The organism is Richelia sinica FACHB-800, assembly GCF_014698825.1.
GTDB lineage: Bacteria > Cyanobacteriota > Cyanobacteriia > Cyanobacteriales > Nostocaceae > FACHB-800.
Genome location: NZ_JACJTT010000043.1, coordinates 1 through 44843 on the forward strand (window position 1 = coordinate 1; position 44843 = coordinate 44843).

At 37.4% G+C, this 44843-nt stretch carries 28 protein-coding genes, 2 pseudogenes and 1 CRISPR repeat array; of the genes and pseudogenes, 22 read left to right on the forward strand and 8 right to left on the reverse strand.

Features of this window, described 5'->3' with window-relative positions:
* Positions 1-93 precede the first annotated feature (93 nt).
* Positions 94-753 carry a hypothetical protein gene (locus H6G73_RS20970; protein WP_190607991.1) on the forward strand — a complete coding sequence of 220 codons (660 nt, stop codon included), beginning with the start codon at positions 94-96 and terminating at the stop codon, positions 751-753.
* 700 nt (positions 754-1453) lie between these two features.
* Here H6G73_RS20970 and H6G73_RS20975 read toward each other — a convergent pair.
* From H6G73_RS20975 to H6G73_RS20985, 3 genes are all read right to left on the reverse strand, one after another.
* Positions 1454-3514 carry an AAA family ATPase gene (locus tag H6G73_RS20975; protein WP_190607993.1) on the reverse strand — a complete coding sequence of 687 codons (2061 nt, stop codon included), beginning with the start codon at positions 3512-3514 and terminating at the stop codon, positions 1454-1456.
* Positions 3515-3600: 86 nt separating this feature from the next.
* Positions 3601-3828 (reverse strand): hypothetical protein, encoded by a 228-nt coding sequence (locus H6G73_RS20980; protein WP_190607995.1) that lies wholly within the window; start codon positions 3826-3828, stop codon positions 3601-3603.
* A gap of 62 nt (positions 3829-3890) precedes the next feature.
* Positions 3891-4388, reverse strand: coding sequence for a PH domain-containing protein (locus tag H6G73_RS20985; RefSeq protein ID WP_190607997.1), 498 nt, complete (start codon positions 4386-4388; stop codon positions 3891-3893).
* A gap of 458 nt (positions 4389-4846) precedes the next feature.
* Here H6G73_RS20985 and H6G73_RS20990 point away from each other — a divergent pair, with 458 nt between their 5' ends.
* From H6G73_RS20990 to holA, 8 genes are all read left to right on the forward strand, one after another.
* Entirely contained in the window at positions 4847-8170 is a 3324-nt protein-coding gene (locus H6G73_RS20990) for a type III-B CRISPR-associated protein Cas10/Cmr2 (protein ID WP_190607999.1), read from the forward strand.
* Between the two features lie 223 nt (positions 8171-8393).
* Positions 8394-9100: direct repeats of the CRISPR family, unit length 37 nt; unit sequence CGCTTTAGGCTTCTATGAAGTCGAATAAAAATGGAAT.
* Between the two features lie 67 nt (positions 9101-9167).
* Positions 9168-10373 carry a type III-B CRISPR module-associated Cmr3 family protein gene (locus tag H6G73_RS20995; RefSeq protein ID WP_190608001.1) on the forward strand — a complete coding sequence of 402 codons (1206 nt, stop codon included), beginning with the start codon at positions 9168-9170 and terminating at the stop codon, positions 10371-10373.
* A gap of 2 nt (positions 10374-10375) precedes the next feature.
* A complete protein-coding gene (gene cmr4, locus H6G73_RS21000; protein ID WP_190608003.1) occupies positions 10376-11197 on the forward strand; it encodes a type III-B CRISPR module RAMP protein Cmr4 in 822 nt (273 codons plus the stop codon).
* 279 nt (positions 11198-11476) lie between these two features.
* Entirely contained in the window at positions 11477-11878 is a 402-nt protein-coding gene (locus tag H6G73_RS21005; protein WP_190608004.1) for a hypothetical protein, read from the forward strand.
* 96 nt (positions 11879-11974) lie between these two features.
* Positions 11975-13831, forward strand: coding sequence for an RAMP superfamily CRISPR-associated protein (locus H6G73_RS21010; protein ID WP_190608006.1), 1857 nt, complete (start codon positions 11975-11977; stop codon positions 13829-13831).
* A 287-nt stretch (positions 13832-14118) separates the two neighbouring features.
* Positions 14119-16278 carry a hypothetical protein gene (locus tag H6G73_RS21015; protein WP_190608008.1) on the forward strand — a complete coding sequence of 720 codons (2160 nt, stop codon included), beginning with the start codon at positions 14119-14121 and terminating at the stop codon, positions 16276-16278.
* 69 nt (positions 16279-16347) lie between these two features.
* On the forward strand, positions 16348-17850 hold the full coding sequence (dnaX, locus tag H6G73_RS21020; protein ID WP_190608010.1) for a DNA polymerase III subunit gamma/tau: 1503 nt from the start codon (positions 16348-16350) through the stop codon (positions 17848-17850).
* Entirely contained in the window at positions 17847-18842 is a 996-nt protein-coding gene (gene holA / locus H6G73_RS21025) for a DNA polymerase III subunit delta (RefSeq protein ID WP_190608012.1), read from the forward strand. Before dnaX ends, holA begins: the two co-directional genes overlap by 4 nt.
* Positions 18843-18914: 72 nt before the next feature.
* On the opposite strand, the gene H6G73_RS21030 is transcribed toward holA, so the two are convergent.
* Positions 18915-23381, reverse strand: a complete 4467-nt coding sequence (locus H6G73_RS21030; RefSeq protein WP_190608013.1) for an NACHT domain-containing protein — start codon at positions 23379-23381, stop codon at positions 18915-18917.
* Positions 23382-23614: 233 nt separating this feature from the next.
* On the opposite strand from H6G73_RS21030, the gene H6G73_RS21035 reads away from it, so the two are divergent.
* The 5 genes from H6G73_RS21035 to H6G73_RS21050 all read left to right on the forward strand — a co-directional run bounded on the left by H6G73_RS21035 (position 23615) and on the right by H6G73_RS21050 (position 29278).
* A complete protein-coding gene (locus tag H6G73_RS21035) occupies positions 23615-25600 on the forward strand; it encodes a DEAD/DEAH box helicase (RefSeq protein ID WP_242034266.1) in 1986 nt (661 codons plus the stop codon).
* A gap of 16 nt (positions 25601-25616) precedes the next feature.
* Positions 25617-26357, forward strand: coding sequence for a Zn-binding domain-containing protein (locus H6G73_RS24580; RefSeq protein ID WP_242034267.1), 741 nt, complete (start codon positions 25617-25619; stop codon positions 26355-26357).
* 121 nt (positions 26358-26478) lie between these two features.
* Positions 26479-27096, forward strand: a complete 618-nt coding sequence (gene hxpB / locus H6G73_RS21040; protein WP_199317807.1) for a hexitol phosphatase HxpB — start codon at positions 26479-26481, stop codon at positions 27094-27096.
* 174 nt (positions 27097-27270) lie between these two features.
* The gene (locus tag H6G73_RS21045) at positions 27271-27927 is read left to right on the forward strand and encodes a hypothetical protein (RefSeq protein ID WP_190608015.1); all 657 of its coding nucleotides are present in this window, start codon (positions 27271-27273) and stop codon (positions 27925-27927) included.
* Positions 27928-28174: 247 nt separating this feature from the next.
* A complete protein-coding gene (locus tag H6G73_RS21050; RefSeq protein WP_190608017.1) occupies positions 28175-29278 on the forward strand; it encodes an alkene reductase in 1104 nt (367 codons plus the stop codon).
* Between the two features lie 171 nt (positions 29279-29449).
* Here the strand turns inward: H6G73_RS21050 and H6G73_RS21055 are convergent, their stop codons facing one another.
* Positions 29450-31339: a type IV secretory system conjugative DNA transfer family protein gene (locus tag H6G73_RS21055; protein ID WP_242034268.1), complete on the reverse strand. Its 1890-nt coding sequence runs from the start codon at positions 31337-31339 to the stop codon at positions 29450-29452.
* 440 nt (positions 31340-31779) lie between these two features.
* On the opposite strand from H6G73_RS21055, the gene H6G73_RS21060 reads away from it, so the two are divergent.
* From H6G73_RS21060 to H6G73_RS21070, 3 genes and pseudogenes are all read left to right on the forward strand, one after another.
* Complete coding sequence (locus tag H6G73_RS21060) at positions 31780-32766, forward strand: WD40 repeat domain-containing protein (RefSeq protein WP_190608020.1); 987 nt, start codon at positions 31780-31782, stop codon at positions 32764-32766.
* A 78-nt stretch (positions 32767-32844) separates the two neighbouring features.
* Positions 32845-33859 (forward strand): annotated as a pseudogene (locus H6G73_RS21065) (tRNA dihydrouridine synthase).
* Between the two features lie 395 nt (positions 33860-34254).
* On the forward strand, positions 34255-35352 hold the full coding sequence (locus H6G73_RS21070; RefSeq protein WP_190608021.1) for a DUF5895 domain-containing protein: 1098 nt from the start codon (positions 34255-34257) through the stop codon (positions 35350-35352).
* Positions 35353-35593: 241 nt separating this feature from the next.
* Here the strand turns inward: H6G73_RS21070 and H6G73_RS21075 are convergent, their stop codons facing one another.
* From H6G73_RS21075 to H6G73_RS21085, 3 genes are all read right to left on the reverse strand, one after another.
* Entirely contained in the window at positions 35594-36322 is a 729-nt protein-coding gene (locus H6G73_RS21075; protein WP_190608023.1) for a hypothetical protein, read from the reverse strand.
* 39 nt (positions 36323-36361) lie between these two features.
* On the reverse strand, positions 36362-38266 hold the full coding sequence (locus H6G73_RS21080) for a M23 family peptidase (RefSeq protein WP_199317808.1): 1905 nt from the start codon (positions 38264-38266) through the stop codon (positions 36362-36364).
* A gap of 364 nt (positions 38267-38630) precedes the next feature.
* A complete protein-coding gene (locus H6G73_RS21085) occupies positions 38631-38936 on the reverse strand; it encodes a hypothetical protein (protein ID WP_190608025.1) in 306 nt (101 codons plus the stop codon).
* Positions 38937-39411: 475 nt separating this feature from the next.
* On the opposite strand from H6G73_RS21085, the gene H6G73_RS21090 reads away from it, so the two are divergent.
* From H6G73_RS21090 to H6G73_RS21110, 5 genes and pseudogenes are all read left to right on the forward strand, one after another.
* Entirely contained in the window at positions 39412-40107 is a 696-nt protein-coding gene (locus H6G73_RS21090) for a hypothetical protein (protein ID WP_190608027.1), read from the forward strand.
* 284 nt (positions 40108-40391) lie between these two features.
* Positions 40392-41204, forward strand: coding sequence for a hypothetical protein (locus H6G73_RS21095; RefSeq protein WP_190608029.1), 813 nt, complete (start codon positions 40392-40394; stop codon positions 41202-41204).
* Between the two features lie 302 nt (positions 41205-41506).
* Positions 41507-42215: pseudogene (locus H6G73_RS21100) on the forward strand (hypothetical protein).
* Positions 42216-42289: 74 nt separating this feature from the next.
* On the forward strand, positions 42290-42700 hold the full coding sequence (locus H6G73_RS21105; RefSeq protein ID WP_190608031.1) for a transposase: 411 nt from the start codon (positions 42290-42292) through the stop codon (positions 42698-42700).
* 179 nt (positions 42701-42879) lie between these two features.
* The gene (locus tag H6G73_RS21110; protein ID WP_190608033.1) at positions 42880-44688 is read left to right on the forward strand and encodes a bifunctional 3'-5' exonuclease/DNA polymerase; all 1809 of its coding nucleotides are present in this window, start codon (positions 42880-42882) and stop codon (positions 44686-44688) included.
* Positions 44689-44843 lie beyond the last annotated feature (155 nt).

The following is a 44843-nucleotide window of genomic DNA, read 5'->3' on the forward strand; positions in this document are numbered from 1 at the left end:
ATTTGTTTGTTCTTTTTATTTCATCTTATTCCTCTGTCTTATCCTTCCTTTTGTGGTTGCATTTGTTTGCTTTTTCTCAGGGTATCCCGTTAGGTGCAAGATATAAGTCTCTGGACTTGTGATGGTAATAACCCTAATCAACGCTGGCTGAGTAGTGCAGGACAAGTTTCACCACCCCCACCACCACCATCAACTGGTGGGCAAATTAACCTGCCTTTTAGAAGTGGTCAAAACTGGTATGTCTGTCAAGGATATCGCGGTGGAGTTACTCATAATTATGAAAATCCTAATAGTTATCACAATATTTACTCCCTAGATATAACAGTAGAAAATAATTCTTGGGGTTCAAGAGGATGTTATAGCCTGGATAATGTTAATAAATCCGCGGGTAATCAAATCTTGGCTCCAGTGTCTGGAAATGTCGAGAGAGTGAGTTGGGCAGATGACCTTGTATGTTTAACAAATGATTCACGAACTAAGAGCTTTATGATTGGTCACATGACTCCATCAACCAAAGTTCTAGGGCGGGTAAATCAGGATGCAGTGATAGGTACAGTTAAGAGATATGCGACATCCAATGGTTATGCTCACATACATATAGCTGCATATAATGGAGCCGGATGTAGAGGAGCATCAATTCCTTTTACCGATGCGAATGGAATTCGATTTAATGGTGCGCCAAATTTACCAAGCTTAGATACTCCAAACAGCAGGCCAATGAACCAGCATCGGGGAACAGTTTTACGACGTTAAGTAAACATTTTCAATCCAAACTTTTGCAGGTAAGGATTGAAAGAAGAAGCTTTGCAGTCGTAGTAGGGTGGGTAATGCCCACCACAAATTTTTCAATTTTTATGAAGCGATTTTTAATTAAATCATGATTCAATTAACTCAGATTGACTGATGAGGCTATCTGAGTTTTACATTTATAAATGTAAGTACCTGAGCAAAATTAATTGCACATTTTTTAACAACCAGAAATGTCTGTATTGCTTTCCTGTTAAGAGTTAAGAGTTCCCTCTCCTAACTATGAAATTTATTTTGCACGACTACTTATATCAAATTTTTCAGTCAAATTTTATTGATTACCGGCGATTTATAATCGCGTTTCATCTTCCATACAGACGCAACCTGTCTACTTGTATCATGTTATTCTGTGAGGGCGATTAATTGGCAATAGGGGATAGAGTTGAGTTAAAACCAACCAATTTATTAAGTAGAACAACATAATTAAACATAAAATGTTCAGGAGATAGATGCCCGACTTCTTAAAGAAGTTGGGGATCTGGGTATTAAGTTTTTTAAGGTTGACCTACTTATAAGTAATTAGCTGGACATAATCTCAGTGAGGAAATATACAGATTGTTACCAAAAAAGAAACCCCGGATTTATCCGTAGGGTTATAATAAATTTATCCAATTTAAAATTTGTTAGATGTTGACAAGTTACAAAACTACTGATATAATTTACTAATTCCATCTCCCATTAATTTAATCTGCTCAACTATTTCAACTGGGTGTATAACTTTCACTTGATCACCAAAGCCCACAAGCCAGCGTTTGAGTTCAAAATCTTCAATTGTCCAGCAGGGTAAAGTCAGTTGACAACAATATGGATATTCAGGATCACCAGTTGTAGGTAAAACAAATATTTTCTTTGACTGAGTTTTGTTTGTTCCTGGTCGCTTTGACATTTTAATTTGATTAATGGGTAATCGCTTGGTTCTTTCACTGATAAAATTAAATATGCTTTCTTTACACCATATTTCTACTGTTATTTCTACAGAAGCTCGTTGTCGATTATCTAAATATTTTTGCTGGTTAGTAACGTTAGTACCTAAATGTAAGCTATAGCTAGATTTGTATAATTTCTCTAATTTTAATAAAGCAGCTTTTTGTTCGTCTATACTGCGAGTTTCGGGAAAAGAGCGATTAATAAAGAAGCGGTCTAACCGTTCAAATCTAAACAGTTTATCAGCATTTCCTCCTTTGGTTTCGTAGCCTAAGTACCAACCTATATTCGCAAATACAACTTGTAAAGGCCAGACTTGGAATGGTTGGTTAAGATGGGGGTCATGAGGATGACGACCTGTGTGGGGGAAGCGGTCAAGTTCTAACAGTTGACCTGATAAAATAGCTTTGGTTAGTTCATTTTGTTGATTGTAGGCTGCGTAGTCAGGTAAGTTTTCTAAATCAACTCCTGTCTTATTAGTGATCGCTCTCACCCGGTAATCATCTGCAAACTGGTCAGAACGCAATATCTGACTCAGTTCTAACTTTTTCTCAATTCCCTGATAAGTAGATAAAGCAATTGGATCTTCTAAATCATTAGCATGAGAACGCAGAACTTTATATACTTGCTCTAATTCATATTTGTTCAAAACGGCTGTACCAACACAATAAGCTCGTTTCATAGCAGTATTGGGTAAAATTTTATATGGATGTAAAGCTCTTTGAATATCTTTGCGAAAAGTCGCTTGGGTAATACCGTAAATATGTAATTGCAAACTTGCTAAAAACATCTCTTGACTCTTTTTATCCTCCTCTTCTTCATAGCGAAAACAAGGATAATGCACTAAACAGCGAACAATTTTAATTAAGCGTGAAAAAGTATCAATATCCGAATAACTATGCGTCTCAAATTGGTTAATATCGCCTAGATAATCACCAACATCGATTTCTGCATTTAAGCCTTGTTCACCAATAATCGCGTTTTTCTCTAACCACTCCAAATCATTAGCTAAAGCTTCAGGTTGAGCATAGATAGAATGGTATTGACTGGACATTAACGCAGATATCTCCACCAAAGAATCTGTAATTGGTGTAGCATTACCAACTAACTTTTGTAAAAGCTGAGGATTAGTTTCATGGAGTAAACCCACACCAGGAACTTTAATCATTAAGGAAATTAAATACATTAATCTTTCAAAATCAATTAAACCAGAATATTGATGTAAAATTTTCTTGCGACTACAATTACGACGATTCACAATAGAACGAGGTAAACTTTTAATTTGTTTTTGAATTACAGAAAAATCATGTTCACCATTTACCATTGAAAGCGCAGTTACTCTAGTAAAACCTTCAGCTTCAATCGGTTCAAATTGTTTTAAAGACTTGTCATAACTCTCAATGATCTTTTCGTCAACTTGGCGTTGTCGCTGTTGATTTCTGCGGTAACATTCCTTTAACGGTGTTTTCAGATACCAAGCCATCCACTTATCTGCACCCACGTTAGCAAACTTTTGTAATAAATCAATGCGGTGCGATCGCTTAAAATTAGTGGCATCATAAACCACAGAAATATTAGCAGCAACAGCAGCTTTAACCCTCTTCAGTACCTCTTGTTCAATTAAACTCCAGTTACCCTGTTGACTTTCATCACCAAACAACTCAGCCCGAATAGCATCTGTAGAGACTATTACACAATTAGGATCATATTGCAACCATTGACTAGCAAAAGTAGACTTTCCAGAACCAGGAACACCAATCAAAAAATGAGAGATTGTAGACATAGAAATAAATAAGGAATGATAGGACTTATACTACGCAGAAGGACAAATTACACCTTTAATTTAAGCTTGTCCAAAATTATCAGCAATCAATCGTCAAAATCATCATTATCAAAATTATCATTATCATCATTGTCTTCCATATCTAATTCTTCATCACTTACATCCGATTCTGGACAATCTACTTGTTCAAATTTATAAGCACCCCAAAGAAATTCTTCGGTTTCTCTGTCGCATTGCTCTTCAAGACGTTCTAAACTTTCTTCACTTGTAGATTCACGACTATAATTAAAACCGAAAGATGTATCTACTTGCATATTTTTCTCCCATCTGAATAATAAGATATTATGTTGATATCAACAAAATTCCATAAATTAGATTAATCTCGACGCATCACTCCTATTTCATCTTTATCATCATTAACAGCTTTTCTAATTTTCTCAGTAACACCGAGAGCATTAGGAATAGTCAAAAGAAAAAGTTTTGCATGAGTATAATCACTTGAAAATATGTGGATATCTCCTAGTAAAAGCGGCTTTTCCCCCAACCAGGTTCTACCTAAATCTAACAATTGGTGCAGTATACCTCTTTCAACCTTAATATCCAGCACCCTATAAAGTTCAATAAAATTGATTTCCTTACGAAAGAATCCAGTTCTAGTAATTAATCTTTGAGTAGTTAAAATATAACTAGTGGAGCGAATTTGAAGATATTTCCAATATAAATATAATAGAGGTACAACTGTCCAAACAAGCATAATCAGCAGCAGAATTCCCAGAAAATTTTCAACGATTATCTGAAATAGAGAAGGATAAAAATTTAAAATTCCTTCCTCTTCTGATCTGATAATCCTACTTTTTTGATTAATTTTCTTCATTATCTCTACTCCGCTCCAATTGTGCTGTTTTAGAAATAATCAAACAATAAATATATACTAAGCAAAATTGCCAATCTTGAGTAAAACTAAACGCGAACAACAAAAAAGTACATATAGCAGCTATTAGCAGACGCTATGCAGACTTAGCGGTTCAGCAGTAAAAACCTTTTGGTGCAAGGCTTTCCTGCAATCTGCAATATACTGTATTCGTCATTCACAACTTTTCATGATCTAAAATTACCAGTCAAATTCATTACTAAACTTTGCAACTCTTCATTTTGTTGTTCGCTTCAAATTAACACGGCTTAGATACTTTTATGTTATGGTAAAGCCTGTACTTAATTATACAGATTGCTAAGAACCTCATACAAAGCTAACCAACCAAAGTACAAAAATCATAAAAATCGGCAAATAAAGCTCTCTATTCCCAACTACAAGCAAAAAATACCAGGAAAAATATGAAATTTTATCAACGCAAACTTTACGCTTTGTTACGTACTATTACTGAAAATTTTCCAAATACAGAATCTATCTGTCAACATCTCAATATTTTTGAAGCAGATATTAACGAATTATATCAATGGTGGGAAACTCAAGGACATATAGCAGCAGCGATTAGCAGTTCTTCCGACCGGGTGAATTTAAACGTAGTTGAAAATAACGCCAATACCATAGAATTAAGACATCCTCTTAGTGGACAAAAACAAACAATTAATCATACTCAACAACTGCCACTGGAGACAATAGCAGCTGAAATTCAAACTGTTTATCAACGGTTTTCTCAACAACCGAAAATAACAGAAGAGGAAAAAATAATTCAACTATATTGGTGGTGTTGGCGGTTTTATCCTCAATTACTCGCATCATTTAATGTAGAACTTTTAAATCCTGCCCATACTATCTTACCAGATTGTTCTCACCATAGTTATAATAGTACAGTTTCCGCTTTAGTAGGGGCAATGTTTCCTCAAGATTGGCAAAAAGATGAAAAAGAAAAACACCCTTATTTATTAATATTTACCTTTTCTCCTGTCCAGGAATTTATTAAAGCCTCACGTAAATTTATCGATTTTTGGAGTGGTTCATATCTGTTGCATTACCTGAGTGCTATTCTCTGTTGGGAAGTTGCTAAACTTTATGGGCCAGATGCTGTAATTACTCCTTCTTTATGGAGTCAGGAAATTATTGACGCTTTAATTATTAAGAATAATCCAGAGTTTAAACAAGAGTTTATAAAATTCGATAAAACAGATCCCATTAGTAGATTTGAAGATAAAAATAACCCCACCCAAAGTTTATCTACTGCGGGTTTTCCGAATGTAATTACTGTTTTGGTAGGAAGCAAAGAAGCAGCAATTAAATTAGGTCAACACTTAGAAATTACCTTAAAAGCACATTGGCAAGAAATGGCGCGAAAAGTGCGAGAAGATGTGAAAACTGAATTTCGGAATAAAATAGCAGATGAGGACAAGTTAAATGAAGTATTACAAGCAATCGAAAAAGATTTGTTAGGGGAAAATTCACAAGAAGAAGTTAAAAAACAAGCTAAGGAAGAAGCAAGGAAAGAACTCGAAACAGAATTAAGAAAACTACGTCAACCAGGATGTTGGGAATGGAATGGTTTATGGGATGCCCAAATAAATCATACTTGGGAAAGTTATTTTGTTGCTGTACCTTTAGGTAATCCAGATAAAACATTACAACTAAATACCCAACCTTCAGAAAATCAAGATCAAGATTTAGTAGTTATCACAAATTCTGATATTCAAAAATGGGTAGAAGCCCAAAATCAAATAGCAGATATTCGCATCATTGAGGAAAATGATCATCCAAAAGATTCAGAAAAACAACCAAGCATACCCACAGAAGCCGAATTAAATGCTTACAATTCTCTCAACGTTGGCACTTGGTGGGGTAGTTTTCAAGGCAGATTAGGTAAAGCCATTCAAGCCATTAAAAATACTCGTTCTTGGCAAATACCTGTAGCATCTGGTGAACGTTCTACCTTATCTGGTCAATATACAGCATTACATCCCCGGTTTCTCTATCAAAACTTTTACAATGGACTGGGTTTACCCCTAGAATCATTGCGGTTATTTTGGCAAGTTATGGCGGTTGTTTATCCTGGTGTATTCAATGGTTCTGAAAAACTCAATGCTATTGAATTAACAAAGCGTATGGCTTGGAAACATGGAGGTGTAGCGGAAAGTTTAGGAATTGATTTAGAAATCATCGAAGCAAATAATTTAGATAGAGAATCTTTGTTAGAAGTTGATAATGAAGATGATGTAAATGATGATTCTCAAACAATTGAGTTAGAAGATGCCAATACTGCCTTATCTAATCAATCTAAAGCTATTAACTATGAAGGATTAATTCGTTTTCCTAATCTCTGTTCTATTGCATCTGCTAATTTTGCTGCTCATCATCCACAAATTATGCAACGTTTTTGGTCTGATTTACGAAAACAAATATTTAAACATCCATTACTAAAACCCAAACATCCAGAATTTTGTTCTCGTACCCGTCGCCCATTTCAAGTGCGTCGTGCTGATGCAAAATTGAAAGAATCACCTAATTATGGCAATGGTTTAAATGGGGTGATGTTTTCTAGTAAATGGTTAGCAGATGACATGAATCTCAACCCCATAGAAACATCTGCTTTACGGACTGTTGTTGATACTGTCCAAAGAAAACATTTTGGTGATGGTAGTCCGGCTGACTGGTGGGTATTAGTATTAGGTGATGGGGATGGAATGGGACAATATGTAAATGGTAGTAAGTTGAAAAACTATGCTGATTATATTGTGACAGATTTAGTAAATAGGGAAAATATAGGAAACAACACCTGGGATGATTTACTTAAAACTAAAAAACGCATGGGACCAGCAACTCATGTAGGATTAAATAGGGCATTATTAGATTTTTCTAACCGATTAGTACCCTATCTTACTGAACAAAGGTATTGCGGTAAAGTCATTTATAGCGGTGGTGATGATGTCATGGCTGCCTTACCTTTAGCAGACTTACCGGGATTTTTACAGTCATTGCGGGCGGCTTGGTGTGGTGGAAAAGATCCGGAAAATGAATTTAAAAATGAAGGGGGATATTGGGAATGGGAAGAGAAAAAACCAGATGGAAAAAAACGACCGACGGAAATTCCAGGACGACCTTTATTTACAATGGGTGAAGGTGCAACCATGAGTTTAGGTATTGTCATTGCCCATAAAAGTGTGCCTTTACCAACGGTGTTAGAAAGTATTTGGGATGCGGAAAAGGAACGTGCCAAAAAGTTGTCAGGTGTAAGGGTGAAAAGAAAAGCATCTAAGGGATATAGAACTATTTTCTCCCCTAAAGATGGTTTATGTTTTCGGGTAATTTACGGTTCTGGTAATACTTTAGAAGCATTGCTGAAAGGTCATTTGTTGCCCTTATGGTGGGATTTTTTGCAAACATATCAAAAGGTTGATTTTAGTCCGGTGTTGTATCGGTTAGCTGAGGAGTTACCACGTCATGCAGATGTGACTAAAAATAGTCGTCTGTTTCGCAAGGCTGCCCAGGTAATACTTGCAAGTCGGGATGAAGAACTTAGTAAGGAGGTGGAATCTGCTTTACTGGGGTGGTTGGATGCTTGGGAAAAGTGGGCTTGGTGGGTTGAAAATATGGATAAAGAGGTGGATGATAAACCTCTGGGAACAAAACCGGAAGATTTGGCGAATTTGTTACGTTTTAGTGCGTTTTTGGTATCGCGGCGACAACAGGAGGTAAATTGGGGGAAGTGAAAAATAACTTCGTTTTACTCTTTTGATTGACAGTTGCGCGGATGAAATAAAATGGCGAAACCATTATTCTATCGTTCACATCCGCGCATCGTTACCCAGTAAGGATTTCAGGCGTTTAGAAGATTGTTTATTGACATTGATTCTCATTTATGAAGGACAAAATTTGCCATCCGCGCAAACACCTGGTAAGATTGTCTCTGCGTAAGGCTTTCAGAACCTTGCTCGCTTTAGGCTTCTATGAAGTCGAATAAAAATGGAATGGTTATCATGCCGTGAACACAAACGTCATATTGAGCGCTTTAGGCTTCTATGAAGTCGAATAAAAATGGAATTCTATGTCACTATATGTTTCTAAGTTCTTAATTAACGCTTTAGGCTTCTATGAAGTCGAATAAAAATGGAATTTTGACTTGCATTATTAACCCCTAATTATCAAAAACGCTTTAGGCTTCTATGAAGTCGAATAAAAATGGAATTAAGATCGAATAACTCCTGAAGTCCTAGTTTTGATGCCACGGCTGATAATTTAGCGCTTTAGGCTTCTATGAAGTCGAATAAAAATGGAATTAAGATCGAATAACTCCTGAAGGCTTGATTTTATCGCTTTAGGCTTCTATGAAGTCGAATAAAAATGGAATTATCCTTCTGATACTGAATACTTGCCATTGCACCAACGCTTTAGGCTTCTATGAAGTCGAATAAAAATGGAATAAAGCTACGCTATCCGCGTCATACCAAGTGTCATTTACGCTTTAGGCTTCTATGAAGTCGAATAAAAATGGAAATCATCTTCAATATTGAAGTAAACAGCCATGTCTTGCGCTTTAGGCTTCTATGAAGTCGAATAAAAATGGAAATCCAGGCATGGCATACCACTTAGATGTACCGCCGAACGCTTTAGGCTTCTATGAAGTCGAATAAAAATAGTAAGGGTGTAGCATTGCTAAATCCCTACAAAAATCCACAAAATTTATTAACTCATCAATTATTTAAACCTATGCAATGGTATGTAATTGAACCTCTCGATATCCTCTTATTTCGAGAGGCCAAACCGTTTTCACCAGGAGAAGGGGCTTGGGCTAAAAGCCTTTTCCCCCCAGTACCAACCACTGTTTTTCAAGCCTTACGTTCAATAGCAGATAAAACCAAAGACTTACAATTTTTTGGAGCATTTTTACTCTACGAGGAACCAGGTAAACCACCAGAAATTTATCTACCCACGCCAAAAGATTTACTCGGTGTGACAATTCAAGTAGACGAAGACGAACAACAAACTATTAGCAAAGGTAAAAAATCTCAAAAATGGCAACGACTCACTTGTTTAGAACCATTAGACAGGGAAAATCCCCAATGGAAACATCTAGGATTTAATCCAGATTCTTTTCCAGAAGCGGGTATTTCCCCAATGGTAACACCCGTACTTGTAAACACCAATTCTCCCAAAGAATATATTAGCGGTTCTCCAAATAGTTGGATAAAAGCAGAGGCTTTAATTACATATCTCCAAGGTGGAACTTTAAACTTTAAAAATAACGGTGATGACTTCAAAGCAGATCCTTGGGATAAACAAGTTTTGCCCCATATTCAAATGGAGTCAAATCAACGCCAAGTTAAATCTGAAAATGGTTACTTTACAGAAGTAGGAATCAGATTAAAACAACATTGGAAATTAATTGCGGCTGTGGATACAAAATTACCATCATCAACAGTCAGATTAGGAGGAGAAGGACACCGGGCTTTAGTTTATCCCCTTGAGGATATATTTAATAATGCCGATAAGAAAAATAAAAAGTACAACTTTGACGATTTTCAAAAGTCTATTTTAGACCAGCTAAAATCTTTTAGAGAACCTACAAATACAAGCAACAAAGCCTATTTACTCACACCAGGACTAGCACAAACTCAGCCCACAGAAATGATTTATGGTGTCTATCCTCATTACTGGCAGCAAATTTTAGCAGGTTGCGTCAGCGATAGACCATTACTTTGGGGTGGTAAATCACCTTATGTCAAAACCCCGATGTTACCACAACGGGCTTACGTTGCCCCAGGAACAGTATACAGGTTGCAAAAACGTTATGAAAATTTGAGTGAAACTGAGAAACAATCTTTACAGCAACTATTACCCCAAGCGGAAGTAAAAGAAAAATGGTTGCAGACTTTATACAGCTTGAATTACGGTACTTTACTTTGGAATAGATAGCCATGAACACATACATTTCTTATTTGTATTTACTTTCTCCCTTGCATACTGGTGGAACTAGCCAAGAAGGTAATATTGTAGGTATTGCCCGTGAATCTCATTCCGATTTACCTTATATGAGTGCGAGTGGAATTAGAGGTAAATTACGTGCCAGCACCCCGGAAAATCAACGTAAATCATTATGGGGTAATACCTTAGAAGATGTGCAACAAAGGGGTGACGAAAATCTCACTCAAGGTTCATTGTGGATAGGAGATAGTGCAATTTTATGGTTTCCTGTTCCCTCCCTAAGTCATGGTATAGTTTGGGTAACATCACAGTTTTTATTGCGGCGTTGGTTGAGACTATATAATCAGTTTTTATCAGAAAATCAGCAACTATCTTTACCAGCAATTGGTAGTTGCAGTCTGGGTAGAGTTAAACTGTATCTCAAAGATGCAATTTTTCAACCACAACAATTAAATACTTGGACAGAATGGAGAAGATACATTCCTGCCAATAATCAAATTACTCAAACAATTGATAAAGTATTGGTGCTATCTGATGCAGACTGCCAAACACTAATTCAAACTAGCTTATGGCGACAAGTACGGGTAAATTTAGGTGAAGGTAAAGTTTTAGCTGATAATGCTGGTTTTCGTTATGAAGAAGCAATTCCTCCAGAAACATTAATGTATTTTCTTTGGGGGACTACATCTACTACTAATGGTACAAGTGAAACTGTATGTAATGATTTGAAAAATATATTTAGCAGCCAAAGAAATTGGCAATTTGGTGGACAAGAAAGCTTAGGTAGAGGCTTAGTTGAATTATGGAATAATTAGCCCCAGTAGGTTGGGTTGACGCAAGGAAACCCAACATTAAATTAGTCATAGTAATTCCAGTAAATTTACTAAAAATAAGTACAACATTAGCAGGCAAGACTTGTACTGAGCGAAGTCGTTCGCGTAGCGTGGCGTTAGCCATAGTATGCCCGCATCACAAGAGTTGTACAATTCCTGCCTGTACCTCACAACACTGGAAATTGCTGTATAAATCCCGATTACAAACGCACATTCAACCTGCATAGATAATTCAATGAAATTAACTCAGGAGTGAATAATATGACAAACTATGACCCTAGAACAATTTCAGCCAAAGTCTACACCAACTTAAAAACAGTAAAAGATAAAACATCAGAATCTAAAGACCACGATAAACAAAAAAGCCAAGCAGTTGAACTGTATACATTTGTTGCTACTTGGGGACTGTTAAGGTTAGCAGGTGAAGTTCCAGCTTTAAGTAATGAAAAGCAAAAACAAGCTGTCATTGACTGCTTCTTTAAAACACTAGGAGAATTAGCTTTTGCAGAAGAAAAGCCTAACCCCTTAGCAGGAACATCGAGAATTGAAAAACTCACTAATTCTAATATGACTGCTTCTGATTATTTGGGGTTAACAGGTGTTGCCTTAAAAGTAGCACAGGAGTTTTCTTTTTGGGCTGAGGCATTGTATCCAAAAAAATGAAAACATTTGTCAATATCAAAATCAAAAACACAGCCATACGAAGACAATTCGTACTGCTTAAACAATTCTACGGTCACTAAATTTCAGGTACTAATTATGCCTCCTATTCCTCATAATTTTTGGGTGAAACATCCATTACCTCAAAGTCCTGAACTAGATCCATCTGCTAGTTTTGTTGAATATCTCCGCTGGTTAAGAATTCGCCGGGAAAATCCTGATAATAATTCCCAAATTGGTTTAGTTAACAATGGTGAAGTTCTGGAATTGTTAGCTAAAATCGAACAAAATAGCAATTACAGTTCTAGATTAAGAACTTTAACAACACGCACACGCCAATTAGCTACAGTCTCTTTTTCAGTCAAAGCACCTTGGCGCATTCGTGTGGGAGGAATGAATGGGCCAGAGTCAATGTTACTCCCTGCTTTTGATGCTTTGGGTATGCCTTATATACCTAGCACAACTCTGAAGGGAGTAGCTAGAGAAATGGCAGAACGTGATACTAAAACAACTCCAGAAGATGTGAGAAATATTTTCGGAGATTTAGAACCAACTGCTTCTATGGGAAAGGTGATTTTTCTTGATGCTTACCCTTTGCCTTTTAAAAAAGTTGAATCTGATGATGAATCTGGTGATGAAGCAGAAGGTTTAGTCCCAGATATGGCTAATTCTATTTGGACTTGGGATAATAATGATATTCCCCAGTACAAAACTAACCCGAATATTTTCTTATCCTTACGTAAACCAACTTTTGTGATTGGGTTACGGGTGACAGATGATAGAGATTTAGAAATACTTAAACGAGTGAAAAAATGGTTATTACAAGGACTAACTCAAGGTATCGGTTCTAGGGTGAATAGTGGTTATGGTGTGCTAGAAGAAGTTAACCCCAATGAACAACAGGAAAAACCCAAAAAACGTAAACTTATTCTCAGCATGGGGTTTGAATTGCAAGGACAATTAATGCACGGAAGACAGAAATTTGACCAATGGAAAGAAAAAGAAATTTATATCAATGGCGAAAGAAGAAATCTAGATGAATGGAAACCACCAGGAATGGCTAGACCGGAAGTTCGTCCCCCGGCTTTTCGTTCAATGCTGCGCTACTGGTTTCGGACTTTGGCATTAGGAGTATTACCAGAAGATGAAGTTAAAGAACAGGAATTGATTCTTTTTGGTGGTATTGACCCAGAAGCGAAAATGGGACTTTTACAAATAGAAATTCCCAAGGGGGGGATTATTAGAGATAATGCTTTTGATGCTGGTGATGATTTTGGTTTGGCAAAAGGTGTATTAATTTTACGGACATCTTATGTATTGCAAACATTTACAAATCAACAACGAGATGCAGTAATTAATTTAATTAAAAGTTTGACTTGGTTAATGTTTCATCTTGGTGGTGTTGGCCAAGGTGCAAGAAGACCTTGTTATTCACGCAGTAATAGAAATAGACCGCAAAGACCTTATTGGCGTGGTTCAACTTTGAAATTTACAGGTAATAACCAAAATTGGCAATACTCAAATGATTTAGCAGCCTTGCAAGGCGATTTCCAAAAGCACCTGAATGCTTTTTACACCAATTTATCAACGTTCAGTGAACAGAATTGTTACCCCCACAGACCAAGACAAGCAACTGTCACCGGAAATTGGACTGAAGCTGTTGATGGTAAATGTCGTATTCTCTGCGTTCAGGGAAATATGCAGAATGATAAACCCCCGGCCTTGGCGTTGTTGCATCAAGAAGCTACAAGAGAAGGTAATGGGTATAATAGACAACTATGTGGATCAATCAATGAGCGATCGCCTATTTGGATAGCTCGAATTAACAACAGTTTTGATGTCGTTACTATCTTTGGTGTAGATAACAGATATCGAAAACGCTATTTTGAGTTACTGACACAACCAGAACTCCCCGTTACAGAATGCAAACAAATTTGGCCTCTACCGCAGAGATAACCAAAGATAGAGGCTCGACTTTTCGTCGTTCGCGTCTACTGCCTAGACTCCATCATCTACGTTGCGTAAGATACATATCGTCAACGGACTTCATTCAAGGTAGGAGTTACAACACAGAAAACACAAAGACAAACAAACTTTGTACTTAGCTCTACCACGCTGGTGTTATTCCTGTCACTCCTCCCTTTTTCTATCTATAGCAACAGACATCATGATTAAACCCAAATAACAAAAACCTTTTCTCGCTGCCACCTACTAAACATCAACTTTACATCTGGGAGAAAAAGATGGGTATCCTCATTGCTAACATTGGTACATCTGACTTGGCAATTAAAATCAAAATTGATAATCAAGAACGTTATGTACCAATTGACCCGCTTTCTAACGAACCTAATCAAAATACTGATGATTTAACACCAGAGGAATTAGCAATTTGGAGAAATCCCCAGGAATATTTTCAATCTTCTGGTTTATATGCAGAATTGGGATTTGAACCAGGTAAGATTCCCAAAAGTAGAGAATTAACAGAGAAGTTATTAGATAAATATCAAGAGAATTTTGACTATTGGCATTCTCGGATTCATGCACCCCGGATTTGGGGAGTGATTAAACAAGCATTGGGTTTAGGAATTAATCAAGGTTATATATTTGTTACTAATCAAAAATCAGATAAGCTACCAGGAGGACACGAGAAAGATACTGTATTTATGTATAAAATCCTCAAAATATGGTTTGAAAAGCAACAACCAGATTTCCAATTAATAGATAAACCAATTCCTTGGCAATATCGAGTGTATGTCCCGGACGACTTACTACAATTTTATCATAACTTCTTTAATGAACTAAATCTTGAAAAACAAAAACAGCAACAAAAGAAACGTTATCCTCAATTAAATGATATTCTATCTGGTACAATAGTTGACTTTGACCTTCAAAATACCGGACTGTTTGTAGAGGTTCATGGAGGTATACGCGGATTTCTCAATACTAACAATATTTCTGAACAGCAAATTAGCCCCCAAAATTTAAGAAGCATCTTTAAAATCGGTGATTTAATTTGGGTAAAAGTTATTAATAGTGAAATTGACAAACTCAGATTCTCCAGTAAGGAACTCGAAGAAAAACCTGGAGAAATGATTGACAATTATCAAGCTATGTATGAGCGTATTACTGAAGAAATTAACACTAATACTCAATCTCTCACACAATTACCGATTGACGAAGAGATGCTTCTCATTAGCGTCAAAGGGGGAACACCACAGATGAAAACAGCCTTGCAACTTCAAGGCATTTCTGTATCCGCTTTGAACAAGCTGTTATTTGTGAATCCACAGCTTTCTATCCGTGGTGTATTTCAAGGTATTCCTTCCGACTGTGAGCTAGAATCCTACTGGCGTTATATGTGGACTCAGAAGTACCAGACAATTAAAATTCTGGTAGAACGTTGGGATTATGATGGTGCAATACAGATTTTAAAGAACTGGCAAGACTATCTGAGTTTCTTAATTCAGCAAGGGGTAATTGGTCAGGAAAAGGTCGAAAAAAGCAAGGATATAAGCGAATTAGTATTACAAGTTTTAGATTTTGCTCGTGCTTGCTTTAATCTTGATTTTCAAACCGCTAAACAACTGGTACAACAAGAAATCAATACAATTAACGTTGCTCTTGAACTGAGTGCAAATATTTTGCCTAAACTTCAGGAAGCAGGAGATAAATATGGAGTTTATCAAAATAGATTATTAAGCATTTACACCCAGAACCGCATTTATTGGCAATTAGACCAGATTGCTAGTTTCTTAGCTCATCTTTCATCTTTTTGTGAAGAATTACTGCATGGGTTGATTTTGAAATGGGAAGGTAAAGCAAGTTACTGGGTATTTAAAGAGAATAAAAAATTTAGAAAAGCCACATCTGAAGCAGAAATTAAAAGCGGCTTTACCATTGATGTTCAACAGATTCACATTAGTAGACGTTCTGTTTGGGAGCAAGTTGTCTCCTTACAAAGAAATTTTGATGCTAAGTTTGGTACAGGAAAGTTAGCTCCATTAAATAATAGATTCACCAAACGTTATTTTGTACAAGCTTTGGTTGAATACCGGAATAATCCCCAGGAAATAGAAGATTGGCAGCGTATTCTAACTGGGTTGCAGCAACTAGATTTTTGGATTGACCAAAGAAACAAATTAATTCATACTGCCACAGGTTATTCTAAACCATTGATGGTAGACTTGTTTACTAATTATAGCCCTGAAGAAAATTCAAATATATCTCATCCTTGCCATCCTGACAAAATCTTAGACATTATGGCGGCAATTCTCAAGAATAAACTCGTTGATTTGAAAACTATTTACCGCAATAAGTTTGTCGGTAATGAGGCAGAGTATTATATATATACTTTGGTGAACAATTGGGTAATAGATACGTTGGCAAGTGATGGCATGAATTAAACTAGAGTAAAATTAAAATTCTATCCCCTTAACAGGGGCAAGGGCGACGAATTAAGGTGAATAAATTCTATGTCTACAGTCGCCCTACATCAAAAATATCGTCCCCAAAGTTTAGCAGAATTGGTGGGACAACCTTACATCAAAACTGCTTTAACTAATGCTGTCAAACACTCACAGATTGCCCCAGCTTATTTGTTCACAGGTTTTAGAGGTACAGGTAAAACTTCCACTGCACGCATATTTGCTAAATCTCTTAATTGTCTCAACAGTAAAAAACCAACTGATAAACCTTGTGGAATTTGTCAATCTTGCCGTGCAATTGAAAGTAGCAATAGTCTAGACGTGAGTGAAATTGATGCTGCTTCTAATAATGGTGTGGATGATGCTCGTGCTTTAATTGAACGCTGTACTTTAGCACCAGTAGCAGGACGTTATCGAATTTTTATTCTTGATGAATGTCATTGTTTAACTGGTAATGCGTTCAATGCTCTACTCAAATGTATTGAAGAACCACCACCTCATGTGGTTTTCATTCTCTGCACCACAGAAATGCACAAGGTTTTACCTACTATTATCAGCCGTTGTCAGGTGTTTAATTTCCGCACTTTATCAATTAAAACTATTGTGCAGCATCTCCGTATTGTCGCAGATGCGGAATCTATTTCTGTTGATGATGAGGGATTAAATGCGATCGCTCGACTCAGTGATGGTGGTTTACGGGATGCGCTGCAATTACTCGGTCAAGCCAGTCTTTTGCATACAGATATCACCGCCCATCATATCATGGAAATTGCAGGTGGTGTGACAGAAGCAGAGTTAATCGCTATTTTACAGGCTATTTCTTCCAACAACACTTTTAATTTGCTGCAAGTTGCAAGAGAATTGGTAGACTCTGGGAAAACGTCCAAATTGATTATCTCAAATTTACTGCAAACATACCGAGATTTGTTGATTATCAAGTCTGCACCAAAGGAACAAGCTTTATTAACTGGTTGTGTCAGTTATACCCAACTCAAAGCTTTTGCTAAACACTGGAATTTTGAGACTCTGAATTTGTCTTTAGCCGAGTTACAAAAAGCTGAAAATTACCTGCGGTATACGGTAAATGCGGCGGTGTGGTTGGAGGTTTGTTTACTCAATTTGCTACCGGGTTTATTGCCTGTGGTAACAACGAAAACCAATGTTAAACCAGGGCATGATAACAGATTGTTACCAACATTTGGTACGTACACCGTTAATAAGGTGACTGAGAAACCTGGAGATAGGGGTGAGGATAGTTTGTTACCAGTAGTTGCAACTAATACTGCTAATACTGCTAACCTAGCGCAAATTTGGCAGCAGGTGATGGATAAGGCTAAACCCAATCATCAAAAGCTGTTGGCTCATGGTCATTTGGTGAAATTGCAAGGGTCTAAGGCAATTTTAGAGGTGACACCAGCTTACCAGAAAAAGTTTGAGAGTGGTAAAGAGGCGATCGCTAAAATGCTGCAACGAGCTACCCAAAGTCCAAAACCTTTAACTGTGTTGATTAAGACCAGCAATCACAGTGATAACGGGAGGGTGAAGGCATGATTGTCTTGCTCACGGGTGATGACGAATACGCGATTCAGTCACAGCTAAATCAGTACAAAGCAGAGATTGATTTTCAATGGCTGACTCTATGTTATCACCGATTTTCAGATAATCAGCTTGACAAAGCTTTGAGTGTGGCTCGTACTCGTTCCCTGACTGATGGTAAAAAACTGGTAATTGTGGAAAATTGCCACCTCAAGCAGTGGGGTGATACGGAGTTGGAAACTTTGCAACAGTTGGTGCAAGTGCCTGATTCGACTATTTTGGTGTTTGTGGCTAATAGTGTGGATAAGCGGCTGAAGGTCTACAAACATCTGGTCAAGTATGGGAAGCTGTTGGAGTTTTCGTTGATACCACCTTGGCGGGATGATTTGATTGAAGAGGCGATAGTTTCGCTGGCTGCAAGACTCTACACGAATACCACGGATAATGCTGTTACAGCTAAGAAAATTAAACTGCTGTTGTCAGAGGAGGCGGTGACATATTTAGCACAAGCTATTGGTAATGATATGACTCGTGCTGCTTCTGAGTTACGCAAACTGTCTATTTATGCTCAGGGTAGAAAATTGGAGCTTGGGGAGGTACAGGAGTTAGTGCCATGTCAAACTCAGAATAGTTTACAGTTGGCAGCGGCGATGCGTGAAGGAAAAAGCCATCAAGTTTTGCAATTGTTGGATGATTTACTGTCTCGTTCTCAACCTTTAATGGTGATTGTCAGCACTATTTTAACGCAGTTTAGAACTTGGTTATGGGTGAAGTCTGCGATTGTTTCTGGGGTGAAGAAGGATGGTGAATTAGCTCAACTTTGTAATATCAGTAATCCTCGTCGGGTTTACTATTTGCGTCAGGAGGTAGCGAATACAAGTATCAATGCTTTGGCTAGGGCGGTGACGATGATACTGGATTTGGAGATGTCTATTAAGAGGGGTGCTGATGGTAGGGATTTGTTGGTGGTGATTCTTGATGTTTGTAGGTTGTTTCAGGTGGTTTAATTAGGAGGATGTTGAGGGATAATTTTGGATTTTGGATTGGATGTTGGATGTCGGTCTAAAATCCAAAATTAGCTATCGAAGTGCTGTGTTAAGGATAAATGCTTTAACTTTAACACCTGATTGTGATAATTCTTCAGCTTGTTTTTCAAACTTTTCTCTTGCTTCATCAATAGTGATTTTTGGTGCTTTAGCTTTGTTAGAATCACTTTTATCCCACTGATTACAGTTAAACCAGCCCACTAAGTAAATGCCATTTTGGCAAGTATTATCTTTCAAATAGCGATTAACGAGTTGTTCTTTCATCGAAGTATTTAACTCCTCATTCCAACAACCTTTTACTTCAATAATAACTGTGATCTGCTTTAACACTTCTTCTTTTGGTTTCTTAATTATAGCATCTACTTGAATATCTGTTCTTTCTCCTTTACTTCCTCCTTGCAACGGTCTAATTTCTACTTCTCTATTCAGAATAATTCCTCTATTTTTAATATTGTTTTTTAAATACCTTGCCACGTAATCAGATAGGCTATTTTCATCCTTTGGAATATAAGTCGTACCTTTAATCTTGTTATGATGAACTTGAGTCAAAGAATCTATGTTTGCAAATTTATCAATAACCTGCTCTTCTTGTAATTTCTTGAGAAGAGATTTGCCTAAATTTCTAACCTTTTTCCAGGGGATCTCATTCCATAAATCAATAACTGATGGATTTTGATCTTGCAGTTCTATGTCCAATTTTTTCAACGATTCAATGAGGACATTTAGAAGTTCATTACCATCTTGAACAAAACGCTTTTCTGTATTACTAATAAGTTCAAAAATTTCAGATGGCTTGGGAGGATTCCATTCTTTACGTCTTCTGATAATTTGAGCTTCCACTAATACTCTGTTCATCCATGTTAATTCAGGTAATTCCTTACTAATTCGTTGAATTTCTAAGCAAGAGCGAGATGTTCCTCTTTCCTTGAGTTGAGTTAAAATACTGTTTCTAAAATCACTTATTTGTTCTCTATTTGTTATCTGATGAACACCTTCACAAACAGGATCTTCATTAGGTGGATATTGCTGAATCATCCAAATATATAAATCTGCTAGTTGTACTTCAGTGATATTTAAGTTAATACCAAATGAGTGACGATTAGCAATTGCTTCAAAAACATTACGACCAAATTTTGTATCCTGTTGAATCATTGACCAAATTAATAACCAATCATCAGAATCAGCGTTCTCAATTAAAATTCCAGTAGCTAATACAATTTTTTGATATTCTTCTTGTTCTATAGGTAATGGATTTGAAATTAAACTCTTAACAAATTCTTTAGCTGGTTGATATCCATATTTTAAAAGTTCTCTTAGTAATTTTTCAATGGTATTTGGTTTGAGTGATTGATTATTATTAATTTCTCTCAAAATTATAGATTTAAAATACTCATCCCAGCATTTAGAAAATTTATCAATAATAAAAACATCATTATATTGTTGATTTTCTTTATTAATTAATATGAGTAGAGTTTCAATAGTTTTATTTGGAGCTTTTTTATATGCTATTCCCACCAAATCATAATAATTATTATCCACTCTACCTAGATTCGGATAGCTTACGATAACTGGTGTCCACTTTTGCCATATTTCATCTGTCAAGATATCTAAACTATTCGGTGATTCTTTAAGTAGCAAATAAATCGCTCTACAGCCAGATAAAGCCAATCTGTCAAAAGTGTTTGTACCTATCCATATGTAATCAATTTCATTTTGTTCTAAAATATATTTCTCAGCACCATTAATAATTCTTTGTTTAATAGTTTGATCTGCTTCTTTCCAACCTGGGATTTCAGTTAAATCATGTTCTAATTCATTTCCATAGTATTTACTTTGTGGTAATAAAGTCATTTCTAGATTTAATTGTAACCACCAATCTAATCTATCTGTGTTTTCTAAATTTTCCAAACATGAAATAACTCTTTCTTTGGGTATTGGTTTTAATGGTAATTCTTCTTTTTGCCCTTTTTGTAAACTTCCCATCCTCTGATAACTTGCCTTCATCTTGTCAGCTTGCGATGAATTTAACTCAATAGGCTCAAAGTAAGATATAAAATGATTGCGTAGAATTTCATTAGTCTGAGTTGCAGTTATGATAGCATCTATCTGTTTTGCATCTTGACGGTTAAAACTCCATTCAATTAGTTGAACCCAAATTTTCTGTACTTTCTGCAATTCTGTATTTTGCAACTTATCCAACATCCAGAATAAATCCTGACTTAAAATCACTTGTTCTGTGAAGTCAGTTAGCGGGTGAATAATATCTGAATCTTTGTTTTGTTCAGTAATTTCTAAAACTAAATTTTCAAGTAAAATACGTCTTTTATTATCATCTTGTAAAAGTTCAGATTGAAAGTCATATTGACTATAATCTCTTTGAGTAATTAACTTTTGGTATTCTTGCCACTGTATAAGAGCTATTTTTGAAAAAGCCTTTGCAATTCCAGGAATGTCAATATTTTCCCAAGCTTTAAGTAAAATTTCATTGCCAATTTTTTCAAAGGAATTACCAAATACTCTTAAACCTTGTTTTTCTAGCCATTGGAGAGCTAATAATAAATCACTGGGGTGAAGTTTTGATGCAAGTTTTTTATCAATAAAACTCTGATATCCACCAAAAAAATTTGCCCTCTTAGGTGGAGTAATAGCGTTAAATAATTCTTCTGCTGTTAAGTGTTCTGGCCACACTGCTTCTAAACTATATCCTTTCAGTCGATCATCTTTATCTTCTTCAAGATTACCAATAGCTAAAGGTTTTAATTTTAATTTTGTCTCTGAATTACCAATTGAACAAAGAGCGTTTGCGGCATTAACTCTTAAATGTATAGATTGAGATGAATCTAATGCTAAATTTACTAAATCTTCTTGAAGATCATCTACTTCACATATTTTAGCAATGTCTATTGCTTCATCTCTTGCTTCTAATGAATTGTTAGAATCCTGAATATACGCACGCAGTTGTTCAGCTAATCTAGGATGTTTCAGTTTTTTGTACTTAAAATAGTTACCTAAATCTCGATTTAACAGTTTTCCATCATTGTAATATTTCAGTAACCTATCAACTATTTTTTCTTTAATTTCTCCATTTGTTGGAATATCACTTCTTAAAAGTACATCTGGATCTGTTTTGATAATTTCTTCGAGACAATCAGGTCTCATACTTGCTAACCAAGCGGCAGTTTCATGGAGTTGAGGAATTAATTTAGATTCTGGATCTCCCTGAGAAACAATTAAACTCATTACTTGAACTAGAGGTATATTGCGCTCACTTAAATACCATGCAGCCAAAAACTCCGCGTAGGTTTGATGAGCAAATCCCATTCTGTTACTACCACGAGAAGAAAATAATCCTGTAATAGATAAAACCTCATCTCTAATATAATTTTCTGTAACTAAAAATTCTTGCTGATTAATGGTTTCTTTGCCTACACATAAATGTAGGATAGCTATGTCTGATTCAGGCATATCTACCATTTCTGTACTTGTCCATATAGCAGTTTTTCTAGCTAAAAGTAAAATGGATGCAATACGACCTGCTATAATTAAACGTTGATCAGAATTTAAACTACCTCGATGCCTTGCTGCCCTACGATCTGGATTATTCTCTTCACATAATTGAAGCAAACCCTGTTTGTATAATTCTTTTTTGGAATCAGGAAAGGTTCCATTTTTTAGGTAAGTATCAGTTAAAAACTTTAATGTAATTGGATTAATAGCAAGTGGGGTAGCTTCTTTATCTAAAATTCCTTGCATGAATAATTCAGTATCTATGCCTTCTGTATGCGCTGCTTCAATAATATCTACTCTACGTAAAGGAGCAAGTTGATATATTTTTATATTATTTTCTTCCCATTTTTCTTTAAGTTTATCTTCTAAACTAGAACTTTCTTCCCAAACAGATGTTCTACAAACTATACGAAAAAAAAGGCGTTCTTCAGGGGTATTAATAGAGTTACACTTACTTAACAGCAAATTAAATATAGCTATATTAAATAGTTTTATTTCTAAAATTTTTACAATTAATAAATAAATAGTTGTCTTAACATTAAAATAATTTTCATTAGCCTGATTATATAAATTATCTATTTCATCTTTCAATATGAGAGGAAGTTCATTTATTGAGAGTGAGCCTTCATCTAAACTATCTAAGAAAAGATGTAGCTTATGATTTCCATTAATCCATTTAATAACATTTTGGTTAGAAAATAGATCATCATCTAAATACTTTTCCAGTCTCGGCTTTCCAAGATTAAAGAATAAACAATCATCTTCAGATGTTTCTAATTCTTGTTCTAATTCACTAAATGCTTGAGTAATTGCTGTTGTTTTACCAATACCTGGCTCACCCAATAATACTAAACAAGGAATATGGGATATAGAATTAAATGGTACAACATCAGGATTATGACCATATTCCGATTCTGGGTCTTCTAAAAATCCACCATAGTCAAACCTGATACTTTCCGCATTGATATACCAAAAGCGTTTCCAATTATACATAATTTTTACAATTTAATTTTTAAACATCACTAGATTTAATTTTACATCAATTTGTAAAACAGTGCTTTATCTTACAAAGTATCAGTACCAATTGAAATTTGTAGTGTAGTAAAGTCCTGTAAGATTCATTGTTTTGTTTTTGATACCAGAGCATCACTTACCGATTCTAACTCATTAATTATCACATTCCCCCACTGGGGGATTTATGAGGGCAAAGTTCAAAAAACCCCACCATGAACACCCCCAACTACAGCTTACTACTACAAAGCCTGTGGACACCACCTACCACACCCATTCCCGAAAATTCCCCCTCAAATCACCATCCCCCAGAACCAACAGAAATCACCGAATTTCTAGGAGAAGAAATACTCTATCAACAAACAATTCCCGCCACCGAACCTAACCTAAAAACCATCCCCAAAGACCTACCAAAACAACTAATTAGAGCAATACATTCATTAGGAATCACCCAACTTTACTCCCATCAAATCAAAGCCTTACAAGCAATCAGAAAAAGTAAAAGTTTCATCCTCACCTCCCCTACAGCCAGTGGTAAAACCCTCAGCACATACCCCGGCATTATCGAAGGTTGCATCACTCAACAACACCGAGCCTTAGCATTTTATGGACTGCGAGCTTTAGCACTAGACCAATTCCATAAAATCTCACAATTACTTTCTACCATACCCCCAAAATATCGCCCAGTTTTAGCAATGATGACAGGAGATGTTAAATCAGCAGAAAGAGAACAAATACTTGCCAGTGAACCCCATATATTAGGAGTCACCCCCGAATTAATTCACTTCCAACTCAAACAAGTTTGGAAATCGCCAAATTGGGCAAACTTTTATCAACAATTACGCTACATCTTAATTGATGAAGCACACACCCTTTCCGGTAGCTATGGTGCAAATATGGCTTGGTTAATTCGCCGGATTAAACTAGCAGTAGATAAATACGGTGGTGACTCCAAAAAACTGCAATTTATCTTCCTCAGTGCTACTTGTGGTAATCCTAAACAATTAGCCTTAAAAATCTCTGGTTTAAACCCTACAAAACTCAATCCTAAACCATTAATTTGGATTCGTAAAAGTGGAGCAGCTTCACCACCCAGACAAATAATTATCACCCAACCAAGTTACAATTTAACTGCTGACACAGCCCGAATAATTCAATTTTTACTCAATCAAAATAAATCAGGAATCGCCTTTTGTAACTCCCGGCGCAGTGTGCGAGAAGTCACAGAAATGTTAAAATCAAATCAAGTCACCGCATTTTACAGTGGCATTACTGCCGAGCGTCGAGCAGAAGTAGTTAATCAACTTCAATCTGGTATAATCAAATGGATTATTGCCACAGAAGCCTTAGAAGCAGGAATAGATTTACCAGAATTAGAATGTTGTGTATTGCGTGGTTGGCCTGGTTCTAAAATGGCATATCAGCAACGCAGTGGTAGAGCAGGACGTTCTCAACCAGGACTCACAGTGCTGCTTCCCAATGCTTTAAACCCCATTGACTGTTATGTAGCAGAACATCCAGAAATGCTAGTATCTGGAAACGCTGAGGAAGTGTTTTTTAATGATGAATATCCCATCTTTGCAGCCAAACATTTGATGTGTGCAGCCGCAGAAACAGGCATTCCTACTAATAAAATTAAACACTATTTTGGTGCAGCAGCTTTTGATGTTGCCAAACTGTTATTAGCCCAAGGACATTTACACAAAGGTAAAAATGGTTTATGGGCTAAAGGTTATCCCCATAAAGATGTGAATTTTCGGGGTGGTTTATCGCAAACAACCATCAAATTAGTAGATGCCATTTCAGGGGAAGAATTAGAGGAAATATCTGAAGATATCGCTCATCGAGAAGTGCATCCCCAAGCTATTTATAAACGACAAAATGCTAAGGGAAAAATGCTAACTTATCAATGTATTTCCTTAGACCTTAACAGTAAACGAGCGATTTTAAAACAAATAACAGATAGTTCAATTTTTACGGTTGCAACTACGGTATCACAAACCAGTAGTTTAACTGTGTTGACTGACCCAATAAATTTACCATTGCTGTTTTCTTCAGATGGTATGGAAGAAAAGAAACAGCAGGAACAGGAACAGAAAATAAAGGGGAAAATTTCGCACTCTGCACCTTTAGCTGAAGTTGAAGAATGTCAAGTAGAAGTTACGCACGAGTTACGGAATAAACTAACCGCAGAGAAATGAGGGTTTGAGAGAGACTTTGCGGAAGTCATGTCAAGAATATTTAACGCTGGAATTAAGTTTTGGTGAAGTGCAGCACATTACCAGTGGTTTCAATTTAATGACGCAAATTCATGAGCAGACTTGTTTAAATAAACGCTGTCTCAACTATAAAGAACCGTTACCTCAACAACCACGCTGTCCTCTGTGTCGTAAACTTACCCGCAAAGCTGTAATTGTGAAAACTTTATCAGAAGAAAAGTTTAAACAACCTTACCGCACTCAGTTTTCTGCCCCGATGGTGAAAGTAACAATTAACTCTAGTGCGCGGGAATATATCCAGCAATTTGCAAAGGAAATGAGGAGCAGTTTAACTCGCACTAAAGAACCTATTCCTTCTGGTTATCAACAGTTGTGGGAATATTCCAGTACCTTCATTGCTATCCACAGCTTTGGACATCAAATTATGAGAGCATTGCAGCTTGTAGCTAAAGTTGACCCCAAACAGGTGAATTTTACTGTGGTGAAGGAGTTGGGGGAGGGTAACAACTATACTGGTTATTTCTATGATACCAGTGATGGTGGTAATGGCGCGGCTGAAGCTGTGTTTAAACATCTGCCAAAACTTGCGGAGGTTGGAAGAGCGATCGCACGAGATTGTAATTGCAATACTGGTTGTGCTAAGTGTCTCATTCAACATGGTTGTCCCGATGGGAATACTGCTTTATTGAAGCAGATGGGGTTGGTGTTGTTAGATGCAGTGGCTAAACCTGAAACATAGCATTTTGTAGTTGTTGAACTTGCAACAATACCTACCCTCAACAGCGTACTCAAAGGGTAGGATTTAATTTGCATAATGCTAAAGGTGTACCTAAAAAGGTTCACCAAATAATTTTCCAGTTTTGGCAGAGGTACTGATGATAGATGCGGCGGTAATATTTGATATGGACGGTTTGCTAATCAACAGCGAGCCTTTTTGGCACAGAGCAGAAGTAGAGGTATTTAATGCTTTGGAAGTGCCATTACATGAGAGTATGTGCAATCAAACAATGGGTTTGCGTTGTGATGAAGTTGTTAGCTATTGGTATGCACGGTTTCCTTGGACAGGTACGAGTCAGTCTGAGGTAGCTGAACGGATTATTAATCGTGTCAGCGAACTTGTAGCAACTCTTGGACAGCCCATGCCCGGTGCAGTGGAAACTATACAATTATGCCAGCAAATGCACTTACCCTTGGGATTGGCTACGTCATCACCCATCTGTCTGATTGACGTAGTTCTAAACAAGCTAAATTTGCAAGACACATTCGATGTTATCAGTTCTGCTCAGACAGAGGAATTTGGCAAACCCCATCCAGCAGTGTATCTGACAACTGCCAATCGCCTCGGTGTGCATCCACAAAAGTGTGTGGCATTTGAAGACTCTATTCGCGGCATCATCAGTGCTAAAGCAGCTTCTATGCGATGTATTGCCGTCCCAGCATTGGAGGAAAGAGAAGACCCCCGATTTGCGATGCTCTGAAGGAGCCGCTGGAAGCGATCGCAGATGTCAAACTGGATTCATTAGAACAGATTAATGAGTTGTGGCTGAAGGAGTTTTTCGCTTAATCGAGCGAAACAACGACGGCAATAATTAACCAAAATAATTAATTTGCAGCGTAACGCTGCCTGGGAGAGATGCAATTTCCTCCCAACTATGCCAATAATCAATCTTGCTGATATTCAACAAATTACTAAAAATCAGCAACAGCTTCTATTTCCTCACCAAAAACACCATCAAAATCACTCTGCTTCTAATTCTATTATTGCAGATAACTTTCAACTGGTGATGAAACAGTTATTTTTACAACTTCCTATACAACCGTTCTTAAATGACCATCCGCAAATAGCTCAATTAGTTAATCAAGTACAGGAACTTGCACCAGAACTTTTTCACCCACGCAAGAAGTTATTAGTTGATAACGCCATCATTGCACCTTTAACAGTAAATAATGAAAATTACTTTATTCAAAGTATCACAAATATAGCATTTAAACGGGGTATTCCCAGAATTTATGAATGGGCGGTGCGTTATCCTAAAGTAAGCTGGCAAGACCGGATAAAGTTGTGGAATACGACTATTCAATACGCAGTTATTCCTAACCAAATGCAGCTTGTTATTTTAGCATTAGACCCTGTGAAACCAGCGCAAAGATTAAATATATGTTGGCACAAAAAGTATCATCGACAGACTGAAAAATGGTTAATTAAACTCCTGAATCAACCTCAAGAGAATGATGCACAATCAAATAAAATTAATCAGGATATATCGTCACTAGTCAATTTAAATGATATTTCTGAAGTTAGCATTTAACCCTCTTTTGTCACTTTTCCAAGATGAAAAGACGTAACCCTTATCAAAAAAGAGTTTTAATCTCGATTTCAACGTCATCTATTTCAAACTCTGCACAACTTTATTCATACAATTTCTTGGCCTTCACGTCCACCAAAAACTGGTTTTTTAAAATCTTCAATCTCACAATCTCCAACTTGCCAGTAATCGTCCCGTCATTTTTGATATAAATTATCCTAAATACTTAAAAACGATTCCAGTTAGACTTATGAATAACACGCTGCAATTATTAACCCCTATACAACTCGGTACTTACACCTTACCGAATCGTCTGGTGATGGCTCCTTTAACCCGCTGTCGTGCTGCGGCTGGCAACGTTCCCTACGAACTCCATGCCACCTACTATGCACAACGAGCAACCGCTGGACTGATTATTTCCGAAGCAACCCAAGTCTGTCCCCAAGGACAAGGTTATCCCGCTACCCCCGGCATCCATTCCGCTGAACAGATTGCTGGCTGGAAAAAAGTTACCCAAGCGGTTCATGACAAAGGTGGTCGCATTTTTCTGCAACTCTGGCACGTTGGGCGCATTTCCCATCCTGATTTTCAGCCAAATGGTGAATTACCCGTTGCCCCTAGCGCGATCGCCCCAACAGGAGAAGTCGGAACTTACGAAGGGATGAAACCCTACGTCGCGCCCCGTGCCCTTGAACTAGAAGAAATCCCCAGCCTGATTGACCAATATCGTCAAGGTGCGAAAAATGCCCTCGAAGCAGGCTTTGACGGCGTTGAAGTACATGGCGCAAATGGTTATCTGATTGATCAATTTTTGCAAGACTGCACCAACTACCGCACCGATGCCTATGGCGGCTCAGTAGAAAATCGATCACGCTTTTTGATGGAAGTTCTGGAAGCCGTGATTGAAGTCTGGGGTGGCGATCGCGTTGGTTTGCGATTATCTCCTTCCGGCAGTTTTAACGACATGGGTGACTCAGATCCCAAGACCCTATTCAGCTATGTTGTGCAGGAACTTAACAAATTTAACTTAGCCTACCTGCACCTCATCGAACCCCGTCTCAATGCGAGCCAAGATACCCTAGAACATCTCAGTAGCGACCTCACCGCTGGTTTTTTCCGTCCCCTGTTTAACAGCAAAATTATTGCAGCTGGCGGATTAAACCGTGAAATTGGCGAACAAATCATCTCCAAGGGCGAAGCTGATCTAATTGCCTATGGTCGCATCTATATTTCTAATCCTGACCTTGTGAAACGTTTTGCCCTGAATGCGTCGTTAAATCCCTACGATCGCAGTACCTTTTACGGCGGCACAGAACAGGGCTACACTGACTATCCCTTTTTAGAAGAAGCGTAAAGTTATGACCTTGGAGTGCCGATTTTAAAAGTTGCTCTAGCTTGGTGATTGGCACTCCCAAAAGCTGCCTATCAATATTTTTTGTGATTCAGCGAAGGTGTCGCACCAGGGCAATAGTTTCAAAATCACGATCATTCTAAAAGCAAACCGTTAGGTCGAGGAATGTCAACCTTACAATCCGGGAGTTAGATAAACTCGTGATACAAAATTCTTCAAAACATCAGTTTCTTGATGATTACTAGACTCCTGTACTGTCGGCACATCTTCCTCTGGTAATGGTAACATCCTTCCTGCTTCCTCAATGCGGTCATACAATGCCTGTGTCAACATTTTGACATCAGGAATTGTTACCTGACTTTCTAACGCAGTTCTCACTTGTTTATCCCAAAGACTCTCACTTTCTTTAGCTCGTTTTTCATCTGTTTTCGACACAGGAATAATTAAAGGATAGGGAATAGAAGCTTGTCCCCCTGAACCGTAACCAGGACTGGTAATTACACATTTACCTTGGGGAAACTTGAGAATTTCATCGGCACTGATAACAGGCATTTTTTGTAAATTCTCACTCCAACTAATGGAACGGCTCATTTGTCCGCCCAAAGAACGCCCTGTGGTACGATTTTTAATTAATACTTCCTTTTCGCCGTAACGCTTTGAGTAATCTTCCGCCGTTTTGTAGTTACCAGGATTGAATAACACATGGGTACTACAAGCCGATGCGATCGCACTCCCCATTTTATCCCCATAAATATCGTAAAGCTGCTCTAGACTTTGAATACCCAAGATAAAACAAGCACCATTAGAACGGTATTCGTTAATCCATTGAGGTAGTCTATCCAGCTTAATTGATGGTAATTCATCTAGGGAAATAATCAACGGGTCTTTACGGGGACGGCTTAAATTACCAACAATCATTAAGTGCATTGCAGCTGCCAGTAAAGGGCCAACCACACTGCGGCGTTCATCATCCAGCTTGAATACTACCATTTCTCTACCTTCTAGCTGAGTAGGAATATCCGATTTACCGATGAATGCCCGCAGCAAATCAGCTTGAATAAAAGATGAGAAAGTACCTGCAGCTGTGGTTAAAATCCCGGAGACAGTCTTTTCTGCATCCTTAGCACTCAAAAATTGAACGAACGAAGTAGCTACCCATTCATCTAAGCGTTTGGACTGTACTGCATGGTCAAGCCGTTGTACTAATTTTGGCAACCGCAACACCGCATACAGCATGGCCATATCTGGGTAAGGTGAACCCTTGACTAACTGTAATAATGCTTTTGCTAACAAGTCACCGGCTTTAGCAAAGAATTCGTCACTTTTACCGCCACTAGCAGCATTGCGGTTGATGACTTGACCAATTTCCCCAGCCATTACCCCATCCCGTGCATCACGCATATAATCAAGGGGATTGATCACACCGCTAAATGCTTCACCAGGGGCAAATACTCGCACTTTATAGCCATACCTTGCAGCTAAAGGTGCGTGGAGTCGCATTTGGTCGCCTTTTTTGTCGTAAAGTATAATCGGAAACCCTTGCTGCATGGCACTTTCTAGCATCCGGTCAATGGTTGAGTAAGTTTTTCCAGAACCAGGCGCACCTATTACCAGTGTTCCCCGTTCGGCATGAGGAAACCACACTGTAGGTGCTGCACCTAGTATGGTTTGGAGGTTAGCCATTAAACCCCGCCACTTGCCTTTTGCCCAATAACGGGGTGTTCCAGACCAGAGGGTAACTTTATTGTGTTTGCGTTGTTTGAGTTGCTTGAGTGCGAGGTTAGTAGCTGCTAGTTTTTCGCTGATACCGCAGACTTTGCCAGTGGTGATTTTACCTTTACCAGTACCACTGATTTGCAGCAGAATTAAGACTACTAACAGTCCACCTATCATTGTCCAACCTTGGGGGTTGTTGTATTGTTGCAGGAATTTACTGAAATCAATACTGGCTAGTGTTGGTTGGTAAGATGGTAGGTTAATTAGTGCTGTTTGAGTGGTGAGATGGTGGGTTGGTAAGTTTTGCTGGTCAAGGTTCATGGCGGTTGTGTAGGGGTTTACCAGCAATTTTAGTTACCAAGGTAAAGTTAGGGTATTGACCTTTTGGATATTTTTTGAGAGAGATAGGGGACAATACATAAGATTAAGTAAAAACACTAGTTTTAGCTTGTTTTTTTTCACAAACCTGAAAATATTCAACCTATTTTTATTCTTGTTTATTTTTTATGGAAATAAAAATATCAAAGACACATTATACCGCTATACAAAGCTTAAAAACCTTGCCATGAGAGAATTACTTCCATAGGAATTACCTAACACTTCTAACTCTCGCAAATACTCCGAAATCATGACTTTTGCTAAATATAATTTATCCCCGTCATGAACCAGCTTATGGGGCGGGGTTATTGGCGTTAAAGGCTTTATCTGACACAACAAGCTCAGATTGAGATATAATTTTTTAACTTATGTAATCGCACTTCTAGGAAAAACTTTTTGATCTACTAATAATGCAGCCACAAAATCGCCGTTTATCTTCTTCCTATATCCATAGTATTAATGGACAAATACCTATTACTTCTATAGCAATTAGTCCTGATAGTCAAACATTAATTAGTGCTAGTAATGATGGCAATATTCAACTGAGAAATATTGCTACATGGAAACTATTGCGAACGATAGACACTAAATCTAATGGATATAGTCAATCCAGAGGGGTTAGCTGTCTGATAATTACTCCTGATGGTAGTAAAATCATCAGTGGGACTGGAGATAACAGTATTAAATTATGGGAATTTGCAACAGGAAAATTACTACATAGCTTTAAAGATTCAGATTTATTTACTCCTTTAAAATTTGCTCTTGCTGCTGATGGTCAAACGCTCATTTGTGGTAGTGCTATTTTTTCTGCTGCTGGTGAAGTAGAAACTGTTAGCTTATGGAATTTAACCACGAGAAAGTTAATCCGTATGCTGAAGTATTCAGATATAGGTGAAGTTAATTCCGGGGCTATTGCTATTAGTCCCGATAGTGAAACTTTTATTGTTGAATCTGCTATGGGTGAAAATTTATTACTGTTAGATACTGCTAGTGGTAAAATCTTAGGAATCTTTAAAATATCTTCTAATTATTCGCGCTCAAGCAGAATTGTCATTAATCCTGATGGTCAAATTTTAGTGCGTGGTAGTGAGCAAAATTTTGTGAATACGCTTCCTTCCAGAATTGAAGTCTGGCATTTGACAACGGGAAATTTGTTATATACAATTACGCAAGAAAATTCAGATTATGTTACGGCTCTTGCTATTAGTCCAGATGGTAATACTTTATTCAGTGGAGGGTTGGATAATACCATTAAATCCTGGAATTTACACACTGGAGAATTATTAAATACTTTTACAGGTCATCAAGATAGGATTTCATCAATTGCCATAAGTCCCAATGGTCAAATTTTGGTTAGTGGTAGTCAAGATTGTACAGTTAAAATTTGGCGAATCTAGCATGATAATTGTCAGTAAAATAGGCTGTATCTGGTAATTGATAGTTAAGGATTCACTTCGCAAATTCTCTTCATCTCTATGTCTCAGATATTGCTCCCCCAATCGCTTCAGAAAGACCTACCATTCACCGCTCTTGCACCCATGCAGGATGTAACAAATCTCTGGTTTATGAAGGTCATTGCCCACTACGGTAGTCCCGACTACTTTTTCACAGAGTATTTCCGCGTTAATGATACCTCACGGCTCAATCGTAAAATTCTAGCAGCAATCACCGAAAACGATACCGGTCGCCCCGTTTTTGCTCAAATGATTGGAGAAAGCATTCCCGACCTAGTAAGAACAGCAAAGGAACTCTGCAAATATAATATCGCGGGAATAGACTTAAACATGGGCTGTCCAGCGCCGAGAATCTATCGCAAAAATGTTGGGGGTGGATTGCTGCGAGAACCGGAAAAGGTAGAGCAGATTTTGGGAGAATTGCGTGCTGCTGTGAATGATAAACCTTTAACTGTCAAAATGCGCGTAGGCTTTGAAAATACAGATAACTTTTATGAAATTCTCGATATAATCAATCGCCACAATATTGATTTGCTGAGTTTGCACGGTCGCACGGTGAAAGATATGTACCACGGGCAAGTTAAATATGATTTGATTGCGGAAGCGGTGAGACGGGTTGATTGTCCAGTGTTGGCTAATGGCAATATCAACTCGGCGAAAACTGCCCTGGAAGTGCTTTCTCAAACGGGCGCGGCGGGGGTGATGGTGGGACGTTGGGCGATTGGGAATCCTTGGCTTTTTAATCAAATTCGCCAAGCTTTGCGAGGAGAGGAGATCACACTGGTTTCTTTAGTAGAGGTACGCAACTATATTGACCGTTTATGGCAAACTCCCGCAGCGTCAACTATACCAGAGCGATCGCGGGTAGCCTACCTGAAAATGTTCCTTAACTACATTGCTTTAAATGTTGACACTGAAGGTCATTTTCTCCAACTGATGCGACGAGTGCAAACTGAGGTAGAAATGTTTAATTTGTGCGATCACTTTTAGTGATCTGACGAAAACTTTAGCCCTAGCACCTTCTTTGAGCGTGTAATTATGGCAATTATTTAGTTTAACTAGAAATGCAAACTGTTAAGAGCCGACTATCATTCATTCTTGCACGGAAAGAACCCACAGCCATTATTTTAGTACGAAGTTATAGTAAATGGGTTCGTCTGATTCGATGGAATACCACGAATGATAGCTTTGAATAGTGCAAGTCAATGGTAGGGTTGGGGTTGTCAGTGGAGATTACTAAAATTTGTAGTTTAATTTGAACGATATCCATCCAATTCCGTACTATTAAAATTTTTATTGATTAGAGAAAAGCCAACTCCCCCATGATTTTGCATTAAAGGTTTCATACTAAGGTGAACATGAGCGCCAGTAGCAGCAAAACCCCTTGAGGCTAACGCCTCAGACATTGGATAATCGTATTGATACAGTCCAATGGTTAAATCAAGAACTACAAACAACTCTCATCGCCCTAATCAATCTAGCACCAAAACTACCGCTTCTCAACCTAAAACTGCCAAAGCTAAACCAACTGACACGGATGCTTATGACTTTGAAACAGAAGAATTTGAAATAGACCCTGAACTCTTGGATGATAGCTATAACCAAGTCCGTAAACCGCTGCTTCCCTATGGCATTGTCGTTAACGATAAACCTGCTGGACTTTTGATTCCAGAAGACCAGTTAGAAAAAGCTGGTTGGATAGAAATGCCAACAGAAGATGACCTCACAACTGTCACTTTAACTGAAGATGTTACCGGATTATTAATTACTGAAGGTCGGTTACTCGTTTTAGCTTTTGCACCAGAATATATCCGCTATAAATCAGATGTAGAAGATGTGGGTGGTTCGTTTGTGGGACTTTATGACGACTACAGGAATAGTCTGGATAAAAGAACAATGGATGTGTGTTCAGAACACGCAATTATGTTTCTGAATGACAAAAATAACCCATTACATACTACGCCGATTGTAGTCCGATTTAAAAATGTGGCTCTTTGGAGTTTTAAATCAGTACGTGAGGAGTTTTATCGTTCCTTAGAGAAAACCTTTGCTGATTATTTCCAAGTGCCATTTAGCGGTAAAAGTGATAAATGGCGCAGTTTAGGTGTGCTGGAAGTTGAGTTTAAAGCCGTGAAAGAAGGCGAAGGTAAAAATAAACACAACTGTTGCAAAACTGTAGCTTACACTAAACCCACAGTTGACAACTTTCCCCAACTGTATTTAGGTAAACCCGCAGCTAAAAGTTTAGTTTGGCAGCAACATGATGCGATCGCCGGTTTTAATGAACCGCAAGCTTTACCTGCTTTACCAGGAGAATCAACAGCTGTAGAGGTGGAAGTGCTACCCCCAAACAAGAATAAAAGCAAAACTCAAACTGGCCGTAAATCCAAACCTGCAACCAAACCACCTCGAAGGATTCAAGTGATTGAGGATGATGACGACGATTTTCTAGATGAAGACGATGATTTGGAGGCTGAGTTGGATGATGATTTTGACATGGAAGATGAAGATGCACTCGATGATGACTAGTATCAGTATCTAGCAAAAATCGAAGATTACAGTCAAAATAAAATTTCAATCAAAATCAAGCAGGTTTTATTTTGGACTTGAAGCATCTCGCTGGCTCCTGAATCGTGCTATAAATTACGCTTAACTAAAATCTGCCGTAGCCAAAAACTATGGCAGGTTTTTAGTTAGACAAACTAGACGTTAATGATTAAATTATTGTTGATTGATAGATTTTGAATAATCAAAATTATTAATTATTTTCCTATCTTTGGAATTTATTACCATTGCTAAAAAGTTGGCTATCTGCAACTTGATAATGATTGCCATTGAAACAATAGTTAAATTGCCGTAGTTGCTGTTTTTCTGTTTGCAGTACCTTGAGGCAAGGTAACGGCTGATTGCGCTTATCTCCTACAGCTAATAATTGCTTACCTGGTGGTAAATTGGGGTTTAAATAACTCAAGAATACCCGTATAATTGGTTGATTTTGTTTAAACCAGTAACCAGCATATAGACAACCCAAAACACCGCACACCTCTGGATTATTAAAATTGAAAAGTGTGAAGTTTCCATCTGTTACGGCTACATTCCAAGCTAGTATATTTTTGACAGATGCTTTGGCATTCAACTTTGTGTTTTCGGCAATAACCTGTTCTAAAACAGGAGCAGGAACAAGATTAACAGCTTTGTTCCAATTCACAGTAGCTGCATTCAAACTACAGCCTACTAAGGTCAAAAGCATAGACAGCAGTACGAAAATACTAAAACCAATGCGGAACCAATGTACTCCGTAACGTATCCGCATAGAAGGTTCTGGTAATTGATGTGTTGTTGTTAATGATTGAGGATCAGTAATCAAGGTTGAGGAAGAAGAAATGGTGTTTCTTTCTGTTACTTCATTACCAAAGTGTGTTTCTGAATTTATCTCAATATCAGATATTTCTTTTTTTCCTGAATCAGTAGATAAAGAGGTTGTAGATAAATTAGTCATTTTCTACCTCTACTTCTCATGATTTTGAGTATGAGTAATCTATTTAGCAGCGAAACTAGAAGCGCAGGTTAAAGTTCCATTATCGCTATTATTATTGCTGTATAAAGCTAAAGCAGTGCGTCCATAATCTTTAAGACTGAGACGACCAAAAGCGTCTGAACTACTCGCATCAACTTTGCTATTATCACCACCAAAATGCTTTTGAGCTACCCTTTCAATCAATCGTTCACCAGTAAATAATTGTCCGGTTGTCGGGTCAATTTCACTTTGAGTTGCTTGAATTTTGTTGGCGATATCAGCCATAAATGCTTTATCTTGGTCAGCAGGTGGGAAAAACTCAAATAATTCAGCTTCCGTAGGTTGATAACCTTGTTTAACTCGACTAAGAAACTGTTCACCTCCGGTTTTGGCAGCTATTAACTGTACAGCATATGGGTTGTAACTCATGAACTGATACCGTCCCAGTCCTCGACCACAGTTTAATCCGTTATCCGCGCAGGTATACACACCAACTGCTTTGTAATCTCCACTACCAGCACTTTCAATTTCCGCAATTGCATTTCCCAGCAGTCGCAAATTAACGCCGTTAAATGATTGATTGATGATTGAGCGGCCTTTATTGGTAAATGTGCAAGGATTAACTTGACTGGTTACTGTATTACTTTGGCTGGGATTGCTTCTCGCTGCTCTTGTTGCACCTGTTGGTGTCGAAGTGAAATTCTCACTCTGCTCATTTGCGCTGTCCAAATTGCCTACAAACATCAAGGCATTCACCTCATAGCTGAAAAAAGGAATCGGGCCAATAAAATAAGGTGTACAGCCCTTGCGCCAAGCACAGAAGCGAAAGTATAAAGCTGTATCAACTGTATCTGTGGTTTCGTCCGGTTCCATGACCACCACTTTAAAAGCTTTACCAAAAGGTAAACGTCCGGTGGGTTCGCGTCCGTTGTTAACTGCTTTGAGTAAACCCCAACCTCCCTCAACTTCCTGGTATTTACCGGATATCCATTGCTTACCTTCTTCATATGAGCGATCACTTGCACCAACATTCTCCAAATTATCCAGTTCTACGTAAGCACAGTCTTTTTGAGTACAGGATACAGAAAATCCTTGCACATCTGAACCAGAAATGGTGTTTTGACGTTGATTTTCTGCTGTTCCATAAACCGCATCAATTCGCATTACTAAATTACCAATTTCAATGATAGGATTAGGCATCAATCCTAAAGGTACTTGTCCCAGTCCAGGAATGTTTTTGACAAAGCTATTCATCCAATTGGTTAAATCTTGAATTGGTACTGTTTCTAAGTTAGGAATTGAAGTCAGCGAAAACTTTGACAAGTCAATTTCTTTCAGTTGCATTTGTCCAATTTGGTACTGTTTAATTATCTGAGATAATCTTAAATTTACTGGTTGAATTCCTTTTGTTTGCAGTAAAGCAGCAACAGGTTGAATATCTTTGACTGGTGTTTGAGCTAATTGGGGAACAACTTTAGCTAAATGACTCAATGTTTGTTCTTCAATCAGAGGAAATTCGCTCAAAGGAACATTATTTAAATCAATAGATGTAATATCTGCTATAGCTTGTAAAGAAAATTGTTCTGCTTGCAATGCTTCACTGATATCTCCCATTTTTAAATATTCATCAGGAGTCATTCCTACAGTCCAAGTTCGACTCAAGTCATAACCTAAGATTTGATTATAGGGACTACCATTAATTGCACCAGATTGATTGATACCTGGGAGTTGACTGAGAGAAATTTGCTTCCAGTCTGGGAGTAAAAGTTTGTTGGTAGGTAATCTAGATTGAACATTGGCAACTTCTACAATTCTAGTAGGTAAACTGCCATTATTATATCTGCTATTGGCAGCTTTTGCAGTGACATTGTAGATAATAAAAGTGATGACAACTAGAACAAATATCCATTTTTTGGTAATGTTCATAATTTTAGTTTGAAACAATGACACAATGATTAATAATTCGCGAGTAAACAATCCACTATAATCGCAATTATGTGGCTTGCTTTCGCGTTACATTAATATGAATTATTAATGACGAATTATTTTGAGGACTTACGCAAAAGAACGAAAAAATAAGGTTTTCGGAAGTAGGTGAATGGAATGAGAAAAACCCCTACACCCTACAACCAGTCTATGACTTACGTCACGCTGCGCTATCACCGATCAATTCTGTGCGTAAGTCCTAATTTTGATGGAAACTGAACTCTAATAAACAGGAATTTCGCCTTTAAAAGGCAAAAGAATTTTATTGTTATTTTTGGAGCATAAATTGGAGTAAAAGCCAGGGCTACAACTCTATTTCTGGTGATGTTGACTGCTGATTTTTCTTGGATTGATAACCCGAAGCTGAACCATATCCTGGTAATTTAGGATTGGGATTAGCAGATGATTCTGTATATGCTGTATCGCCCAAATTGATTTCAAAAACATTTTCTTGATAGCCATCTTCAAATATGTCTGTTTTCCAAGGATTATTGTTATCCTCATCACCAGATTCCTCAATACTATAACCCGGTGACTGATAACCGTTGACAGACTTTACCTGATTATTTTCATCTTCAAAATTTGGATTTAATGCGTGTTTTTTATTCATTGCTATTACCTGAACAACAATATCATTCAATAATGGACAATTAACAATGGATAATTGACAATTACCATTCAATACTGCTCAGTTTACGAAATACAGCAGATTCCTTTGTTATGAGGTACAGTCTAATATTCTTGGTTTTTGATTTCTACTTTATGTCTGAAAATAAAATGTACCTCCTTACATCGGGAAGTGCTGTAAATAAGGCTGAAATCCTTGAAATATTGTTATTTGTGATGACCAAAAATGCTTAACCGAGTAGTGTTAAATTACCTCTTCCTCATTGGGGAGAGGATTGAAAAATAGGGATTTTTCAAAAAATAGGTTGAAAAGCTTGAATGAAAAAAATATTAATTGTCAATTCTCAATTAATTAATACCAGCATAAAAAATTAATTGAGTAACAGCAATAACCGACTGGCTAATTATTTATTAGCCGATTGGCTATTTTTGGTGATGCGCTCATATCGAAAAGACAAATGGAACAACTAAACTTGATTCCTGAAGAAGTAGTAACAGAATTAAAGAATCATAAAAATGCTAAATTGCCAGATAATACATTGAAGATGCTGCAAATTCTGGCTAGGTTAGATACTCCTAAAGAATTGTTAGCAACTTTATTAGAAATAGCCGAATTTTCTATACACCATATTCGCTATTTAGCCGGTCCATTGGTTATTTATGGCAATGCTTGGAGTGATACTATTCCTCAATGGTTGAAGTTTGCTTGTATTCAAGATAGGTTAGAACTGATTTGTAATGAATACCAAAAAAATCAAGTTGGTGAGTATGCCACAGCTACAGAAGTTCTCACCTATATGATGCCAGCAACTTACGATGCACCTTTACATCGAGATTACGCCAACCTTTATCTTTGGGTAGGTAATGAAGTTTTGACTAAATACGATAAATTACCCAAAGATTGCCAGAGTTTTTATGAATTTATTGATGGAAATACAAGGAATAGTGGCAGTAAATCCATTATTCATTTTCATCAGGTAAAAAATGATTTTCACGATATTAGCCAATCAATTCGCCGCAGCATAGTTAAACACGCAGCACAGCAAGGATGGGGTAAACGTCGTGTTAATGCTAAGTCTAAATTAGACGAACTTGAAAATACTCATCCTGTTGAAATTTCAGCCAGTTCATCTGTACAAATGAATTTGTTTTAAAGTTATCACAAAATCCTCAGTTGAAAATCATAAGTTTCAAACTGGGGATACAAATATTATCAATTGATCATTCATAATTGACAATTTTTATTCAAGGGGTTTAACTTCTCCTTTATTGGAAAAATCATATTTCCCATCTTCTTACGAATAAGGGAGAAGCAATTGTCAATTATTAATTGGATTGTCCATTGTTGAACATCTTCATCAATCTTGTGAATTTGAAGAAAGTGAAAATGAAGCTATTGCTTCGTTGTTTTTGATAATCGAATCTCAATTGAATCACCATGAATATTCAACAGACTCAAGAAGTTTTAAATTATCTAATCCTGATAATTACAGCCTCTTTTACTACCGTAATGCTTGTTGACTTTGGATTAGGATTAGTGCATTTATTGCATGATGTATCTGCTCAAATTGAAGTTGGTAATACCAATAATACATCTGAAAAGTCAAACATTGAATTTTGTGACACAATCAATAGCAATCTTCATCTTGAAAAAGAAAATTGTCATCCATCTGCTAATTATAATTCTGTTGTTCATAGTTCTGCCAATATTGCACATAACAATGGTAATCAATCATGTGTATCAGATGATGATTTTACCAAAATTGAAGAACAGGCTCAATCTGCTATTTCTAATAACCTTGAATATGACAATTGTAATCAACCAAGTGTCTCAGATGATGATTTAATCAAAGTTGAAGCAGTGAATCAATCTAATAATTCTAACACCTCAGAAAATGACAATAGTAATCAATCAAATGACAGAACTTCTTTACAACGAGAACTCGAAATCAACAATTCAATTACTGTTGACATAGACAAAATTGATTTACGCACAGCCAGAAAAATTGCCAGTGCCATTAAAAAATCTACAAACCCTAAATCCGACTTAATTATCAAACAGAAAGTCAATGGTAAAAACGTTCCTTTAGCTTGGTTGCAAGCACAAATCACAAATCGTTTAGAAATTGCCCCAGAAGTTGTTCAACCAATTATTCAAGAATTAGCCCCTAATGCAATTCATGATTCTGACCAAAATATCCAACCTCATCATATTTTACAAAAAGGTAAGCCTCAGCGTCAAGTTGGTTAGCGGATTTTTTGGCTTTTTCCCCCTTGAAATGGGCGGTTTTAAACCTTGAATAAAACAATTATCAATTGATAATAGAGGGATTTTATAAATCTCTTTTTTTTATCAAATAAATGTCAACTAAGTAAATCGGATCAAAAAAATAAACCAAGTACAAAGATTAAAAGGGAGCATCCCAATTTTGCAAAGAGATAGGGAGAAGGTAGAAATATTCGCGATAAATCATCGCGAATAAAGGAGGGGACTGTACATCAACACAAGAATTAGCGACAATGAAAAGTGTTTTATCCCTAGTAGAAAGACCAATGACCCCAGAAGAGAAAAAAGAATTAGATGCACATGTAAAAGCCATCGCCAAAATCCTGTATAAAAACACGCCACCAGAAAAAATCGAAACCTTTGAAGGAATCGAAACAGCCGTTCGTGACCAAGTATTAGAACACGTCAGCCCGAAAATCGCCTTTTTTTTGTCGGAGAAAAAACGGGAACAACAAGAGGACGCAGCCGAACCATAAGAAGTTGTCTAGGGAAAATAATCATCACCAAACAACAAGCAGCAAGGATGGGAATCGAGCCATATAGGAGGTTTAGCCCATTACTAGAAAAGTGCTGTTTATTACTAGCAGCAAACGTTTCATTCCAAGATGCAGAAAAAGACCTGAAAGTGATGACTGGAATAGAAGTAGGTCATAGCACCTATCATCGCCAGGTGCAGAGATTGGATACATCACCACCGAATGTCAAACAGAAATTAACAGAAGTCTGTATAGATGGAGGAAAAGTCAGAATACGCTCACAAGAGAAAGGAAAACCTGCGTACTGGAAAGAGTATAAAACAGGTAGATTGCGGAACAATTAAGCTCCATTGGTTCTGGAGCAGTGGAGTCAGCAGTCAAACAAGTAGATAAGCGACTGAAAATTGTCGGAGCGCAGTGGAAGTACGAAAACATACCATCAATCTTGTCTCTGCGTTGTTCCTACCTCAATGGTTTCCTAGCACCCGCCTGGGGATAGGTGCTTAATCGCACAATCTCTGTTTACCCTGTCCTTCGCGAGTTATAATCGCGAATAGTGTGGGGTGTCTGTGTATGCCAAGACCAAAAATCAACGATACTGAACAAGATAAAATTGCTCGATTTGAGAGGATAAGCAAAGCAATTACAGCTTTAGAAAAACAACAATCACAGATATTAAAACAAGGGGTGCTTGCTCCACAAGGAGCTTGGGTAGCTCGTTACCAAGTTCGTCAAAACCTGAAGAAATATTGGTACTACAAATTACAGGCTTCTACTCCTTGCTTCCCTCAAACAACATCTTCAAAACTGAGTAAATATAAACATTTAGGTAAAGCTGGTACTACTGAACACATTGACGCTGTGATGTCGGTTTTTCGACGCTCTGTTTGGGAAGAATTACAGAGAATCATTGATACTCTGGATGAGTGTCTTCTCGATATTCGTTCTGGGTTGGAACAGGAGGAGGAAGAGCAGCAAGATTAATTCCCCCTTTTATTCGCGATTGATTCTCGCGAATTCTTTTTCTCTCTCTGTTTTTACAAAATTGGGATGCTCCCGATTAAAATTCCTGAAAGTGTCTTTCATGTCGCCTTGTCATAACAACACTTTTCACCACCTACCTACTTAATATTCATATCTAAAAAACCAAATCAATAAACTTTATGAATTATTCCCCGAAATACCCTGAATACCCAGAATACACTGTAGTCAAAGATATTCCAACTCTCAAAAGTGTTATCAAACCTTTGTTTAAAGCAAAATTTATAGCTTTAGATTGTGAGACTACAGGACTAGATCCTTTAACTGACATAATTAGATTAATTCAAATAGCTGTACCTAATTATCCAGTTGTTATCATTGATTTACCAGCTATTTATAAATGCAATAATGTAGAACACAATACCGGAGATGAACGCACTACAATTAGTCGGTTACTACTTAACAAACTCTTCTGTAATTCTGCTTTGAAAATAGCTCATAATGCCAAGTTTGAATGGCAATTTCTCACTCAAGCTGGACTGCACATTGCTGAAGGTTTCTTTGATACTCAACTAGCTTACCAAGTTTTAAATGCTGGCATTAAAACCAGTGCATCTTTAGAAAATGTCACTCGTCAGCTTTTGCGTATACAAATAGATAAAACTTTACAAACTAGCAATTGGCATCAAAATTTGACTCCAGAACAATTACAATATGCTGCTCTAGATGCTGCTATTTTACTTGACCTTTACCCGATTTTAGTCAAGAAATTAAAACAGGCTAATTTGTTGAAAGTTGCCCAACTTGAATTTCATTGTATGCCTGTTGTTGCTCAAATGGAACTCAATGGAATGTTGTTTGATTTGTCTCGATGGCATAAGTTGGGTGCTTCTTTAGAAGCTGATAAAATCAATGCGCTTCAACAACTTAAACAATTGCGTTTGGTGGGCAAATCTCAATTATCGCTGTTACCAGAATTGACTGATACTGTTAATCCTAATTCTTCCCAACAAGTTTTAGCTGCTTTCCAGGCTATGGGTATTCCTGTGCAATCGACTAATCAAAAAGATTTAGTGCCTTTGGTTAATCAATATCCTATTATTAAGGCTCTTTTGGACTATCGTCACCTTGCTAAAATCACTGCCACTTTTACTGATAGTTTACCTAAACATATTCACCCTAAAACTGGGAGAATTCACCCTAATTACTATCAATTAGGAGCAAGGTCTGGGAGATTTTCTTGTCGTCAACCACCTTTACAAACTATTCCCCGTGATGCTGCTGCTAGAAGTTGTTTTATTGCTGCACCTAGCTATCAAATACTGAAAGCTGATTATTCGCAAATTGAGTTAAGAATTGTGGCGCGTTTGAGTGGTGATGCTAAGATGTGGCAAGCATACCATCAAGGTGCTGATTTACACAAATTGACTGCTGCTTTGGTAACTGGTAAGCTGATCACGGAGGTCGGTGAGGAAGACCGCAGACTGGCTAAAGCGATTAATTTTGGGCTGATTTATGGTATGGGTGCTGCTAAACTTCGCATCTATGCTGAGACTAAGTATGGTGTGACTATGACACTGGAGGAGGCGAAGGCTTTTAGAAGCAGGTTTTTCGATGCTTATTCTGGTGTAACTAAGTGGCATGAAACGATTAAGAAAGCATATTTGCGGGGTGTGAAAGAAAGTCGGACTTTGGCAGGAAGAAGACGGAGGTGGGCTGATAAACCCAGGTTGGCTGAAATGCTCAATCATCCTGTGCAGGGGTTAAATGCTGATATTAATAAGTTGGCGATGGTGAAGCTTGTTAAGCCGTTAGCTAAAACTAATGCCAGGTTGATTTGTGTTGTTCATGATGAAATTGTGCTGGAATGTCCAGAAAATGAGATTGAACAGGTTAGCAGTATTTTACACAGATGTATGGTTGCTGCGGCTGAAAAGTTTCTGAATCCTGTGCCTGTTGTAGTGGATGTTAGTGTGGGTGATAGCTGGTAATAGACATCTCCGAAAAAGAATGAAATTATGATATAACCAGATAAAATAGCGTATCTACCCTGGTATTATGAGCAACATAGTCGAGTATATTCATAACAATCCTGAAGAATCTCAAAGATTATTAGGACTGCATTATGAACAGTTAAAACAACTTA

Coding starts and splice junctions, on each gene's coding strand:
- cmr4 (WP_190608003.1), top strand. CDS start 10,376: ATGAACACATACATTTCTTATTTGTATTTACTTTCTCCCTTGCATACT.
- H6G73_RS21095 (WP_190608029.1), top strand. CDS start 40,392: ATGAATATTCAACAGACTCAAGAAGTTTTAAATTATCTAATCCTGATA.
- H6G73_RS21030 (WP_190608013.1), bottom strand. CDS start 23,381: ATGTATAATTGGAAACGCTTTTGGTATATCAATGCGGAAAGTATCAGG.
- H6G73_RS21105 (WP_190608031.1), top strand. CDS start 42,290: ATGCCAAGACCAAAAATCAACGATACTGAACAAGATAAAATTGCTCGA.
- dnaX (WP_190608010.1), top strand. CDS start 16,348: ATGTCTACAGTCGCCCTACATCAAAAATATCGTCCCCAAAGTTTAGCA.
- H6G73_RS21070 (WP_190608021.1), top strand. CDS start 34,255: ATGGTTAAATCAAGAACTACAAACAACTCTCATCGCCCTAATCAATCT.
- H6G73_RS21015 (WP_190608008.1), top strand. CDS start 14,119: ATGGGTATCCTCATTGCTAACATTGGTACATCTGACTTGGCAATTAAA.
- H6G73_RS21090 (WP_190608027.1), top strand. CDS start 39,412: ATGGAACAACTAAACTTGATTCCTGAAGAAGTAGTAACAGAATTAAAG.
- H6G73_RS20985 (WP_190607997.1), bottom strand. CDS start 4,388: ATGAAGAAAATTAATCAAAAAAGTAGGATTATCAGATCAGAAGAGGAA.
- H6G73_RS20975 (WP_190607993.1), bottom strand. CDS start 3,514: ATGTCTACAATCTCTCATTTTTTGATTGGTGTTCCTGGTTCTGGAAAG.
- H6G73_RS21010 (WP_190608006.1), top strand. CDS start 11,975: ATGCCTCCTATTCCTCATAATTTTTGGGTGAAACATCCATTACCTCAA.
- H6G73_RS21075 (WP_190608023.1), bottom strand. CDS start 36,322: ATGACTAATTTATCTACAACCTCTTTATCTACTGATTCAGGAAAAAAA.
- H6G73_RS21050 (WP_190608017.1), top strand. CDS start 28,175: ATGAATAACACGCTGCAATTATTAACCCCTATACAACTCGGTACTTAC.
- H6G73_RS20980 (WP_190607995.1), bottom strand. CDS start 3,828: ATGCAAGTAGATACATCTTTCGGTTTTAATTATAGTCGTGAATCTACA.
- H6G73_RS21085 (WP_190608025.1), bottom strand. CDS start 38,936: ATGAATAAAAAACACGCATTAAATCCAAATTTTGAAGATGAAAATAAT.
- H6G73_RS21005 (WP_190608004.1), top strand. CDS start 11,477: ATGACAAACTATGACCCTAGAACAATTTCAGCCAAAGTCTACACCAAC.
- H6G73_RS21045 (WP_190608015.1), top strand. CDS start 27,271: ATGCCAATAATCAATCTTGCTGATATTCAACAAATTACTAAAAATCAG.
- H6G73_RS20990 (WP_190607999.1), top strand. CDS start 4,847: ATGAAATTTTATCAACGCAAACTTTACGCTTTGTTACGTACTATTACT.
- H6G73_RS20995 (WP_190608001.1), top strand. CDS start 9,168: ATGCAATGGTATGTAATTGAACCTCTCGATATCCTCTTATTTCGAGAG.
- H6G73_RS21110 (WP_190608033.1), top strand. CDS start 42,880: ATGAATTATTCCCCGAAATACCCTGAATACCCAGAATACACTGTAGTC.
- H6G73_RS21080 (WP_199317808.1), bottom strand. CDS start 38,266: ATGAACATTACCAAAAAATGGATATTTGTTCTAGTTGTCATCACTTTT.
- H6G73_RS21060 (WP_190608020.1), top strand. CDS start 31,780: ATGCAGCCACAAAATCGCCGTTTATCTTCTTCCTATATCCATAGTATT.
- H6G73_RS21035 (WP_242034266.1), top strand. CDS start 23,615: ATGAACACCCCCAACTACAGCTTACTACTACAAAGCCTGTGGACACCA.
- holA (WP_190608012.1), top strand. CDS start 17,847: ATGATTGTCTTGCTCACGGGTGATGACGAATACGCGATTCAGTCACAG.